Origin of the sequence: Nocardia sp. NPDC058705 (assembly GCF_042749305.1) — a bacterium.
GTDB lineage: Bacteria > Actinomycetota > Actinomycetes > Mycobacteriales > Mycobacteriaceae > Nocardia.
The window spans coordinates 1-54,342 of the sequence record NZ_JBHYRN010000017.1; the positions used below are offsets into that span (position 1 = coordinate 1).

The window sequence follows — 54,342 nt, forward strand, 5'->3', positions numbered from 1 at the left end:
GCCCGGTCCCATTCCGAACCCGGAAGCTAAGGCCACCTGCGCCGATGGTACTGCACTCGACAGGGTGTGGGAGAGTAGGACACTGCCGGAACATCATTGCGAAAGGCCCCCAGCATTGCTGGGGGCCTTTTTGCGTTGTCCGCCCATCGGACAGACCTCCCGGATGCCTGCCCCGAGGTGCGTCAGATCGTTCGCGACTGATTTCAAAGCGAAGCATCTACATTTCAAAAACTGCCATGCTCGGCGCCCCGGTGCGCGACGATGATGCGACGTCGCTTCCGGGAGGTCACCATGTCTTGGCTCTTCACCCACCAGACTCTGCGTCGTGGCATGACAGCATTCGTGCTGCCTGCCGCCCTGATCGGAGTGGTTGTCGCGACCTCGGCTCCAGGGGCCGCGGCGCCGGCTCCCGATCCGCTGATCGGTGCGGCCGGTTCCGTCGCCGCCATGGCCGGGATCGAAGTTCCTGCCACCTATGGTCCTGAGACCGCGATCGTGGTGCTCGGGTACGGTCTGCTGCCGGATGGCACGATGCGGGCCGAACTCGGTAATCGGTTGCACGCGGCGCTGATTCAGGCCTACATGTCACCCGCATCCCCGGTGATCGTGACCGGCGGCAATCCGCGTAACGGCGTCACCGAGGCGCAGGTGATGGCCGACTGGCTCAATATCCGTGGCGTCGCCCGGCACCGGTTGCACGCGGAAACCGAGGCCGGATCCACGGTGCAGAACGCCGAGTTCTCGGCCAGGATGATGGCAGCCCTCGGTGTCACCAAGGCGGTCCTCATCACCTCCGCCGACCACATGCGACGAGCCCTGGACAACTTCCTCGCCGCCGGAATCCCAGTGGTCGCCACCATGACCCCGGACGTCGCCCCACTCTGGGCTCAGCCATTCGGCACAGAGAAGTAGGAATCCCCGCCCCTCCATCGGCAGTACTTGGCTCGGCTAACCGATAGTCGAGCCGATGTCGGTAACGCCGTTTACGATTCGGGTGGTGTCACCGCGGGGTCAGCGGTGCGCAATCGGAGTAATGGCGGATAGGGGAAACGTGATGGAACGGCCGGTATGGGCGCCTGAGGGTGTCGATATTCAGTATCCGAGTCCGGCTCGGATGTATGACGCGCTGCTCGGTGGTTCGCACAATTTCGCGGTCGATCGGGAGGCCGCGGAGCTCGCCATCAAACTGGTTCCCGACCTGCCTCGGCTGGCGCTGAGCAACCGGGCCTTCCTGCGCCGGGCCGTGCGTTTCATGCTCGACGCCGGGATCCGGCAGTTCCTCGACATCGGGTCCGGTATCCCGACCGCGGGCAATGTGCACGAGATCGTCCACGAACTCGACCCGACCGCACGGGTGCTGTACGTCGACATCGACCCGGTGGCGGTCGCTCATTCGCGGACAATTCTGGACGGCAACGAGCGGGCGGGCGCGATCGAGGCCGATCTGCGCAAATCCGGCGACCTGCTTGCATCGGTGCGCGAGACCGGGCTGATCGACTTCGATGAGCCAGTGGGGTTGCTGCTGATCGCCGTGCTGCATCTGGTGCACGACGACGAGGATCCGATCGGCAAGGTCTCGGCGCTGCGCGAGTCGGTCGCTCCTGGCAGTTTCATAGCCATTTCACATCTCACATCCGAGCTGCGTCCTGAGGATGCCAGTAAACTGGGCGTGCAGTCGGTGAATCATGCCAAGGTCGGCATCCATTTCCGGTCCAAGGACGAGATCGTCGCGTTGTTCGAGGGATGGGATGCGATCGAACCGGGCGTTGTCGAGCTGCCGCTGTGGCGGCCCGAGTCCGAGCGCGATCAGCACGAGAAGCCGGGCCGTTCGCTCGGCATGGGTGGGGTCGCGATCAAGAAGTGAGCCGCCTGACCAGGCGGTGTGCAAACGATGACAGGTGGATGAGGCAGTGGGGTCGTGGGAGCTGGCGCAGCGGTGGGCGGATGCCCTCGACGGCGTCGTCGCTCCCACGCTGAATCGCTCCCAGATCGACGAGATGCTGGCCGCCCTGTGCACCGGTCTGATCGACGCGGCGCGCGGCGGTGAGGACCCCGATATCGCGCGCCGCGCCGCCCGGATGCTGGTGGCGGCGAACTATCGCGATCCGTCGGCGGTGAGCCGATCGGTGCCGGTGCTGTGCACGGATCTGGTCGAGGTGGCCGCCGACGGTCCAGCCGACCCTGCGCTGCCCCGGATCCGCGAGCGGGCGATCGGCCTGGCCGCCGAGTTCGCGGCCGGGTTCACCGCCGCGTTGCGGGCCGCCGCGCTGGCCGAGCAGGAGGCTACGCTGTCGGCGGTGCTCGCCGCGGCGCAGGAGGCCGAAACCCGCCGCGCACTGTCGGAGGCTCGGTTCGAGGCGGTCTTCGACGGCGCCCTCGTCGGAATCGGCACCGTCGACATGTCCGGCCAGGTGGTGAACTGCAACGCCACCATGGCGCAGATGCTCGGCCAGACCCCGGAGACGATGCCGGGCCGGACCGTCGCCGATATTCTCGGCCCACAGAACCTGAACTTCGCCTTCGAACAACTTCAGCGCATGGTCGCGGGCGAATCCGAGAGTTTCCGCACCGAGACCGAGCACCTGCACACCGATGGTCGGGTGACCGCGATCGACCTGTCGATGTCGGCGGTGCGAGGCGCCGACGGTGGTATCGAGTTCCTGATCGGTGTCGCGGTCGATGTCACCGAGCGCAAGCAGCTCGCCGACCGGCTGTGGCACGACGCCAATCACGACGCGCTCACCGGGCTGCCGAACCGCCCGCACCTGTTCAACCGGCTCGACGGGGCAGAGTCGCCGATCGGGGTCTGCTATCTCGACCTCGACGGCTTCAAGGAGATCAACGACCTGTGGGGGCACGCGATCGGGGACCGTGTCCTCGAGGTCGTGGCCGACCGGATGCGCGACGTTGTGCGCTCGGTCGACGGGCTGGCTGCCCGGATCGGTGGTGACGAATTCCTGGTGCTGGTCGAAAGCTGTTCGGGTGAAACGCAATTGACGGAGTTGGCGGCGCAGTTGATGGCCGCGCTGACCGAGCCGCTCGAGGTGGACGGGCACGTGCTCGCCGTCGGCGTGAGCATCGGTACCGCGTTCTTCGCGGAATTGCCCAGCGCCGTAGACGAATTGGTACACGTCGCCGACGCCGCGATGTACCGCAACAAGAACGACGCGCGCCGCGACCCGGCCCGGTAACCCCGGGCCGGAGTCGATCAGGCCGGTTGGTGCTCGCGCGCGGCTGCCCGTGCCAGTGAGCGATCCCGCTGCTCCTCGAAGCGCAACACGTCGCCGCGCAGCCGCTCGAGAAAGGCGGCCAAGTCCTCGCGGGCCGCTTCGCCACGCGGACCGAAGTCGTTGCGCTCGAAGATGTTCCACTTGCGCAACACCGGCAGCAGCACCTCCTCCAGGTGCTGGCGCAGGTCGTAGATGCCGTGCTTGGCCATCAGTACACCGTTGCGCCGCCAGCCTGGCATGCCGGCCCCCGGCATCTGGAAGTTCTGCACGATGGTGTTGATCGCCTCGATGGTCTGGTCGGGAGCCAGGTCGAGCGAGGCGGCGCACAGGTTGCGGTAGAAGATCATGTGCAGGTTCTCGTCGGCGGCGATGCGGGCCAGCATCTTGTCGGCGATCGGATCGTCGCAGACGCGACCGGTATTGCGGTGGCTGACCCGGGTTGCCAGTTCCTGGAAGGTCACGTAGGCCACCGAGAACAGGAATCCGGCACCGGTCGAGCTGTGGATGTCGAAGCCCGGCGCCTTGTCGTCGACGACGGCCATCGCCGAATAACCGTTGGTCATGTGGATCATTCGCGCCTGCTCGAGCGCGACCGGGTCGACACCGCGGGTCACCACGAGGTAGTCACGCAGCACGATGCCGTGCCGGTTCTCCTCGGCGGTCCAGCGGCCGACCCAGGTGCCCCACGCGCCGTCCTTGGAGAAGTTCTCGGCGATCTCGCGGTGGTAGGAGGGCAGGTTGTCCTCGGTGAGCAGGTTGGTGATCATCGCCGCCTTGGCGAGTTCACTGAGCGCGGATTGCTCTGGGTCCCAATCGATTCCGCCCAGTGCTGCGAAGTTGCGGCCCTGGTCCCACGGCACGTAATCGTGGGGGTGCCAGTCCTTGGCCATCGCCAGATGCCGGTCGACATTGCTTGCGGCGATGGGTTCCAGCTCGATCAGTAGTTCCAGTTGGGTCAGGTTCCTGGCCACGCTCGTTTGCCCTTTCCGGTTAGTGAAAAGCGAGAGTTGCGTCGGTCCGGTAGTGTTGCCCGTCGTCACAATAGACCTGGCGCATCGCGCCGGGAAACGACACGGTACTTCTGGCTACTGTGACGGAATTTGGGCGCGTCGCGCCGTGTGCATATACGCTCCACCAGTTCAGCTCCATCAGCGGTTCCCGTTCAGTCGTGGCATAGCTAGAGAGAGTGAGCGAAAAATTATGACGGACATCGTGGTCACGAGCCTGGCGGCGACCACGTCGATCGCGGGCGACGTCGACTCGACCTGGAAGGGTCTGCTCAACGGCGAGAGCGGAATCGACGTCCTCGAGGATTCCTTCATCGACGATTTCGAACTGCCGGTACGGATCGGCGGCCACCTGAAGGTGTCGCCCACCCTCTCGCTCACCCGCGAAGAGGCGCGCAAACTGTCCTACGTCGAGCAGATGGCCGTGGTGCTCGGCCGCGAGGTGTGGCGCAACGCGGGCAGCCCCGAGGTGGACCGCGAGCGGCTCGGCGTCTCGATCGGCACGGGCCTCGGCGGCGCGGAATCGCTGATCTACGCCCGCGATCGGCTGCGCAACGGCGGCTACCGCAAGGTCTCGCCGCTGACCGTGCAGGCCATCATGCCCAACGGGCCCGCGGCCTGCGTCGGCATCGAATTGGGCGCGGGCGCGGGGGTTTCCACGCCGGTGTCGGCCTGCTCGTCGGGCTCGGAGGCGATCGCCAACGCGTGGCGGATGATCGTGATGGGCGATGCCGACATGGTGGTCACGGGCGGGGTGGAGGGGTCCATCCAGGCGGTGCCGATCGCGGCGTTCACGCAGATGCGGGCCATGAGCACCCGCAACCACGATCCCAAGGCGGCCTCGCGTCCGTTCGACGTCGACCGCGACGGGTTCGTCTTCGGCGAGGCGGGCGCGATGATGGTGATCGAGACCGAGGAGCACGCCAAGGCACGTGGCGCGACGATTCACGCGCGGCTGCTCGGCGCGGGCGTCACCTCCGACGGGTTCCACCTCGTCGCACCGGATCCCGAGGGCACCGGCGCCGCGCGCGCGATGACGCGGGCGATGCAGACCGGCGGGATCAGCCGCACCGACGTCACCCACATCAATGCCCACGCCACCGCAACCCCGATCGGTGACACCGCCGAGGCCAACGCGATCGCCAAGGCCATCGGCTCGCACGCCTCGGTCTACGCGCCGAAATCGGCACTCGGGCACTCGATCGGCGCGGTCGGTGCGCTCGAATCGGTGCTGACCGTGCTCAGCGTGCGTGACAGCATCGTTCCGCCCACCCTGAATCTGGACAATCAGGACCCCGCTATCGATTTGGATGTGGTGTCGGGTCAGGCGCGACGTGGTCGTATCGATTACGCGGTGAACAACTCATTCGGTTTCGGCGGTCACAACGTGGCGATCTCGTTCGGACGGTATTGACGATCTGCCCAGCAGTGGCGGTTTCTGGTCAATGTGCGTTGAAAAGGATTGGGAATGATCGGCGAAACATTCGACGACTATGTAGACGAACTGGGGACTATCCGGATTCCCGGTGATCAGACCTTGATCGACTTCGTCGACAAGCACAGTGAGGCCAACGGGGATGACCTGGCCTACCGCTTCATCGACTATTCGACCGAACGTGAGGGGGAATACCAGGAACTGACCTGGCGTGAATTCGGCGTGCGGTTGCGCGCGGTAGCCGCACGGTTGCAGCAGGTGACCCAGCCCGGTGATCGGGTGGCGGTGCTGGCACCGCAGGGGCTGGACTATGTGGTGGCGCTGTTCGCGGCGGTGTACGCGGGGAATGTGGCTGTGCCACTGTTCGATCCGGAGGAGCAGGGTCACAGCGACCGGCTGCACGCGGTGCTCGGCGATTGCGAACCCGCCGCGGTGCTCACCGTCGGCAGCGCGGCGGCGGGAGTACGCAACTTCTTCCGTGAACAGCCCGCCGCGCAACGGCCCAGAATCATTGCGGTCGAAGCGATTCCCGACACCGTCGGCACTCGCTGGCGCAGGCCCGACATCAATATCGACAGCGTGGCCTACCTGCAGTACACCTCCGGGTCGACCAGGGTGCCCGCCGGAGTGGAGATCACCCACCGCTCGGTGGGGACCAATCTGCTGCAGATGATCGACGCCATCGGGATCACCGAGAACGCGCGTGGGGTCACCTGGCTGCCGCTGTTCCACGACATGGGGCTGCTCACGGTGATCCTGCCGACCATCGGTGGCAAATTCATCACCATCATGTCGCCGAGCGCGTTCGTGCGCAGGCCCTCGCGCTGGATCAAGGAACTGGCCGCGCAGGCCGACGGTGCCGAAATCTATTCGGCAGCACCGAACTTCGCGTTCGAGCACGCGGCGATGCGGGGGCTGCCCAAGGGCGATGAGAGCCTCGACCTGTCGAATGTGATCGGTCTGATCAACGGCAGTGAGCCGGTGTCGGTGTCGTCGATGCGCAAGTTCAACGAGGCGTTCGCGCCGTACGGGCTGTCCAAGACTGCGATCAAGCCGTGCTACGGGATGGCTGAGGCGACGCTGTTCGTGTCGGCGACCAAACGCGACGACGAGGCGCGGGTGGTCTATGTCGATCGTGGGCAGCTCAACGACGGTCGGATGGTGGAGTGCGACGAACACGCCGCGAACGCGGTGGCCCAGGTGTCGTGCGGGCATGTGGCGCGGTCGCAGTGGGCGGTGATCGTCGATCCGGCCACCGGGATCGAGCGCCGCGACAGCGAGGTCGGCGAGATCTGGTTGCACGGTGACAATATGGGCATCGGGTACTGGGGACGGCCGGAGGAAACCGCGGAAACCTTCCACAATCGGGTGATCGCGTGCCTGCCGATCGGTAGTCGCGCGGAGGGTGCCCCCGATGACGCGAAGTGGATGCGGACCGGCGACTACGGTGCCTATCACGACGGCGAACTGTTCATCACCGGTCGCGTGAAGGACCTGGTGATCGTCGACGGGCGCAATCACTATCCGCAGGATCTCGAATACTCGGCGCAGGAAGCCAGCACCGCGCTGCGGCCGGGATTCATCGCGGCGTTCTCGGTACAGGCGGGGCAGTTGCCCGCGCCGGTCCTGGAAGCGGGAAGTGCGTCGGACCCGGCGGCGGAGCAGTTGGTGATCGTGGCCGAAAGAGCTACGGGTGCAGCGAAACTGGAGCCTGGCCCGATCACGGATGCGGTGCGGGCGGCCATTGCTCGCAGGCACGGTGTGATGGTCAGGGATCTGCTGCTGGTGCCGGCGGGGTCGATTCCGCGGACGTCGAGCGGCAAGATCGCCCGGCGGGCGTGCAAGGCGGCGTATCTGGACGGAACGCTGCGCGGTGGGTATCGCCAGCAGGCGTACCCGGACGCACCGGAGGAGTGAGTAGGGTAGCGGTCGGCCGCTGGGTATTCCGGCGGCCGACCGGTTGTTTGCTCGTCGTGACGGCGCCTCGCGCAAGTGCGGTGTCCGCGCGGGCTGCTCAGTTCACGCAGGGGATGGTGTCACCGATATTGGTGGACAACGGTTTTCCCGCATCGGGGAGTGGCATCGAGCCGGAGGTCGTGGGCTTCGGCGTCGTGGTCGAAGTCGTGGGGCTCAGTTCGGTGGGCATGGTGAAGTCGGCGCCGAGGGCGATGCGCACCCGCCCGTCCTCGACCGAGGGGGACGCGGAAACAGGTAGTCCGCCGAGGAGTTCCGCCAGGGCCTGTGCGTCGTCGGCGGCGCCGAGGCCGTAGGTGATGGTCGAGTACTGACCGTCGGTCGAATCACCGTTGCCGATGATGCCCGCGCCGTAGCCACGGTCCTGCAGCGCTGTCGAGAGCACCGCAGCCTGCCCTTTGACCGTGCCCATATTGTGCACGTCGACCACGCTTGTCGGGACCGGAGCTGCCGCAGTGGTTTTCGGTACCTCCTGGCCGAAAGCCGCACGCACCTCCCGTTTGATCGCGGCCGGGTCGACGATGTTCACGTCCTGGCCATCGATCACGTCGTAGCGCACCACCGGCAGCGTGCGGAACTCCACCGGCACCGAGCCTGCGGAGCCGAGGTCGCGGGCGAAGTCGAACAGATTCCAGCCGTCGGAGAGCACGATATCGCGGTGCGCCACATCCATCAGCTCCGCGAGTTGGCTCAGATCGGTCAGGGTGCCGGAGTCCTTGAGTGACTTGGCCACCGAGGTGAGGAATGCCTGCTGACGGTGGGTGCGGTCGAGGTCGCCGTTGAGCAGGCCGTGCCGTTGGCGGACGAACGCCAGCGCCTGCGCACCGTCGAGATGCTGCCTGCCCGCGGGGAAGACGGCGCCGGAGAACTCGCTGTCGTCGACGGCGTGATTGAGGCACACGTCGACGCCGCCGACCGCGGTCGCCAGGTCGTAGAAGCCCGCGAGGGAGATCTCGGCGAAGCGATCGATCGGCACCCCGACGAGATTGCGAACGGTAGTGACGATCGAGGCGCGCCCTGCCTCGCGGCCGCGTCGCTCGAGCACGACCGGGTCCTTCTCGCCCTGCTCGATCAACTTCGCCTGCACCGCAGCCTTTTTCAGCCCGTACGCCTCTTTGATCTTGACCTGCTGGTAGCCGGGTATGCCTGTCACCGGCACGTAGTTGTCGCGCGGGATGGAGAACGCGACGACCTTGCTGTGGTCGGCCGGAATATGCAGCAGGATCAGCGAATTCGCGTTGTAGCCGCCTTCGCTGCCGTCACCGGCGTGCAGCTGGTCGAGCACCTGTTTCGGTAAGTCGTTGCCGTTGAGGTCTTTACGGGTGTCCAGCCCGATCAGCAGGATATTGACGGCGCCGCCACCGGACCGTGGAGCATCCTCGCCGAGTGCGGTGGAGTGGGTGAAGCCGGAGTCGAAGTCCTGCTTGGCCGACCAGGCAAGGCCGGTGCCCGCGAGGACGGCCAGCGCTGTCGTCGCCACGAAGGTGCGGGCCAGGATCTTTGCTGCGCGGCGAGTGCGTCCGCGTCGCGGGGTGCGGTGTTCGGTGACGTGCCTGCCCACGCGCTGCGGTCCCCGCCTGTGCTCCCGGCGCGGCAGGTCCGCCGGAAAGTCGTTGTCCCCGTTCACCGCAGCGCGCTACCTGCCTGCCACTGTTCCCACGGCACACTCCAGTCGCCGTTCTGCCACACCTCGAGCGGGGCGCCGCCGGTGTTCCTGATCTCGACCACGTCGCCCGGTTGGGAGAAATTGTAGAACCAGCGGGCGTTCTCGCCGCTGAGATTGAGGCAGCCGTGTGAGACGTTGGTGTTTCCCTGCGCCCAGACTGTGTCGTCGAGCTGGTGCAGGTAGATCCCGTCGGTGCTGATCTTGGTCGCCCAGCCGATGGTTTCCTTGTACCCGAGCCGGGAGTTCACCGGCAGGCCGTAGGTGGAGGAATCCATGATCACCGGATTGGCTTTCTCCATCACCGTGTAGATGCCGGGCTGGGTCCAGAAGGTGATGGTCTTGCCGGCGACGGTCTCGCTGCCGCCCCGGCCGAGCGAGGTGGGCATCGTCTTGACCAGCGTGCCGTTCTCGTACACCTGCACCTGCTTGTCGTTGTCGTCGACGATCGAGACGTGCGAGTCACCGATGGTGAAGCTGGTCTTGGTGTCTTCCTGGCCGTAGAGGCCGCCGCCGAGGTCCTTGCCGTAGATGTCGGCGGCGAGCGTGACTTTGGTTCCCTGCGCGTAGTAGTTCTGGGGGCGCCAGTGGGCGTTGCGGTTGTCGACCCAGTACCAGGAGCCGAGCACGGGCGGATCGGTGGTGACCGCGAGGTGTTTTTCGGCGGTCGCGCGGTCGGGGACGTCTTCGTCGAAATGCGCCACGACGACTGTGCCGACGCCGAAGGTGCCTGATGAGGACAGCGGGGTGCCGCCGGTGGTGCGGAAGGAGACCTCGGTCTGATTGTTGGGCGCCAGGGTGGAGAACGACGAGGTGATCGGGCCGACCTTGCCGGTGACGGTGACCGCCTCGGCGGTGACGGTGTAGGTGCGGCCGTACCCGAGCGGCACCGACGGCTTCCACGCCGACTGGTCGGGGGTGAGGATGCCGTCGACGGTGCCGCCGTCCTCGTTGGTCATGGTCACCGCGGTGAGCTGGCCGTCGCTGGTGCTGACGCGGACCGGGCCGAGCGGGTCGATCTCGGTCGCACCGTCTTCCGGGGCGACCGAGATCGTCGGAGCGGGTGGGGCGGCGGATTCCGGGTCCGAGTCGGAGGGCGAGCCGCCGCAGCCCGCGACCAGCACCAGGAGCACGGCGGCGAGGCCGACTCGGAAAGGTCGTCGGAACATGCGCCCGCCTCCCCGCTCAGCTCTGTAAGCCGACCTCGACGTCGAGCGTGAGGTTGATCTTGTCGCCGATCACGGCGCCGCCGTCGGCCATCGGCATCTCGGTGGTGAGGCCGAAATCGCGGCGGTTGATGGTGGCGGTCGCGGAGAAACCGGCGACCGGGGCGTCGGCCATGCCGGGGCCGGTGCCGAGGAACTCGACATCGAGGGTGACCGGATGGGTGTTGCCGCGGATGGTGAAGTCGCCGGTGACGGAGAACTCGGTGCTCAGCGCCTTGAAACCGGAGGCTTTGAAGGTGGCGATCGGATATTCGGCGGCGTCGAAGAAGTCGGCGGTGGCCAGGTGCCCGTCGCGTTGGGCGTTGTCGGTGGTGACCGAGGCGACCTTCATCTCCACGTCGGCGTCGGCGGTGCCATCGGGGTGGACCACCAGCGTGCCGGAGAAATCGGTGAACCGGCCACGGACTTTGCTCACCATCAGGTGGCGTACGGAGAACTGCAGAGTGGAGTGGGCGGGGTCGATGACCCAGGTTCCAGCGGGTAATCCGGTAGGGGCCGACATGGTCTCTCCTCACTTGGCGTTCCGGCGTTGTGCGGGTCTGCGAGCGTGAAGCGATAGCGCCAACCAGCCTAATGGACGCAGGCGCGTAGCGGCCTCAGTTGTTTACGCATGGCCGGAGCGAAGGCGGCGGTACGCCTAGCCCCGGTTGGCGCGGGCGGTCAGTCCTCGCTGGTGGCGCGTTCGCCGAGAAAGCGAAGGAGGGCGGGATCGGCGGAGGTGAAGCGGTCTACTTCCTGTCCGCCGGTGCATTCGTACAGGGCGATAGTCACCGCGTCCGGCCGACGCGCGACGACCCGCCAGATCGCGCCGGAATCCTGCCAGCGGAGAAGGGTTTCGACCGGGTCGCTCACACGATCCACCGTAATGCGCCGCGATCGCGGATCGTTCGGTTGACCGAGGTACGTGAATCGCGACGGCTTCGGCCGGGAGACCGGGATGGGGCGCGGCTCAGGCCCGTTCGCGGTAATTCGCGGCGACGAGTGCGAGGCAACACGCGGCGATCGCGGCAGTGACCAGGTACATCGCCGGGTAGCCGAAGCCGAGGCTGCCGTGCAGGGCCGACAGGACCGCGGGGACGCCGAAGCCGAGGTAACTCACCGAGTAGAAGACCGCGTTCAGACCGGCCAGATCGCCGGGACCCGCGATGTGCTCGATCTGCTGCAGACCTGCGACCAGGCCGATGCCGTAGCCGCTGCCGAGCACGACGGCGGTGAGCAGCGTGACCCAGATGCTCAGGGTGGCCGCCGTCCACGCGGCAAGGACCATGCCGAGCGTGAGCAGTACCAGCGCGACCACCGCGGCGCGTGCGGTGCCGGGGCGATCGATGCGCTTGGCGACGGACTGGATGGTGAAACCGCAGCCGAGCGTCACCATGGTGACCAGGGCCGAAAAGGCGATCGGGGCCTGTTGCACGCGCGGCAACATCAGCGTCGGGAGGACGGCGTAGGCGGTCGCGTTGGCGGTGAACAGCCACAGCGCGATCGGCACCGCGACGCGCAGGAAGCGTCGATGTCCGGCGGCGGGGATCTTCAGGTCGTCACGCAAGCGGCCCGGATTCGCTTGGCGGGTCACGGTTTCCGGTGTTCTGAAAATCCAGTAGGCGGTCGCGATACAGAGTGCCGCGTTGACGAGATAGGCGGTGGAATCGGGCAGCGGACCCCACTGCGCGAGCGTTCCCGCCACTCCCGCACCGAGGGCGAACCCGGCGGTCAGGCTCATCGCGGATCGACGCGCCCCCTTGCCCGCGGCGGCCGCGGCGAACGGTGGTTGCGACAGCTCCTTGAGCCAGCTGCCACCCACCGCCATCGCCAATCCGAGCGCGACACCGCACAGCATGCGCCCGGCCGCCAGCATGGGCACCGAGGCCGCGCCCGCCGCGAGCAGCAGCGAACCGGCCGCCGCGATCAGCGGGGCGGGCAACATCAGCGGGCGACGACCGAACCGGTCCGAGAGCGGGCCGCCGATGAGCAGGGCGGGCACGATGCCGAGGACGTAGTAGAACAGCAGCAGATCGACGGCGGTGAGCGGGAGGCCGTGGGCTTTGTACATCACCAGCAGCGGCGTGAACTCGTTGCCACCCCACGCGATCGCCACCATGGCGGCGGACACACCGAGCCAAGCCCGGGTTACGGCGACAGCATTCGGCCGCTCGGTGGTGAGTATCGCCATCACAGGCCCTTTCCGTCGTGCGCGCACCGGAATTCGGAGGATGTGGCGGTCGAACGGGTGCCGACCTGCTCGGCCGGACCGGTGTACTCCCGCCACCCGCGCACGGGCGAAATGGTGGCAACCGGTCTCATTTTAAGGGCGGCCGGTCGCTGTATTACCGTCGGCCTGTGCGTGAGCTGCGGATGGGGTGTGCGATGTGGACGCACCCGCAGTGGCAGGAGCGGATGCCCGCGCCGGGGGAGCGGTTGCGCGCCTACGCCGGGCACTGCGGCGCGGTCGAGGGCAACACCACGTTCTACGCGACACCGTCGGCGTCCACCGTCGAGTCGTGGGCCCGGCAGACCGCACCCGATTTCCGGTTCGTACTCAAGCCGCCGCGAGCGGTGACGCACGAGCGCAGGCTGGTCGACGCCGGGGCCGAACTCGGCGCGTTTCTCGACGTGATGGCGCCGCTGGGGTCGCGGGTGCACGCGCTGTGGGTCCAGCTGCCCGCGTCGTTCGGGCCGACCGATCTCGGCGCGCTCGCCCGCTTCCAGCGTGAGTTGCCCGGTGGGCTGCGCTGCGCGGTGGAGGTGCGTCATCCGGCGTTCTTCGAAGACGAGCGGGCCGCGATCCAGCTGGAACGGGTGCTCGGGCGGATCGGGGCCGAATGGGTGCCGTTCGACACGACCGTCCTGTTCGACGGGCCGCCGGGCGACCCCTCGGAATACGAGGCGCGAGCGAAGAAGCCTCGGGTGCCGCGCCGGATGCGGGCGCTCACCGAATACCCGATCGTGCGCTACCACGGCCGCGCCGACGCCGATCGCACCGTCGCGGGCTGGGTGCCGTGGGTGGAGACCGTCGCCGACTGGCTGCGCGAAGGTCGCTCGCCCACGTTCTTCGTGCACACTCCCGACAATGCCGCCGCCCGTGGTTTGGCCCGCCGCTTCCATGACGAGGTTCGCGCGATAGTGCCGGAGTTGCCCGCGCAGCCGACTCCCACGTCGGATGAACCGATGACATTGTTCTGAGTCGGCGCCGAAACCGTCCGCTTCGGGTCTTGTGCCGGGGGCTGGAACTGCGGTGCGGACAACATGAGGTGACCTGCGCTGATTTCGCGAAACTTGTCGTACCCCCGTGTAATGCTGTGCGCCATCACTGGGGAGTGTGTGGACGGACTCGAAGGGGACGAGCATGTCTACGGATGGAATGTTGTTGTCGCCCGCGCCGCATTGTGAGCCGCAGCTGGAGGGCGGGGCTTCGGTGCAGCGGACCGCGGCCACGAATACTGTTGCCTCGCATCGGGTTCACGGTTCGGTTCGACGAAGGTCGGCCAGCGGAACACCGGCAAGTATCCGCAGGGTGGTGCGGGCGTCCTGCTCGCAGGCCGCACCGCCGATCGTCGACTCCTCGCTCCAGGCAAAGAGATTCACCGAGCAGGTCTTTCGGCTGATCCTCGAGGTGGTCGACCGGCGTCGGTCGTCGAGTCATCTGCGCGCTTTCGCCGATGCGCGCGTACTCGCCGCCGTCAACACGATGCTCACCCAAGACCTGGTTCCGGGCCGAAACCTGGGAACCGCCACCCTGACCAGCGTGAAGGTCACTCCCGCGGAAGACGGCGCCGCCGAAGTCTTCGCCTCGTACCAGCGCGGGCCACGAACGCTCGCCATCGCGGGCCGGATCGAGAAGGTAAAGGACAGTTGGCGATTGGTCGCGGTGCGAATGTTCTGATCTCAGTGCAGCGTGGTGATGCCGGAGAAGTCATGGGGTGCACGGTGATTGCGGTCGGCGAGGCTGCCGAGCGCGTGGTCGGGGTGTAGGCCGAAGTATTGCCTGCGGGTCTTGCTCGTCCAGGCCAGCGCGGCCGCGGCGGCGATGCGGTGGAAGTGGACGGTGTAGCCGTGTTCGTAGATGCGCAGTAGGGCGTAGCCGCCGGGGTACTCCTTCACCGCCGCTACCTCGAGGTACTCGACATGGCCGGAATCGGGGCGGGTGCGGCGATTTCGGTGAGTGTGGCCGCTGTGATGCAGGAAGACGCCGGGGCTTGTCCGGTAACAGGCTTGTAGTGCGGTCGCACCGGCGCGATCGAGGACGAAACCGGGACCACCGGGATTGCTCAGTGCCGCATAGCGAGTCGCAGGGTGGTGCCCGAAGATCAGTGTGGGGCGCTCGGGGTCGGCGGCGAGCGTCGTGCGGAGGCGGGCGAGCTGGTCGGCGTTGATCGTGCCGCCCGAACCTCGCCTGCGGGTGGTGTCGAGGCCGATCAGGCGCAGGCCGCCGAGTTCGTGGCAGGTGAGTTGCCCGAACGGGTGGAATGCACTGCCCCAGTGATCATTCGGACCGCGCGGAACATCGTGATTGCCCCGGCAGACGAAGTGCTCGCGGCCCGGCGCGCCCCAGGCGTCCAGGCGTGCGCTGATGCCCGCGGACTGTTCGGCGGTGCCGCAGTCGGTCAGGTCGCCGGCGACGATCAGGTGGTCGGCGGCGCGCTCGGGACGGCGGATGTCGTGCAGCAGCGCCTCGGTCATCACCTGCGGGTAGTGGCCGTCGTCGTGGCGCAGGCCAGGCGGCAATCCTGCGACGATCAGACCGCTGCGGTCCTCACCCCAGTGCAGGTCGTTGGCGAGGGCGATCGTGCGCAGCAGCCGTCCCTGTGGCGGCGGCGCGGTCAGGAAAACGCCGGTGACCTCCGGTGTTCCGGGGCGTCGTGTCACCCAGGTGCGGCCCGGCACCGCGGTTTCGCCGTCGGAGCAGGCGAGAAAGCGATACCGGCGGCCCGGCTCGAGCCCACGCACCTCGGCGTAGTGGTGTGCGGTGCGGCGACCGTCGAGATAACGCGTCACCGGAGTGGCCGGGCTGTCGGCGGCTGCGAGTCGCACTTCGGTGTCGGCGGCGGCTGGACGAAGCTGTCCCGCGCGGTCGCGACGATGGGTGGACCAGGTGAGGATCGCCGTGTCGTGTGTGACCGTCACGACCTCGAGGTCGGTGACGACGAGCCGATCACGCACGCCCGTCAAGGAACTCGGCCGCGCCATCGGCGCCCGAACTGTCGCGGCGGCGGCTCCTGAGGCCGCGTTGACCAACCACGCGGTGTGCAGTCGCGGATCGAGCATGCCGGGCTCCGTTCGCCATCTACCGCTGACGGTACGGCCCCCGGCTGAACAGCCGTGGACGACGATGTGGCCGCTGATCGCCGGGGTAGCGACCGCGAAACGATGCGCCACCGCCGTGTCCGGAGCGATCCTGCGGCCGGACAGCGGGGCGCGTGCCCCGACGGACCGGTGGGTGGTCAGCACTCGAGCCAGTCGTGCGGCCGCGGTTGCACGACTGGACTATTCGGAACGTGGCTGCTCCCGGATTTGTTGTGTCCCATCGCTTTCCGGTGTCTCGCCGTCCAGTCCGTCCGGCAGGCGACGGGCGCCGCTGGCCACCTCGGTGATGAGATCGGCGTAGCCGCAGGCCAATTCGTGCAGGCGAAGCTGCGCGGCGTGCAGGGCGGCCTCGGCACCGTAGGCCAGGGCCCGATAGGTGAGCGCGGCGAAATGTGCCATGCGGTCGACGACGGCGCCGATGCTCTCGGTGTGCATCGGCGCGGAGCTCGCCGGGGTGGGGGCGCGCAGGGCGACCCAGCGGTCGATCTCGCAGACCAGACGCGCACGCGTCCAATCGATGTCGCTGGTGTCGCCGGGTATCTGTTGTTCACGGCGTTCGTGCAGGCCGGCGAGTTCGTGGGCGGCGGCTAGGACCGGGTCGTCGTCACCGGCGACACCGCAGACCGCCTGCATCATCTGCGCTCGGTCCGGCAGTACCGGTTCCGGTCCGGGTCGCCGGGTCGAACCGCTGCCGTCCGTGTCCACTGTTGCCGCACCGTCCTCGCTATCGGAAATGGATGTCGAAGGACATTCGTCTCGGCGGGGACGGCGGATAGGTCACGAAATGACCCCTCAACAGCGAAAACCGGCCGCGAACTGGTGTTCGCGGCCGGTCGGATCCACCGGTGGAGCTGGAGTATCACAGGCTCCGGGCGATGATTTCCTTCATGATCTCGTTGGTGCCCGCGTAGATGAGCTGAACGCGGTTGTCGACCCACATGCGCGCGATCGGGTACTCGGTCATGTAGCCGTAGCCACCGAACAGCTGCAGACAGGTGTCGGCGATCTGCATGGCCTTGTCTGTGGTCCACCACTTCGCCATGGCGACGGTCGGGATGTCGAGTTCGCCGCGGATGTGCTTCTCGACGCAGTCGTCGATGAACACGCGCGCGATGCGGGCCTCGGTGGCGACCTCGGCCAGCTTGAACTTGGTGTTCTGGAAACCGAACACCGGGCGACCGAACGCCTCGCGCTCCTTGGTGTAGCGCAGCGTGTGGTCGAGGGCGACCTCCATGCCCGCGACCGCGCCCATCGACACGATCAGGCGCTCCTGTGGCAGCTGCTGCATCAGCTGGATGAAGCCCTGTCCCTCCTGGGTGCCGAGCAGGTTGCTCACCGGGACGCGCACATCCTCGAAGAACAGCTCGGAGGTGTCCTGGCCCTTCTGTCCGATCTTGTCCAGCACGCGACCGCGACGGAAACCCTCGCGGTCGGCCTCGACCAGCACCAGCGAGACGCCGGACGCGCCCTGGGTGGGGTCGGTCTTGGCGACCAGGATGATCAGGTCGGCCTGCGCGCCGTTGGTGATGAAGGTCTTGGAGCCGTTGATGACGTACTCGTCGCCGTCACGGATCGCCTTGGCCTTGACGGCCTGCAGGTCGGAGCCGGTGCCGGGCTCGGTCATCGCGATGGCGCCGACGACCTCGCCGCTGGCCATCTTCGGCAGCCAGTACTTCTTCTGCTCCTCGGTGCCGTAGGCGAGCACGTAGTGCGCCACGATGCCGTTGTGCAGGCTGATGCCCCACGAGGTGTCGACCGCGCGGGCCTGCTCCTCCATGAGCACGGCCTCGTGCGCGAAGGTGCCGCCACCGCCGCCGTACTCCTCGGGGATCGAGATGCACAGCAGGCCGACTTCGCCCGCCTTGTTCCACAGGTCGCGGTCGACGTGGTGCTGCTCGCGGTACTTCTCGACGTTGGGGACGATCTCCTTGGCCATGAAGGCGCGGGCGAGGTCGCGCAGGGCGTCCAGGTCCTCATTCATCCAGCTGGACCGATTGGCGGCCATCGAGTCTCCTAGTTCGGCTCGGCACAGCACCGGTCCAGACGTGACCGGTGGTTACGGATACCAGTGTGCATCAGTATTGGCGCGGTGACAATAGTGCTGGCGAAATAGCGTCTCACCAGCGCATCATGGGCAGCGGCGAGAGCGGATGGATGAGCGCGCGACGCACCGTGAGCTCCACCAGCTTGAAGTGGAAGCCGCTGTCGGGGTACCTCCGGGTCAGGGCGGAGTAGGCCGAATAGGGCAGGCCGTAGCGACGCGCGCCGAAGGTGACATCGATCAGATCGGCTCGCCGGAACAGTTCGGTGGGGTCGGTCGCGCTGCCTGCCGGTCGCACTCGATGGTGATCGCGGATCATCGCGCCGACGACATCGGTGAGGTCCTCGCGGCGCTGGGCGATCAGCCAGTCGTCTGCCAGAGCGCACGACGGTTCGAGATAGTCGAAAGTGCCCGCGGCCCAGATGCCCAGATCGTGGAAGACGGCAGCGGTGCGGAATTCCTCACGCGCACTGGGTGGTTCGCCCGGTCCGCCGCTGCGCGCGAACAGCAGATCTGCCAGGCGCAACACCCGCAGCACGTGATGGAAATAGGCCTTGCGGTCGGCGCCGAGGCGGTCGGTCCACGGTTCGAGTCGTTGGGCGATCGCTTGGTCGAGTTCGCTTGTGTGCTGGGTCAATTCATCACTCCGAAGTCGATCTCACGGGCATGCGCGAACCCCCCCGGCACCCCCGGGGCCAACCCTAGGTGTCGACCGTTGGCGCTGCCCGGCGAACCGGCGCAATCACGCACTTTGCCGCTCAGGAATCAGAAAACTGATTCTGCGACGTCGAAGTGTGTGATTTCGCCGGTCTCCCACCTGCGCGACCCGCCCCGGTGCTCGGCAACAGTCGGGCACCGAACCGCCGGAAACTCTGGCCCGGGCGGCAGCGGGGGATTATCTTCGCTGATCCACGGTCGCACCGAAAATGTTGGGCGTGTCGCGCACGGCGCGCCGTGTTCGGGGTGCCGTGTGCGAGCATCGGTTTCGCGCTCGAGGGTATATCGACTAAGAATGGCGTGTGCCGTTCACACGTGTGGTCACCTGCCTGCCTTTGCGCGCCCCGGGCGGTGGTCTGGCATGACGATCGAGTCCGGTCCCACCGACGACGTCAGCCAGCTCGCCGAGCGAGTCGAACGTGCCCGTGGGCGCCTTGCCTATCAATTCGATCCAGCCCTCACCGACGCGCTGTCGGAGGACGAGCTGCGCGCCGAACGCGAACTCGCCGAACGCATCCGCGAGCAGGATCGCGAGCAGCGCTGGAAGCACACCCAGGCGATGGCATCCGCCTCGGACCGCAGCCGTCAGACCACCGAAGCGATCGAGAAGGCCGACATGCGAGATCTGCTGCTCGCCCGGAAGGCGATGGCCGCCCAGCGGCGCGAATCGAGCCCGCACGCGCGGCTGGCTTCGCTGTATCGGCACCGGTCCTGGTCGCTCAAGGCGCTGGCAGGCGTGGTCGGCGCCGGCATGCTGTGGTCGGCGGTGAACGTGCAGCAGAACATCGCGCCCGGTGGGCCGAGCGATCCGCTGTTCTGGTTCAGCTATCTGCTCGAGGCGATGATCAGCGTGTGTCTGATCATCATCATGGTCGGCACGAACAAGGTTGCCGAGTGGGGTGTGATCGACAATCGCCGCCAGGTCGCCCTCGCCGAGCTCGCGCTGCTCGGCCTCACGGTCACCCTCAACACCTATCCCTATGTGCGCGACGGGCGTTGGTACGACGTGGCGGTGCACGCGGTGGCGCCGGTGATGATCGGTGTCGCGCTGTTGATCCACGACGCGGTCAGCGCGCGCTACGGTCTCGCGATCACCCGCGCGACCAGTCAGGTCAGGGACCTGCCCGACCCGGCCGACACCATCCTCGCCCGCCAGACCACCGAGGGCATCCGGCTCACCTACACCCCGCCGATGTCGGGTGCCGCCCGCGCCGAAGCGGTCGCCGCCGTCGAAACGGCCGCCACGACCCCGATCACCCGCGAGCCGGCCTGGACTCCCACCGAGCCGGTCAGCAACGGCCGCACCCCCGAGAAGCGCAAGCGCTTCGGTATCGGCAAACCGTCGTCGGCGGACAAGATCACCGCCAAGCGCGTCCCGCCCGCCCCGGCGCCCGTCGCCGCCCCGGAACCCCCCAAGGAACCGGCCAAGCCAGAGCCCGTCGCCGACGCGGTCCCGGCCGCGCGCAAGAGCGCCATCTCCGACATCGAGGCCCGCGTCGAAAAGGCGTTCGCCGAAGCCAATTTCGGCTACGAGGCGATCGAGCCGACCAGCATCTACGACACCGGCCAGTTCCGCATCGCGGAAAGCCTGGAGCAGGAACTCAACGACATGCGTGAAGCCCGCCGCCAGGCCCGCAAGGAACGCGCGAACTAGTACGCACAGAAAAGGCCGATACCCGCTCAGGTATCGGCCTTTTCTACGTTCGGATCAGCCGAAGAGGCTGCCGCCGGTGCCTGCTTGCTGACCGCCGCCGGTGCCGCCGAGGAGGCCGCCCGGGGGGAGTTCGGAGGGTTGGACGATGACGAAGCCGCGGCCGGAGAAGGCCAGGGTGCTGGCTTCGCCGGTGCTGCGGCCCATCAGGCGGCCCAGGCCGAAGGAGTCGTTGCGTTTGATGCCGGTTTGCAGGCTCGAGGACCAGGCTACGGCGGCGTTGGGGTCGGCGTAGGTGGCCTGGTCGACGGTGAGGACTACCGGGGTGCCGTGGGTGGTGATGGCGATGCGGCCGCGGCCGGTGAAGACGCAATTGAACAGGCCCGCGTTGGAGGCGTAGCCCGCGGCGCCCTGGACGCGGCCGATGTCGTAGCGCAGGGTGGAGTCGAAGGCGAGGACATTGGCGCCGTTGATGGTGAGGCCGTCGGTGCCGTCGAGGTCGATGATGTGCACGTCGGCGGCGCTGTTGGCCAGGAACAGGTCGCCGCGGCCGATCACCTTCATCAGCGGCACGCCTTCGCCGGTGAGGTGCTGGCGGATGGCACGACCGATGCCGCCGGAGCCCTGCGCTTCGAACTTCAGGTCACCCTGATAGGCCACCATGGACCCGGCCCGCGCCATCACCTCCCCGTTCATGCCGACCTTCACCATCTTGCCGCCCTGCTTCTGGATACCGAGGCCGTTGACCTCGGCATGCGAGGGGTCGAACAGGTCGCTGTGCACGGGCTGGGCTCCTTGCTGAGAGGCATACATCGGTTGTGGTGCGGGGGCGCCGGGGCCATGGCCGGGCGGTGGGTAGCCCGGGGTGCCGGTTGGGGGAGCTCCGGGTGGTGGGGCGAATTGGCCGGGAGGCGGCGCGCTGGACCCGGGCTGGTGCGGATGGACAGGCGTGCCCTGCGGCGGATAGCCGGACCCCTGCGCCGGGCTACCGGAACTGCTCTGCGGCGCAACAGGTTCGGGCTCGTCGTCGAGGTTCACTCCGAAGGCTGATGCGATTCCCGCGAGGCCGTCGTCGTACCCCTGCCCGATCGCGCGGACCTTCCATGCCCCGTTGCGGCGGTAGACCTCCACACACACCACACCGCTCTCGGTGGTGAGCCCGGATATCGGGAAAGTCAGTGCGGTGGAACCGGATTCGATGGTGGTGGTCAGTGCGCCGACCGAGGCGAAAGTCGCGGGCCCACGACCGTCGAGACTGGCGGTGACGACCACCTTGTCCACATCCGCGGGCAACGCCGAGGTCTGCACCGACACCACATCGGGCCCACCGTTGCCGTGCCGGTACACCACACCGGGCCCGGAGGGCTGATTGAAGAAGACGAAGTCGGCGTCGGAACGGACCTTGCCCGCGGTGTTCACCAGCAGTGCCGACACGTCGACCGACGCCGAACTCGCGACCGTGACGGTCAACTGATCACCGGGTGCGGGCCGGTTCTCACCGGGTGCCAGCGCGGTCACGACCCAGCACCCGAACGTCGTGCGATTCGCAAGTGTTCCACGCGTTCGATAGTGCCGTGTATGCCGTGACCGCGCCAGTGATCCCGGTCAGTGCGCGGATTCGCCCGGGCGATCCAGGGTGATTTCCAGGTGCGCGGTCACCGCAGCGCCGTCAGTTCACGGTCGAGCACTTCCAGGCCCTCGACCGCCACCGGTCCGGGGCCGGTGTAGCCGAAGGGCACCACGATGATCCGGTTGTCGCGGATGGCGCGCAGACCGGCGAGTTCGGGCCGCTGACGCAAGGTGGTGCGCACTTCGTCGGGCGTCTGGTCGCCCTGGGTGAGCAGGATGATCACCTCGGGGTCCGCCGCGATGAGCGTTTCGGTGTTGGCTTCGAAATTGCGCTTGTCGATGTCGCCGTAGATGTTGTCGAGGCCGAGGATTCGCATCTGTTCGTGCACGGTGCTCTTGGCGCCGTAGGCCTTGAGCTGGGCGCCGTCGCGGGACAGGATCAGCGTGGCCGCGGGACGGGAAGCCGTTGTGCCGCTGTGTCGTTCGGTCACGGCTTGGACGCGCTGTTTCAGCGTGGCGACCTCGGCGTCGGCGGCGCTCGCGGTGCCGAAGAGCTTTCCGTAGAGCGCGATGTCGGCGAAGGTGTCGGCGAAGGTTCCGGCCGCGTCCTTGCAGTAGCCGCGGGTGACGATCAGCGGGATGTTCACCTGGGCGAGGTCCTCGTGGGTCACCGAGAGCCCTTCGACGCTGACGACCAGGTCGGGAGCACGGTTGATGATCTCCTCGCGGGCGAGTTCAGCTGTGGGCGCGGTGATTTCGACATCCTGCAACGCGGCGCCGTACTGGCCGGGGAACGAGGCGGCTTCGAAGGTGCGGGTGACGATGCGGTCGGGAGCGCCCGCGGCGGCGATCAGCGGTGCGGCGATGGAGCCGACGGTGACCACCCGCTGTGGCGGCGAGGTGAACGTGACGTCGCGACCGCAGCTCGAAACCGTCAGGGGGAAACCATCTGTCGCCGAGGCGGTGGTCGAAGCCGGTGTGCCGCAACCGGTCACGATGGCCGTGGTGATCAGTGCGAGAACAGGTACGGCGGAGCGGCGGGCCGAGGTGGTGAGCATGGTGATCGGTGTTCCTCATCGATTGGTGGAGAAGGGTGTACAGGAATTCAGGACGGGCCCGCCGCGCGGAATCGGCGGATCAGCACGAGCAGCAGGGGTGCGCCGACAGCCGCGGTGACGATCCCGATGGGCAGCTCCCGCGGGGCGAACGCGGTGCGTGCCGCCACATCGGCGACGACCAGGAACAGTGCCCCGATCAGTGCGCTGGTCACGACCAGCCGGCGGTGGGTTCCCCCGGTGCACAACCGCGCCACATGCGGCACGATCAGCCCGACGAAGCCGATCGCGCCCGCGACCGCGACCACCGAGCCGACAGCCAGCGCCACCACGATCAGCGCGTAGAGCCGGATCCGGTTCGGGGCGATGCCGAGGGTGCGCGCGGTGTCGTCGCCCGCTGCCAGCGCGTCCAAGCGCGGCGCCATCAGCAGCACCGCGATCAGCGTCAGCGCGACGACCGTCACGGTGGTCGCCACGGACGTCCAGGCGGCGGGCGCGAGTGACCCGAGCAGCCAGAACAGCACGGTTCGTGCGCCTTCGGGCTGGTCGGAGGCGAAGATGAGGAAGCTGGTCGCCGCCGAGAAGATGTAGCCGATGGTGACCCCGCCGAGGAGTAGTCGCAAGGACGTGAGCTGTCCGTTGATTCGCGAGATCGCGAACAGCAGTGCCGTCGCGGCCAGTGCCCCGAGGAAGGCGCTCGCGGTGAGCGCCGTCGTCGTGGTCGCCGCGGTGACGCCGAACAGCAGGTACACCGCGGCACCGGTCGAGGCGCCGGAGGTGACGCCGAGGATGTGCGGGTCGGCGAGCACATTGCGCACGATGGTCTGCAGCACCGCGCCGGTGATCGCCAGTGCGGCGCCGACGAGCGCGCCGAGTAGCACGCGCGGCACCCGCACCAGCCAGACGATGGAGTCCTGCGCGGTGGTCCAGTCGACAGTCACCGGGTGGCCGAAGACGTGATGGCCGATGATCCGCGCGACCGTGCCCGGCGGGACGGAGACTGGTCCGAGCCCGGCCGCGACCACCAGCGTGAGGGCGAGCGCGAGGGTCAGGCCGGTGATCAGTAGCAGCGTTCGGCCCCGGTGACGGGCGTGGTCGAGGTCATCGATGGGGGCATCCGGCACCAGCGTCGCGGTCATCGTGTGGCCGCCTCTCTCGTATCGGCCGTGGTCGATCCGGCGCTGGGGGAGGAAATGTCGGGTCCGGTGGTGTCTCGGACGATCGCGCCCGCTGCCGCCGTTTCGGGGAGGTCGGTCGGCGCGAGGTCGTCTCGGGAGCTGGCCGCTTCGGGGTCGGCCGTTGACGTGCTGTCCGCACTTTCGCGACCTGTTGCCGGGTTACCGGGCTCGGTGGCCGGGCCGAAGAGGAGTTGGACGGCGCCGAAGGCGCAGGTGCGGCGGACGGGGATCTGGTAGACGGGTTCGAGGATCTGTGGGGTGAGTACTTCCTCGACAGTTCCGGCGGCGGCGACCGTGCCCTGGTCGAGCAGGACGAGGCGGTCGCAGTAGCGGGCGGCCAGGTTCAGTTCGTGGAGCACCACGACGGTGGTGGTCTCGGTGAGACCGCGGACCAGGGTGAGCAATTCGTGCTGGTAGCGGATGTCGAGGTGGTTGGTCGGTTCGTCGAGGAGTAGGTGGTCGGCCTGCTGGGCCAGTGCTCTGGCGATCAGGACGCGCTGGCGTTCGCCGCCGGAGAGGGTGGCGAAACGGCGCTCGGCCAGTTCGCGTGCCCCGACGTGCTCGAGTGCGGCCGCGGCGGCGATCCGGTCGGCACGCGAATACCCTTGGAACGCACCGACCCACGGGGATCTGCCGAGTAGGACGGTCTCGGCGACGGTGACCGGGGTGTCGGGCGGTGCCTCCTGTGCGACGACGGCGAGGCGGCTCGCGAGCCCGCGCCCGCGCAACTTCTCCACCGGCGTCGCATCGATCACGACGGACCCGCCCGCAGGGCGCAGGGCCCGATACATCAGCCGCAGCAACGTGGATTTGCCCGACCCGTTGGGGCCGATCAGCCCGAGCGTGCTGCCGGAATCGACGTGAAAACTGATGTTGTCGAGGGTGATTCGACCGTCGTAGGTGAAGCGGATCTGGTCGACGGTGATCATCGCGGCGTGCTCTCTGTTCGGGGATTGGTGAGCAGGTGTGGGTGGTCGACGGTGGAGACGCGCTGCTCGGCGTGCCCGCCGGGTCGCCAGGAGTGGTGCACCGTGATCGAACAGGCGAAATCGGCGCAGATCTGTTGTGCGGCAAGGACTTGCTCGCGCAAGTGCGGGTCATTGTCGGCGAGCAGGATGCCGGTGGTCGTGCCGCTGTGGGCGACGACGACACCGGCAGCGCCGATCGCGCGGGCAGCCCGGATGGTCTCGTCCAGGTGTGGACGGTCACGCGTCGCCGCGCTCAACACCGCGCTGCAGGTGGACACCGCGCCGATCGTGGCGACGTCGCCGTGGGTGATCGCCGAGCCGAGTTCGCCGAGCAGCCTGCCGAATTCGCGCTTCTCGGCAGGGCCGAAACAGGGTTCGGCCCGGTTGAATTCGACGGTGTCGACCGAGCCGCCCTCGTCGCCGGTGACGATCGTCAACGCGGGGAGGGTGCCCAGCCGGGCGAGTAGCCGAACCTCACGATGAAAGTAGGCGACGGTGCCCGGGTACATCACGCCGTCAGAGGGTTCGATGGCGCGCAGGTCGGCTTCGAGTTCGACGAGGGGCACGGTGCGGCCCTCGGCGTCGGCGATGGCGCGGGCGGTGGCGACGAGATCGGCCGTGGAGCTCGCCAGTCCCTTGCCCTCGGGGAGTTCGCTGTGCAGGGTGAGTCGTCCACCGCGCAGCACACTGGACCTGGCGATCATCGCGCTCGCGAGCCGATGGGCTTTCGACTTCCCCGGTGGCGCAACGGTTATGCCGTCGTCGCTCGGCTCGAAGACAGCGACCGTGCCGCGTCGGATGGGCAGGGTGACCAGGAAGTGTCGGTCCTGTTCGGTGACGCCCTGTAGGAGCTCCCCGCAGCTGCCGAAAGCGCGCCCGACGCCGATCCCCGGCGAGGCGAGATCAATCATCATCGGAGGCAGCGCCTTTCATCGGATGCGTCGCCGAAGTCCTCGACCGCAGCCCGCCGCGTGTCTCCGGCCGTAAGCTGTAGGGGCTGTTTGTGGCGACCTGCTCGATGTCCGACCGCGCGACTGGCGTGTCGTCGACCGTGACAATCGCCTTGTGATCGACATCTGGCTCGAGCGGGGCAGTTTCGGCTTCAGGCAGCAGTTTTCGGTGATGCAGTCGCAGCAGCGCGGCAGCCGACAGCAGTCCGGCCGCGGCACACAACAGTGAGGGCGGCCAGCTCAGTGGGCCGCCGGTGCGATCGAGCACCGCGCCGGTCGACGAGGTGGCGACGACGGTGAACAGTCCGGCCGCGAGATAGAACGCGCCGAAGTAGGTGCCGGTCAGTCGAGGTCCGGCGAAGCGGCCGATCGCCTCGTTGACGAACGGTTGCACCGCGGTCACACCGATCGCGAGCAGCACTGCGGCCGCGACCACCGGGGACACCCGGATTACCGTTCCCACCACGCCATTTCCCTTGAACGCGACGAGCCCCGCAGCGGCAGGCGGCACCAGGAACGCCGCACCCATGACCGCCATCCCCAGCGCCATCGCGGACCCACGCTGTGGTCGGCGCGCCAGCACCGTGGTGACTCGCACCTGCAGCGCCACCACGGCGATCGTCTCGACCACGAACAGCGCGGCCACCGCCCCCGGACCGTGTCCCGGCCCGGCGCTGTCCTGCGCTTGGAGGGTGAACAGGAAGTAGATCTGGCTCTGCAAGGCGAACATCGGCGTCAGCGCGAGGGTGAACGCCCAGAACCGGCGATCGGTGAACACCGTCGCGAAATCGGCGCCGACCCCACCGTCGTGCGTCGGCACCGGTCGCGCGGGCAGCAGCAGCCACTGCACCACGGCCAGTACCGCGAAGATCGCGGCCGCGACCAGCGCCGAGATCCGGAACCCGGCGGCGATCAGCACTGTGCCGAGCACCGGCCCGATCGCCGAGCCCGCATTGCCGAAGACATTGAACAGCGCGAATGCCTGCGCCGATTGCGCACCGCTGTCGCGGGAGATGAACGCGCGGACCGCCGGATTGAACAGCGCCCCGGCGAAACCGGTGAGCACCGAGGCCGCGAGCACCACCGGCAACGAACCGCCGACGGCGAACAGTGCGAAGCCGAGCGCCCTGATCGCGAGGCCGACCATGATCACCCCGCGTGCGCCGAGTCGGTCGGCCGCCGACCCGCCGACGAGGAACAGGCCCTGCTGGCTGAGGTTGCGCACCCCGAGCACGATCCCGACGACCGCCGCTGACAGCGCGAGGTCGTCTAGAAGATAGTCGGCCAGAAACGGTACGAGCAGGTAGAAGCCGATATGGCCCACAAGGTGATTCACGAGCAGTAGTCGCACGGCGCCCGGCAGTGCGCGGAAGGTATCGACGCCGTTCATCGGGCGGGTCCGTGCTGGGGAGAGGACACGTCGGCTCCGGCCTGGGCTCGCTCGATAACGGTGGCACGCACGATCAGGCGCGAGTCTGGTTCATCGGCATCGGCATCGGCATCGGTCAAGGCACCGGCATCGGTCAAGGACGCTGCCGCGGCATCGGTCGGGGTCACGCGCTCACCTCGGCCGCGGGGTCACGCACGATCGAACAGCGGCCCCAGCCGACCACTTCGACGCTGTCGGGGGTGGTGATCCCGGTGGGTTCGGTGGCGGGCGAGCCGAACAGGTCGTTCGCGCGGCACCAGTCGTCGTTGTAGATAGTGCCCAGGTAGCGGTGTGGTCCATCGGGGAACACGGTGAGCACTTGGGCGTCGGGTTCGCGCTCGGCGACCCAGCCCGCGACCAGGGCGGCCGCGCCGGTGCTCCAGCCGCCCGCGATTCCGGTGGCCGCCGCGACCCGGCGACACGAGGCGACCGCCTCGGCCGCACCCACCCAGTGCACCTCGTCGAAGTCGGCGTAGGCGACATTGCGGGGCAGGATGCTGCTGCCGAGGCCGCGCATGAGTCTGCGCCGGTCGGGCTGGCCGAAGATCCGGGAGCCGACCGCGTCGACCCCGATCACCCGCAGCCGGGGCCAGCGCGTGCGCAGCACCCGGGCGAGCCCGGCACAGTGCCCGCCGGAACCGATCGAGGCGACCAACACGTCGACGGTGTCGACCTGGGCGAGGATCTCCTCTCCCATCGCCTGGTAGCCGCCCGCGTTGTCGGGGTTGTCGTACTGGTCGGGCCAGTACGCGCCCGGTGTGACGGCGAGCAGTTCGGCCAGCCGGTCCAGCCTGGCCTGCTGCCAGCCGCCGGTCGGGTGTGGCTCGGTGACCACGTCGAGGGGGATCCGAAAGGCCGAGAACAGCGCGCGCAGATCGGGTTCCAGCTCGTCGTCGACTACCAGCAGCACCGGGTGACCCAGCGCCTTACATGCCAGCGAGAGTCCCAGTCCCAGCGTGCCGCTGGTGGATTCGATGATCGTCGCTCCCGGCGCGAGGTCACCTCGCGCCGATGCGGCACGCAACATCGACAGCGCCGCACGGGATTTCATGCCCGCGATGCTCGCCGCTTCGAGTTTCGCTGTGTACCAGCTGTTTCCGGACGGGATCGGCACGGCAGGCGTACCGCCGATCAACTGCAGAAGTGCGGGCTGTGGTGGTGTCATGACAGCTCTCGGTAGGTGACGATGGTGCTCGGCCCGCCGTCGAGGGAGAAGAACGGGTAGGGCTCGGCCGACACCGCGTGCACGCCCGCGCCGACGAACCAGGGCAGCACCGCGCTACCGGTCTGCGCGAACAGCACCAGCGGCAGGTCGCGCCGTATCGCGACACCACGGAATTCCTCGAATGTCTCGTTACCCAAAGACATTCCGGTAACCAGCAGCGCGTCGAAATCTGACGGAGCCTGCTCGACCGACTCGAAAATCGGTTCACCCCATTCGGTGACCCCACCCGCGAGATCGCACGGCAGATACGCGATGGCGCGCGCCCGCAATTCGGCCAGCAGCGAACCGACCACGCCGACAACAAGCACCCGCGACACCCCGGTGGGCAGCAGATCCACGACGGCACTCGCCCGTCGGCGCGACTTCGTCAGCGAGGTCGGCCCGTCGATCAGGACAGGCTCGCCGCGCGCCCCGCCGGCGTGCGGATGCGGGCGCACATGCATCAGATAGGCGTCGAGCGCGGCGACGCGGACCGCGGGCACCGGATGGTCGAGCAGTTCGGCCAGCGTCTCCGCGACACAGTCGTCGACGAGATCGTCACTGGCCGTGCCGGGTTCGAGTCCGCAGGAACCGACGGCCGCGCCGACCCGGATGCTGAGCACCTCGTTGCGATAACTGCGCTGACGTCCGGGATGCCGGGTGCCGTAGGTGGTGCGAAATGCCGTCGAAGCGCGCAGTGTCGTCGGCTCGGGGCCGAGGCGGCCCGTCCGCGCCCAGTCGGTGAGCTCGGCGATCGAGGTGGGGCGCAAGGCGGATTCGATCATCGCGCGTCACCGAGGTCGAAGCGCAGCTCGGCGATCAGCTGCTGCGCCAGATCGCCAGTGGTGCAGTGTGTTTCATCCACCACCATGACGTGGCCGAGGTAGGTGTTGTTGTCGGTCGCGGGACGGACCTCGGTGCCGACGGTCGGCAGTTTCTGCTCCACGATCCGAGGGTTCGTCGCCCAGTCCTGCGCACCGTCCACCCCGGTCAGCAGGCCTGTGTCGGTGGGCACGGCGAAGGCTACGGCCGCGCTGGCGATGCCGGTATCGCGTGGTGTGACATCGGGCTTTCCGCCCGCCACCGCTTCGGCGTGCACTGCGGTGAGATCGATTCCGGTGACGCGCCGCACCAGTTCGGTGATGCGATTGCCGGCGGGGCGGGGGTTCACCTCGATCAGGCGTGGGCCCTGCGCGCCGAGTTTGACCTCGGTGTGCGCGACGGTCGCATCGAGACCGAGCGCGGTGATCGCGGCGACTGCCAGGTCGGACACGGCCGTGGTGTCGGCGGTCCCGAGGTCGGCGGGGAACATGTGGCCCGATTCGATGAAGGCCGGGGCGCCGGTGATCCGCTTGTCGGTCACCCCGATCACGGTTGTCTGTCCGGCGACGGTGACCGTCTCCACGCTGAATTCCGTTCCGTCCAAACACTCTTCGAGCAGGATGCGCGGTGAGCGGCGTTGGCCTCTGGCATTGATCGGGAATCCGGCGATGGCAGCCACCGCCGCGCGCAGTTCGACTTCGTCGCACACCCGTCGGACGAACATCCCGCCGCACAGATCGACCGGCTTCACCACCAGCGGATAGCCGAGTTCGATTGCAGCGCCGACAATCTCGTCCCACTCCTGCGCAATGGCGAAAGCGGGGCCCGCGACACCGGCGGCCCGGCAGATCACCCGGGTCCGGTATTTGTCGCAGGCGTCGGCCACCGCCGACCTACCGGGGCCGGGCAGGCCGAGGTCGGCGGCGATCGCGGCGACGGTCGGCAGGTAGTAGTCGCACGAGGTGAGCACACCGTCGAAACCGAAGGCCGCCTGCAGCTTTCGCACGAAGGGCAGCAGGGTCGACTCGTCGTTGGTTTCGGCGGTGAACACGTTGGCCGCACCGAGTAGTGGGTGCGGAACCGGGGTTCCCGGCCGCAGGTAGTGCCCGAGATCTCGGGTCAGAAAGCTGAATTCGTGGCCGCTGTCGTTGATCCCCGCCGGCAGCAGGGTGCTCATCGAGCCGACCCAGCTCTCCACCATCAACAGGTGTCCCACATGTCCTCCAAGCTCGAGCAAGGTGCTAATGATAACCATTATCGTTAGGATTGCGATAGTCGAGCACTTCGAGGACGAGGCGCCGTGGAAGTCCGAATACGACCGGGAGCGAGGTGGGCTGCGCGGAATCTTGTTACCGCTGCAAAAGGCCTGCTGCTCGCATTACGCTGCGGGCATGAGCTCTGCCGTGCACGGATTCACCGACGATGCCCTCGGGACACACGACGCTGTCGGTCTCGCCGCGGCGTTGCGTGCGGGGGAGGTGAGTCGGGCGGAGGTGATCGAGGCCGCGATCGCCAGGACCCGTCAGGTCGAGCCGAGTCTGGATGCCGTGCAGATGACGTGTTTCGAGCGCGCGGCGTCGACGCCGGAAACCGCAGGCGTATTCGCCGGGGTGCCCGCGTTCGTCAAGGACAACACCGATGTCGCCGGGCTGCCCAGCTGCCACGGTTCGGCGGCGTTCACCCCGCACCCGGCTACGGTGACCAGCGGTCCCGCCGCGCAGTTCCTGCATTCGGGCGTGATCGTGCTCGGCAAGTCGACGCTGCCGGAGTTCGGGCTCACCGCGAGCACCGAGTTCACTCATCGCGCGCCGACCCGCAATCCGTGGAATCCGGAGTACTCGGCGGGCGCGTCCTCGGGCGGGTCGGGCGCGCTCGTCGCGGCCGGGGTGGTGCCGATCGCGCACGCCAACGACGGCGGCGGCTCGATCCGCATTCCGGCCGCGGCCAACGGTCTGGTCGGCTTGAAAACCACCCGCAATCGACTACTCGACCAGCCGGGCGCCCGCAATCTGCCGGTCCACCTGGTCGCCGAGGGCGTGCTCACCCGCTCGGTCCGCGACACCGCGCACTACCTGGCCGCGGTCGAAAGATTCGAGGCGAATCCGAAGCTCGCGCCGGTCGGGCTGGTGGAGGGGCCGAGTGCGCGCCGATTGCGGATCGGCCTGATCACCGCCGATATTCTCGATCGGCCGGTGCATGCCGACAACGGCGCCATCCTGGCGTCCGCGGCGAAGGTGCTCGAGGGTCTTGGCCACGAGATCGTCGAGATGCGCCTGGAGGTGGATCCGCGCTTCGTCGAGGACTTCAAGCGATACTGGGCGATGATGGCCGCGGCGATGACGCTGTCGTTCCGGCTCGGGCATCGCGGGCATTTCGATCCGCGCAAACTCGACCCGTTCACCACCGGTTTGATCGGGATGGCCAAGCGCAATCCGCTCGCGGTGGCGGCGTCGACGTGGCGGTTGCGCGGGGGAGTCGCGGCCTACGACAAGCATTTCGCCGAGGTCGACGTGCTGCTGACGCCGGTGCTCTCACACCCGGCGCCGCGCATCGGCGAACTCGCGCCGGGACAGCCGTTCGACGCGCTGTTCACCAAACTCGCCGACTATGTCGGCTTCACCCCGCTCAACAATGTCGGTGGGGGACCTGGCATTTCGCTGCCGCACGGACTGCTGTCGAGCGGTCTGCCCGGTTCGATCCAGCTCGCCGCTCGTCGTGGTGACGAGCGGACGCTGCTGGATCTGGCCTATCAGTTGGAGGCGACGAGTCCGTTCCCGCGGATCGTCGACCGGGCTGCTGCCGCGGGAGCCGCCTGATCAGCTGTCACGGTGGCTGATCAGGGCAGCGCCACGCCGGTCAGTTGTCGCGCTGATCAGTTGTTGCGCACCGCGACATTGATCGGGCGCAGTCGTCCCGGGCTGTCGGTGCCCGCGTCGAAGGCCCAGTGCTCGCCGTCCCAGCCGGGGTAATCGGCGCGCCAGCGATCGACAAGGCGGGCGTCCTCGAGCGAGGCGACGACGCCGGCCGAACCGGTGTACTGGAGCCGCTCGTACTTGTGCCGGGTGACGGTGTCGGTGGTGTGGACAGTGGCTAGGGCTGACATTGACTCTCCGAGATCGAGGACGAACGGTGGCGTGACGAGTGCGCGACCCGAACCGTCGGCCCGGGTGCTGCGGTGGCGCGTCACCGCTGAAATCCGAGAGTATGCCGCTCGCCGTGACGCCGCGCAGGTTTTGAAAATCCAATTCTTCAAATTTGCGGATACCCGGTATGAAATCGTCGGCGCGCGCCGATTGGTTACGCCGTCGGTGAGAGTTCACCAACTCGGGCGAACCCGTCCCGGCGCGACAACACGGCCCAGTGCCTTGCTGACCTGGGAGAGAGTCGTCGGCCCGAGGGCCTCCGACCAGTTCTGGGTGAACTCGGCCAGTGCGGCATCGGCGGCTCGTGTGCACGCCCAGCCGCGGTCGGTGAGGGTGATCAGGCGGGCGCGGGCGTCGCGCGGGTGTGGATTGCGGTCGGCGTAGCCCTTGATGACCAGCTCGTCGACGAGCTGGCTGGCCGCCTGCTTGGTGACGCCGAGGTGCTCGGCGATCTCCCCGACCGTCGCGCCGTCGGGCGCCATGCGCGCGAAGGCGAACCCGTGCGTCGGCCGGATATCGGTGAATCCTGCCGCCGTGACTCCTGCGTGCACCGCCTGGGTCACCTCGGACGCCGCCGCGAGCAGTAGGAGGGGCAGGTCTGCGTTCGCGGGCACGACAGTCATTCTGGCACTTGACACAATGGTCAATCTACTTGACCATATAGACAAGTAGATTGACCTTATGGAGGTTCGAATGCCGGTAATCCGTTCCGCAGACGCCCTGGTGCACGAGGTGCACAACGCTCGCTTCACCTCGCTCGTCCGTCCCGGCACCGGCAGTGCCGAACTGTGCGTCTGGCAGACCGAGGTGCAGGCGGGGTCGGTCGGCGTGCCGCATCGCATCCTGGGCGAGGAGGCCTTCGTGCTGCTGTCGGGCGAGGTGACTTTGACGATCGATGGCGAATCGGCGCCGATGAAACCAGGTGATGCGGCGGTCGCGCCCGCGGGCTCGCTGATCGCCCTCGCGAACGCGACCGATGAGCCCGCTGTCTTGCTGGTGACCGTGCGCGTCGGTTTCGCGGCGGAACTGCCCGATGGGTCCACCTTCACCCCGCCCTGGGCATCCTGAGCCGTCTTCCTGGCTGTTTCGAGCCCAGAACTTGAAAGTTTGGGTCGCCGAACAATATAATTCTGAGATGAAGGTTGGGTTCTACCGTTCGCCGGTGCGACGCCGGGTGCTTGCGGCAGGTGTTCTGAGTGTCATGGCGTTCGCGCTCACCGCCTGCGGGGGGATCACCTCCGATGACGACGGGAAGAAAGTTGTCCTGACCACCTTCACCGTCCTCGCCGATATGGCGCGGAATGTGGCGGGCGATCACCTACGGGTCGAATCGATCACGAAGGTGGGGGCGGAGATCCATGGGTACGAGCCGACGCCGGGGGACATCAAGAAGGCAGCCAAGGCCGATCTGATCCTGGACAACGGACTCAACCTCGAGGCCTGGTTCAACCAGTTCGTCGCCGATCTCGATGTGCCGCACGCGGTGGTCAGCGAGGGTGTGGCGCCGATGGACATCAGCGAGGACGCCTACCGGGGCAAGCCGAATCCGCACGCGTGGATGTCGCCGGTGAACGCGCAGATCTATGTCGACAACATGGTCCGCGCGTTCACCGACCTCGACCCCGACCATGCCGACGCTTACCGTGCCAACGGTGACGCCTACAAAACCCAGCTCGGCGCCGTGCGCGACGACCTGGTCGCCGCGGTGAGCACCCTGCCCGCCGACCAACGCGCCCTGGTCACTTGCGAGGGCGCGTTCTCCTACCTCGCGCGCGACGCGGGGCTGACGGAGAAATACATCTGGCCGGTCAACGCCGAACAGCAGGCCACCCCGCAGCAGATCGGCTCGACCATCGACTTCGTCCGCCAGCGCGGTGTACCCGCCGTGTTCTGCGAATCGACGGTGTCGGACGCGCCGATGCAGCGGGTGGTCGAGGCATCGGGTTCGCGGTTCGGTGGGGTGCTCTACGTCGACTCGCTGTCCGAGGCCGACGGGCCCGTCCCGACGTACCTGGACCTGATCCGCCATGATGCGAAGACCATCGCGGCCGGACTCGCCGGAGCGCCTCGATGACCGCGCCGGTTGTCGAAATCCAGGACGTGACAGTCCATTACGGTGATGTGCTCGCGCTCGACGATGTCGAACTGACCTTGAAATCGGGTCGGGTATGCGGGCTTATCGGGATGAACGGCTCGGGCAAATCGACACTGTTCAAAGCCGTGATGGGCCTGGTCACGCCCGATCGCGGCCGGGTGCTGATCAACGGTCGCGCCCCGGCTGCCGCGCGTAAGGCGGGCAGCCTCGGGTACGTGCCGCAGTCCGAGGACGTGGACTGGAGTTTCCCGCTGTCGGTGCGCGATGTGGTGATGACCGGGCGCTACGGGAAAATGGGGTTCACCCGCCGGGCCAGCAAGGCCGACCGCGCCGCCGTCGACGAGGCGCTGGCCCGCGTCGATCTCACCGAGCTCGCCGACCGGCAGATCGGGCAGCTCTCGGGTGGTCAGAAGAAGCGCACGTTCGTCGCCCGCGGCATCGCCCAGGAGGCCACGATCCTGCTGCTCGACGAGCCGTTCGCCGGGGTCGACAAGCGGTCCGAGGCGACCATCACCGCCTTGCTGCGCGAGCTCGCCGCCGACGGTGCCACCATCCTCGTGTCTACGCACGACCTCCATGCTCTGCCCCAATTGGCTGACGAGGCAGTGCTTTTGAATCGTCGAGTGCTCGAACACGGCGACCCCTCGGTGGTGTTGCGGCCGGAAAACCTGGCCAAGGCCTTCGGCTTGGATGTAGAGGAAGACCGATGAGCCTCGAGGAATTCTTCGTCGACCCGCTGCGCTACGAATTCATGGTGCGCGCGCTGGCCACCACCGTCACCGCGGCCGTGGTGTGCGCGGTGCTGTCGTGCTGGTTGGTGCTGATCGGCTGGTCGCTGATGGGTGACGCGGTCTCGCACGCGGTGCTGCCCGGGGTGGTGCTGGCCTACATCGTCGGCTGGCCGTTCGCCGTCGGCGCGGTGATCTTCGGGTTCCTCGCGGTCGCGCTGATCGGGGTGGTGCGCGATACGAGTCGCGTGAAAGAGGACGCGGCGATCGGCATCGTGTTCACCACGTTGTTCGCGTTCGGTCTAGTGCTCGTATCGGTGACGCCGAGCCAAACCGATTTGAACCACATCGTTTTCGGCAATCTGCTCGGGGTGAGCCGCGGCGAGATGATCCAGATCATGATCCTGGCCGCGATCGTTTTGGTTGCGCTGATCCTGAAGCGACGCGACTTCACCCTCTACGCCTTCGACGCCACCCACGCCCACGCCATCGGCCTCAACCCCCGCATCCTCGGCACCGCCCTACTGGCATTGCTCGCCCTGACCTCGGTCGTCGCCCTCCAAGCCGTCGGCGTAGTCCTGGTCGTAGCCATGCTGATCATCCCCGGCGCCACCGCCTACCTACTCACCGACCGCTTCTCCCGCATGCTCGTCATCGCCCCCACCATCTCGGTCCTGTGCGCGGTCACCGGCCTCTACATCAGCTACCACCTCGACACCGCCGCCGGCGGCATGGTCGTCGTCACCCAGGGCATCGCCTTCACCTTCGTCTACCTCTTCGCCCCCCGCCACGGAGTGATCGGCCGCCGAATCACCGCCTCCCGCGCCCGAAAGACAGTCGCCACCCTCGGCGCCGTCGACTAGCGGCATTCCTGTCGGTGGCCGCTGCGAAGATGTAGAACATGAATGTCACCGGGGATGACGTCCGCGCCTACGTGCTCGCCCTACCGCAGACCGCAGAGCAATTCGCCTGGGGCATGCCGATTTTCAAGGTAGCGGGCAAGCTGTTCCTCACGTTGCCGGAGGAGGAGACCTCGATGGCGGTGCGCTGCCCGATCATCGAACGCGACGAACTGGTCCTGGCCGAGCCCACCAAATTCTGGATCGCCCCCCACGAAGCAGGCAACCCCTGGGTCCGCGTCCGGTTGGCAGCCCTCGATGACCGCGAGGAACTGGAAGCCATCATCACCGACTCCTGGAGCCAAGCCGCACCACGAGAGTTGCTCGACAATCCGTGAAGCTAGGCGGCGAGCAACTCGCTCTTGCGATACAAGCCGTTGACGGGTTCGTCGGAACCTTCGACTGAGAATGTGACGTGGACGTTGTCGCCCGAGACGCTGGTCACCACGGCATCCATCACGTAAAGGCTCCATCGGACTCGGACCGGATCTCCCGGCTTCACCTCGGTGTTCTTCGTCTTTGCCATCGAGCCCACCTCCTATCCGTGCCAGCCGGTGCTTGCTACTTCTGTCAAGTATGCCCCGGTCACTTTGTCGAATCCAGTGGCAGCGCCGTCCAGCGACCGGCGCCATCGTTTGAAGGTGGCCAGATCTAGCGGTTGCGCTGCTTTTACTGCGGCCAGCTGGGCGTCATTGCGATGCGCAATGGCGTTGCGTGCACTGTTCAGGCTGGTCAGAGTTGCGTTCCAGCCCTTACCCCGCGACGGGTAGGCGGCATGCACCGCTGACCACAGTGAGAGGCCGAGGAGCTGAAAGTCCGCGCCGAGCGCGCTCGGCTGTGCATTGCCCTGATCGAGCTTCCGCCCACGAACGAGGGTCGCCCGTAGAGCAGTGATTCGAGGGTCAGTCGCCGGACCGAGACTGAGTGCGAAGACATTTGCCGCGTCGTCGTGGAGGTCACGGCAGTAGCCCTGGAATTCTGCCGCGAGACTGACGAACAGGGCCAGGTTCAAATGTTCGGTCGCGTATTGGCGTCCACGTCGCCGACCCGTGACAGCACCATGGACCGCTTCCAAGCTGTCGAGCGCGGCGCAGCGTCGATTGGACCATCTAGCGAGCGCTGCGGAGTGGATGCGTGGCACGCGAGGACAGTAGAGCGGTCCAAGCGTGGCCGTCAAATCATTTGGCTATCAATCTCTTACGGTGAGAATGCGCTGGTGGCGGTGGGCAGGGTCGGAGGGACCGGTAGGCTCACAACTCCTATGGCACTCAGCGCAACACTGCACAACTTCGCTATTCAGCTCGCCGATGTGGATCGGGGGGTGTACGAGGATCTGGAATTGCGGGTGGCTCGCCATCCTTCGGAGACGGCGGAGTACATGATCACGCGGATCCTCGCTTACTGCTTGCAGTACGAGGAGGGGATTGTGTTCAGTGATGGGGGAATTTCGGCTACCGACGAGCCCGCGGTACAGGTGCGGGATATGACGGGGCGGACCACCGCGTGGATCGAGGTGGGGGCGCCGGACGCGGATCGGATTCATCGGGGGAGCAAACTCGCTGGTCGGGCGGTGGTTTATACCCACCGGGATCCGGCGAAGGTGCTCGCGCAGTATGCGGGCAAGAAAATTCACAATGCGGCGCAGATTCCGCTTTTCAGTTTCGATCGGGCGTTCATCGATGATGCGGCAGCACTGGTGGACCGGCGTAATACCGCCACCCTGTCGGTCACCGAAGGGGTGCTCTATCTGGACCTCAACGGCACCAGCTTGCGCACCGATGTCACCGAGCAACCCCTCGGCTGACGCAGGCGCGGAGTAACTTGGCGTCCACCGGCGTCGGCTGCGTCGGAGTCGTCGAGTGGAGGTCGCCGGTGCCCGGTGTGATGAGTCGGTTCGTGATTCCGGGATTCCTGCGGGCCACCCGGCGTAACCGGACCTATCGCGATGCCGAACGCGCGACGGCTCATGTGCGTGAGCGTGCGTTGCGGCCCGTCGCCTATGGTCCGCCGCGCAAACTGCGTGGTGTCGAGGTCTCGGTGTTGCACGACCGCGGCTGGCCGGTTTACACCCTGACCCCGTCGGACGGGATCTCCCGGGGCGCGCTCGTCTACGCGCACGGTGGCGGCTGGGTCGGCGAAATCGCTTCGCAACATTGGCAACTCGCGGCCAGGATCGCCGCGCAGACACATCTCGTGGTGACGGTCCCGATCTATCCGCTGATCCCGTTCGGCACCGCCGCCCAGGTGATTCCGCGGATCGCCGAATTGGTCCAGGCGGCCGAGCGTCACGGCCCGACCTTCCTCGCCGGCGACTCCGCGGGCGGTCAGATCGCCCTGTCCACCGCCCTGTACCTACGCGACGCGGGCCATATCGTCCCCCGCACGATCCTGATCTCGCCAGCCCTCGACCTCACCCTCGAAAACCCGGAGATCGACGCCGTCCTCGAGCGTGACCCGTGGCTGGGTCGCGACGGCGGCCTGGTGTTCGGCAGACTGTGGAGCGGCGAACTCTCGATGAAAGACCCGCTGGTCAGCCCGCTGTTCGGCGGCCTCGAAGGCCTTGGCCCGATCACCCTGTTCACCGGCACCGATGACATCCTCAACCCCGACGCCCGCCTGTTCGAGGCGAAGGCACGCAAGGCCGGCGTCGACCTCGAATACTACGAAGAACCCGGACTGGTGCACGTGTACCCGCTCACCCCCAGTGCCGAAGGTGCCGCGGCACGCCGCCGGATCATCACCACCCTGCGCGCCGAACTCGATGCGGCGCACAGTATTTCGTGATCAGCGCTGCGACAGGTGCACGTTGAAAAGGATCGTCAGCTGAGTGACAGCCTGGTCGAACGGGTGGGCGGACTTGAGTGCGCGGCTGTGCACGATCGTGCCCTCGATGGTGGTGAGCAGGAACCCGGCCAGTGACACCGCGGTCGACCGTTCGATCCCGGCGGCGACGATCCCGTCGGCCAGCCGCGCGGTCCACTCGGCGAAGGCCTGGCCCGCGATGGACTGGACGGCGGGGTCGAGTTCGTCGAGTGCGGCGGCCATCATGAACGAGCCCGCGGCGTAATCGGACTTTTCCAGCGGGACTCGCCAGAAAGCGAGCAGGTCGGTGAGCCACTGCTGGGCCGAGGGCGCGGTCTGGAAGGCGTCGGCCATCGAGCTCACGTGTGAGTACACCAGGCGGGCCACGATCCGTGCCGCGGTCTGCACCAATTCGCCCTTGCCGGAAGGGAAGTGCTGATAGAGCGAGTTGCGCGAGGTCCTGCTGCGCTCGAGCAGTTCACTGAGGGAGGACGCGTGGACACCGTGTTCCTGGACGGTGCTGATCGTGTGCTCGATGAGTCGGGCGCGTGGTCCGGCAGCCATCCGATCTTCTCCTAACCCCTTGATGAACCGATCGGTTCATGTTAAACCTATACCTAGGTGAACCGATCGGTTCATATGGAGAGGATGTCATGCCCACCCCCATCGCCACCGCGGTTCCGGTCACCCACGCGCAACTCTGTGGTCTCGGTGTATATCGGCCGCGTCGCGTTGTGCCCAACTCCGAGATCGTCGAGGCGATCGAGTCCTCGGACGAGTGGATCAAGACCCGTTCCGGGATCGCCGCCCGGCACTGGGCCGAGCCCGACGAGACGATCGTCTCGATGAGTGTGGCGGCGGCAAAGGATGCGCTGAAGGCGGCCGGGCTCGAAGCCGACCAGATGGATGCCGTGGTGCTGGCGACCTCGTCGCAGATGGTGCTCGGTCCGTCGGCGGGTGCGGTGGTGGCCACCGAACTCGGCATGCACGACACCGCCGCATACGACGTGTCCGCGGGTTGCGCGGGCTTCTGCTACGCGCTGGCCGACGCGGCGAACCTGGTGCGCTCGGGTCAGGTGCGCTACGTGCTGGTGATCGGGGTGGAGCGGCTGTCGGATCTGCTCGACACCACCGACCGTGGGTGCGCGTTCATCTTCGCCGACGGTGCGGGCGCGGTGGTCGTGGGCCCGGCCGAGCAGGAGGGGATCGGGCCGGTCGCGTGGGGCTCCGACGGCAGTCGCACCTCGGCGATCAAGCAGGACAAGGATTTCGCGGAGTATTTCGCCGAAGTCGCCGCGGCGGAGGCGAGCGGCGGCACCTCGCAGCGCCCTTATATCCGGATGAACGGCACCGAGGTATTCCGTTGGGCTGTTACCTTTTTGGAGAAGGCGTGCCGGGACGCACTCGATCTCGCGGGCATCACCGCCGCGGACCTCGACGCCTTCGTCCCCCATCAGGCCAATATCCGCATCACCGATGCACTGGTCCGCACCCTCGGCCTCCCGGAGCAGGTGGCCGTCGCCCGCGACATCATCGAAACCGGCAACACCAGCGCCGCGTCCATCCCGATGGCCATGGAACAACTCGTCCGCTCCGGTGCCGCCGACCCCGGCGACACGGCGCTACTGCTCGGCTTCGGCGCGGGCCTGGCGTACGCGGGCCAGGTCGTCCACCTGCCGCCGATCGCCTAGTCTCCGAGCCGGAGTTCGTCGGTCGGGCTGGTGACGCCGGTGAGTCCCTCGTGCATGAGGGTGACGACAGGTGCTCGTCAGGTTGTCATGCGTTCGCCTTCTCGCGCTGCGAGCGCTCGGTGACCGGGACCGCGTAGGCCGCGCCGTCGCGGATGCCGAATTCGAAGCGGCAGGGGAACAGGGAGGGTAGGCCGGTGGCGCGGAGGTCGAAGTTCGCGGCGAGGGTTTGCATGGCCCAGTTCTGCAGGGAATCCGGGAGTTGCAGGGTGGTGCCGTCGACGCAGCAGACGTAGGCGTGGGTCTGTTCGCCGTCGATGGGCAGGGGGTTGCGCAGACCGACTGCGCCGATTTCCAGAATGCGTCCGGCGTTGTGAGAAGTAGCGACGCTCGGCAAATCCAACTCGATGTCGTCCATGCGGAAAACCGTATCGCAGCAACTATTCAGGGAACACCGAAATCGCGTGGACTTGACGAACTTCGCTGATGTCGCAAATGTGCGAAAGGTGAGGTAGGCGCGGCCGAGCCCGGCGCAGCACGCGCCGAGCCCTACCGAGGTGGTGTCAGCCGATCGCGAAGCGCAGCAACGCCTGACGGTCGCCCTGCTTGATCTTGCCTTTGCGGTCGAGGACTTCCAGCTGCCAGACCGGGCCGTTGCGGAAGGTCCGCGCGATCGCGTTGGCGTTTTCCGCACCGAGCAGCGACGGCCAGATATCGGCCACGGGCTGGGTGTCACCGCCGGTGGCGTCGTAGATCTTGAACGAAACGTTGTTCGCCTTCTCGAAGGAGGATCCCTTCTTGAACGCGACGGCGACGAAGACGATGGAGTCGATAGCGGGGGGCACATTGGCGAAGGTGACGTGCACGGTCTCGTCGTCGCCCGCGGCCGCACCGGTCTGCTCGTCGCCGGTGTGCAGCACCGAGCCGTTGCCGAGCGGGTCGAGCGAATCCAGACCGGCGAACCGCACCGGCTCACCGCCCTGGAACAGCACGGCGATCAGGTCGAGGTCGACACCGCGCTTGCGCCGGGCCATGCCGAGAATTCCACCGCTGGAACCCGCCGACGGGTCCCAGCTCACCCCCACGCTCATTTTGGTGATACCGGCGAGATCGGCCGCGCCGTCTTCCTTCTTGAGAGTAATCACGAACTCAGGCTACGGACTTCGTCGCGCACGTGCAGACCAACAGTTCGCCGCCCGCCGAGCACGTTGCCCGACAACAACTTCGGCAGGTCAGCCCGAATGTGTCGCGAGGTAGACCAGTGCCGTCACCGCGAGTGCCACCGCGCCGAGGATCCCGCCCGCGATCGTGTCGGCGCGGTTGGTGGCCACGCCGTTCTCGATGCGATCCCAGCCGACGAACGCGGCCGCCACGGCCCCGATACCGGCTGGGGCGGCGACGAACTCGCTGACGACGGGAATGAAGGAGACCGCGCAGGCGATGATGCCGAGCACCAAGGCCGTGAGGCCGGCGCCGTTGCGTGGCGGCGGCAGGGTCTCGGGACCGGGCATTCCCCGAGCGTAGTCGCGCGGTGAGGTGGGTGCTGGTCGGGCCGGTCACAGCTTCGTCATGGTTGCCCGCGCGGGGGCCGGGTACTCCAGGCGAATAGCGGCCCTGCAGGGATTCCTCCGAGTCACGGTGCCCGGGCTGCGGCGTTCGAGAAGGGATAGGGTTTGTCGATCTCAGCTGACGAATCGAAAAGTCGAAACCCGAACAAAGGTTACGTAGCGCTACTCGGCTGGAGTTTGAACGCGGTCGAGGCGGTGGATCGGTTCGATCGCCGCTATATCGTGGTCGCGCCCGCATGGGCGCAGGATTATTGCTCAGAGCACAACATTCCTTATATTCCCTGGGATTTCGAGCGGCTCAACGACCGTTCGATGGAGATCGCGGAGACCTTGAAGGCGAAAGGGGTCGACGTCGCCATTCCGATCTTCGAGGAGACGGTGGAGTGGGCGGGCGCGATCAATTCCGTCCTGCTCGACAATCCCCGCCTGCTCGGCCAGTCCATGCTGCTGCGCGACAAATCGTTGATGAAGCGGCGCGCGCAACTCGGTGGCATCCGGGTCGGCATTTTCGAAGAGGCGCACGAACGCGATGACGTGATCCGCTTCCTTAAGCGCGTCAATCAAACGTTGCTGAAACTCGACGGTGATCCCAACGATCCGATTCACCTCAAGGCGTTCGACAAGGCGGGCTGCCTCGGCCATCGGATCATCCGGACCCCCGACGAGGTCGACACGATCCCCGACGACGAGTTCCCGATGTTGATGGAATCGCACCTGGACGGCTGGGAGTTCGCGGTCGAGGCCTGGGTCCACAACGGCCGCATCGCCTTCCTGAACATCTCGGAGTACGTGACGCTCGGCTACTCGGTGTTCGTGCCCGCCACCCCGGAACTGGAGAAGTACCGGCCCGAGATCACCCGGCAGGTCGAGAAGCTGATCAAGACCTTCGATATCGAGTTCGGATTCATTCACCCGGAGTACTTCGTCACCAGCGACGGGGAAATGTATTTCGGCGAAGTCGCCTACCGCCCGCCGGGTTTCAAGGTGTTCGAACTGCTGGAACGGACCTATGGTTTCAACGCCTACCACGCATTGGTGCTGGCGTTCGATCCGAAAACCACCGAGGCCGAGATCGACGATTTCTTCCCGAAGGAAGTGGTGGATGCCACCGGTCACGCGGGTTGCTTCGGTGTTTATCCGCGTCGGCGGGTGGTGAGTCGACTGTCGGTGCCGCCGGAGACCGAAGATCACGATTACTTCGACTCGCACGAGCTCACCGCACCACAGGCCGAAAAGGTCACCAAACGTACTGCATTCGGTAATCATTGGGGTCTGCTCTATTTCTTCGGCGAGGACCCGTACACTATGCGGGATCTGTTGAAGCGACAAGAAGAGCTCGACTTCTATATCTGATCTGTTGCCAGGGCAACGGATGTGCGAAGGGATCGGCGATTGAGTCCAGACGGCCACGACGCGGCGAGCTCGGCCCGGCGTCTCGCCACGGTGGACCACGCCACGCAGTCCCTCGCGGACGCTGGCGATTTCGGCAAGTTGGTGAAACTGCCCAGGGTGATGGATGCCCTGCGGCGGGTGCTCATGCTGCCCGGCGGATGCGCGGCGGTGCGCGAACGGGCCGAAAAGCTGGAGTCCGCGGGTCTGTTCCTCGGAACGGATTGGGCGCAGCCGCAGATCCTCATCCCGGCGCTGAGCACCGGTTCGTTGCGCAGCGCCAACGCCGACACGGTGGTGTTGGAGGCGGTGAGCAATCTGCGGCTGCTCGCGGTCGCCAAGGGTGACTACGAGCATCCGCTGATCTCGGCCGAGCAGGCCAATGATCATCTGTCCCAGGTACTCGCGGTGAATCTGACCCTGCTGTTCGCCCCGCCCACGGAGGCCGAACGCGAACAGCAAGGACGGATGGCGCAGGTCTCGCGCGAGCTGCTGCACTACCTCGTCGCCGAGGTCGGTTACGAGAAGGTCCTGGAAAACCTGGTCGACGAGATCTGGCGGATCCTGCGGCAGCGGCCCATCCAGGTCGACGGGGTCAAGCGGATGATCACCCAAATCGCTGTTGCCCGAGCCAATCCCGATGTGGATCTCGGCGCCAGCGGTCTCGGTGCCGACCGGTTGATCAGCAGCCTCTACGGCACCACCGAGGGGTGCCGCGAAGATCCGGGCGTCGAGATCTACCGTGCGCGACTGGAATCGATGGATGACAGCGCATTGCAGTACGAGGCAACGGGATTCGCGCGCTCCATGCACGACACCGGGCTGGTCTCGCCGTATCACGCTGTGCTGCTGCGCTTTCTGCTCACCAAGGGGGAGTACCTGCTCGGTGAGGCGATGGGACTGTCCAGCACCGGTCGCGACAGCCTGCTCTGCTATCACGAACTGGTGCGCAGCCTGATCGACCAGGCGGTGCACGTCGAAACAGCGCAGTGCGTCTACGGGCTCACGCTCCTGCTCGAACGCGGCATCCTCTATCAGCCACCGGTCGCGCCCGCGCTGTGGCGTCAACTGGCACTGCGGCTTTCGGCGCATTCGTGTGAGCGACTGACCCGGGTGTTCGGGCCGTCGCCGGAGCCGAGGGCGTGGTTGTTGTCGGGGGTGCTGTCGGTGCTCGGCTTGCCGCTGGGGATCGGGCAGGGCGACAACCCCACCTGCCAGTCGGCGCGGGCGCTGTCGATGTGGGCCTACAACGACCCCGACTACCTGCTGCAGACGGTGGTCTGGGCCGCGCGCGACGACGAGATCGTGATGCACTTCGAGGGGCAGCCGATTTCCTCCAGCGAAACCGTCGACACGGAATCGACTGCGCTGCAACTGGACCTGGACCCGGTGTCGCTGCTGGTGGTCCCGCACCTGGACCGGATCTACGCGGAGATGGGACGGCGTTGCCTCGGCCGCGACGGCGACCCGCACCGCTGGATCAACCCGGAATTCCACGGCTGGTGGTCTGGCCGCGGCTTCCGGATCAATGTCGACGTGGCCACCGGTCACCTGACCGACCTCGACGAATTCCTGCGCCACTTCTACGCCGGCTACCACCCCTTCTACAACGGCAACCAACCGGTGATCCACCCCCAGCCCGCCGGAATCGCCGTCACCGACAGCGCGGCCCGCTTCGTGGGCTGGCACGCGATCACGGTGCTGCGGGTCAGTCTCGACCCGCAGGAGGTGATGCGGGTGTACTTCTACAACCCGAACAACGACAGCGGCCAGGACTGGGGCGACGGGGTCGTGGTCGGAACCGCCGGGCACGGTGAGCGTTTCGGGGAGGCGTCGCTGCCCTTCGAGCAGTTCGCTTCGCGCCTCTACATCTTCCATTTCGATCCCCTGGAACCGGGGGAGATGGCCGCTGTCGAGCGCGCGGAACTCGACCGGGTGATCGGCTACATCCACCGCAGCTGGGGTGCCGATCGGATGCCGGTGGAATCGGGTGCGGCCGAACAGGATTGATCACAGCAAATGTTCAGAGTCGACGGCTAGGGTGTTGGCGTCGGTGCGCTGTGTGCCGCGATGACGTAGGGGAGTTCTCGATATGGGTGTCAGCTTGTCCAAGGGTGGCAATGTCTCACTGACCAAGGCAGCGCCGAACCTCACCGCCGTCGCGGTCGGCCTCGGCTGGGATCTGCGCACCACCACCGGCACGGACTTCGACCTCGATGCCAGTGCCATCGGCCTCGGTGCCGACAAGAAGGTCGTGTCGAGCGGGCACTTCGTCTTCTTCAACAACCTGAAGTCGCCCGAAGGCGCGATCGAGCACGCGGGCGACAACAAGACCGGCGAGGGCGAGGGCGACGACGAGGTGATCAACGTCGACCTGGCCAACACCCCGGCCACCATCGACTCCATCGTCTTCCCGGTCTCGATCTACGACGCGGCCGCCCGCAGCCAGTCCTTCGGCCAGGTCCGCAACGCCTACATCCGCGTCCTCGACCGCAGCAACGGCGAGGAGCTGGCCCGCTACGACCTCTCCGAGGACGCCTCCACCGAGACCGCCATGGTCTTCGGCGAGCTGTACCGCAACGGCGCCGAGTGGAAGTTCCGCGCCACCGGCCAGGGCTACGCCTCCGGCCTGGAAGGCATCGCCCGCGATTTCGGCGTCGCTCTGTAGATCTTGTAGTTCCGACCAGCGCGCCGGGCGGCCATTCCATTCGTCCAAGACGGGGTGGGATGGCCGTCCTAACGTTGGACCATGACAACTACGTCCCTCGACAACCAACTTCTGGCCGTGCTCGACGAGTGGCAGGTCGCGATCGTCGCCAATGACGCTGATCGGATCGGCTCGTTCATGGCCGAGGAGTGGGTCATGGTCTCCGAGAACGGGATCACCACGGCCGAGCAGTTCCTGGCCTTCGTGCGATCGGGCGATCTGACCCACTCGGCGTTTCAGCGGATCGGTGATGCCCGCATCCGCTATCACGGCGAGCTCGCGCTGCTGTCCACCCGGATCACCAATACCGCGCACTTCCAGGGTATTCAGTTCGACGCCGACGAATGGACCACCGACGTCTTCCGCCACGTCGACGGCCGGTGGCGGTGTCTGCTGACTCAGATCACCGCCACCAAGAAGTAGCGTTCAGATTCGGTCGGGGTTCCAGGTGGACAGCGCCCAGATGATGACGAGGTCGATGACGATGACGATCACCGACCACCACGGGTAGTACGGCAGCGACAGGAAATTGGCGACGATCGACACCGCGAGCAGGCAGTAGGCGAAGATGCGCGCCCAGGCCGCGGTCACCATCATGCCGATCGCCACGGCGACGAACAGGATGCCGAGCGCGAGGTGGATCCAGCCCCAGGTGCTCACGTCGAACTGGTAGCTGTATTCGCTCGGGATCAGGAACAGCTCGTCCTTGGTGACCCCGGCGATGCCACGAAGGATGCCCAGTGTGCCTGCCACCAGGAGCAGAATCGCCGCGAGCATGGTGATGCCCGCGGCGAGGCCTTGACGGACTGGATGTGCGGTGGTGGTCATCAGTCGACGGTAGGACGGCGATGTCGATTCGTATTCACCCAATTCGGATGATGTGTGTGACCGGGGTTCTTCGCGACGATGGCGGCATGGATTGAACCGTGCCCACCGCCTGGTGTGCACGCATCACAGAAGTGAGGGTCGAATCATGTCGTCGGTGTGGGATTTTCTCTGGGTCATCATTGTGAGTTTCTGCTTTGTCGCCTACTTGATGTTGCTGTTCTACATACTCACCGATCTGTTCCGCGATCGGTCCACCTCGGGCTGGGTGAAGGCGATCTGGGTGGTGTGTTTGATCCTGTTCCCACTGATCACCGGCCTGGTGTATGTGATCTTCCGCGGTGAGGGAATGACGAAGCGCAGTGCCGAAGCGCAAAAGCAGGAGCGCACGGCGACCGACGACTACATCCGGCAGGCCGCGGGCACCAATTCCGCCGCCCAGATCGCCGACGGGAAGAAACTGCTCGATTCCGGCGCCATCACCGAGGCCGAATTCCAGCAGCTCAAGGCCAAAGCCCTCGCCTGAAAGCCGCCTGTTCCCGCACCCGGACACCCTGTGGCAGTACCTCAGGTACTCGACGCTCCCGACCCTGATTTCGCGATTGTGACGCCCTGATCCACCCGTCCGCCGTCCGAGGAGATGCGATGGGCCCACATCGACGAGGCGGCAGTGCGATGCTCGAGGTCGTGCGGCGCTGGTTCGCGACCGAGCGCATGACGAAAGCCGATGTCGTGGCCGGGATTCCGGGTGCCATCGGTGGCGTGCCGGACGGGATGGCGGCGGGCGTGCTCGCGGGCGTGAGTCCGGTACACGGGCTGTACGCGAGCATGGCCGGGCGGTTCTTCGGCGGGTTCGGCACGAGCACGCAACTGATGGTGGTCACCACCACGAGCGCGTCGGCGCTGGCGGTCGGTTCGACGATGAGCGAGGTCGAACCGGAGCAGCGGGCGGGCGCGATCGTCATGCTGACGCTGGTCGCGGGCGCGATGATGATCGTCGCCGCGATCCTGCGCCTTGGCAAGTACACCCGGTTCGTCTCGCATTCGGTGATGACCGGGTTCCTGCTCGGCATCTCCGCCAATATTCTGTTCGGCCAGCTACCGAGCCTGCTCGGCGCACCGGTGCAGGGGGCCCTGGCGGTGCAGAAGGCGCTGCACGTGATGCTGCATCCGTTCGATTTCGACTGGCGGGCCGCGGTCGTCGGAATCATCGCGGTGCTGCTGCTGATCGGGCTCGCGTACACGCGGCTGCGCACGGTCGCGTCGCTGTTCGCCCTGATCGTGCCGATGCTCGTGGTGCTCGCCTTCGGCTGGAACGAGGTCGGCACGGTCGCCGACACCGGCGAGATCCCGACCGGGATCCCGCTGCCGCACCTGCCGGACCTGAGCGCGATGTCGCCGTCGCTGGTGTTCGGGGCATTGGCGGTGACCGTGATCGTGCTGGTGCAGGGCACCGGGGTGGCCGAGTCGGCGCCCAACCCGGGCGGCTCGCGAACCTCGGTCGATCGCGACTTCACCGCCCAGGGCATCGGCAATATCTTCGCCGGGCTGTTTCGGGGGATGCCGGTCGGCGGGTCGGTGGGCCAGACGGCGATCAATGTCTCCTCCGGTGCGCGTGGGCGCTGGGGCGGAATGTGGTCGGGGCTGTGGATTCTGGTGATCCTGGTCGCGCTGGCCGGGGTGGTCGGCAAGGTGGCACTGCCGACACTGGCCGCGATCCTGATGGTCGCCGCCGCCCGCTCGGTCAACCCGGACCAGCTGTCCGCCATCTGGAGCAGCGGCGCGATCTCGCGGACCGCGCTGCTGGTGACCTTCATAGCGACCCTGCTGCTGCCGGTGACGGCGGCGGTCGGGGTCGGCGTCGGGTTGTCGCTGCTCCTGCAGCTGAACCAGGAGGCCATGGATCTGAGGGTGGTCCGGCTGCGCGTCGAGGGTGACCACCTCGTCGAAGCGAAAGCGCCGAAGGTGTTGTCCGACAACGAGATCGTGATCCTGGATGTGTACGGCAGCCTGTTCTACGCCGGCGCCCGCACCTTGCAGGCCGAACTGCCCGACCCCGCGGGCGCGCACGACCCGATCGTCATCCTGCGATTGCGCGGCCGGACGAGCGCGAGTTCGACCTTCCTGCACGTGATCGGCGACTACGCCCGACGACTCGACGCGCTCGGCGGGCGCCTGTACCTCAGCGGTGTCGCCCCGCACATCCGCGACGTCTGGACCGACGACCTGCTGGATGCGCAGGGTCTGAACATCGAATTCTTCCCGGCGACAAGCACTCTCGGCGAATCGACACTGGCCGCCTACGCCGATGCCGAGGTCAGGATCCACCGAGAGCAGGGGCACTGACGGCCCGAACATCGGAAAGGACTTCTCATGCTGAGCTTTCTGGTCCCGCAGGGACAACGTCGATCGCTCGACGAGCTGACCGACAAGCTGGACCTGTCGGTGGGCGCGGTCGCGTCGAAACGGTCGGCGTTCTGGATCATGCTCGTGCTGTCGGCGGTGATCGCGATCTCCGGCGTCATCGGCGATTCCACCGCCACGGTGATCGGCGCGATGATCGTCGCGCCGCTGTCGATTCCGATCCTCGGCGTCGCGTTGGGTGTGGTGACCGGGCGCGCGCCGCTGCTCGGCCGGAGTCTGCTGCTGGTGCTGGCGGGGATCGTCGTAGTGGTCACGCTCGGATTCCTGTTCGCGCAATTGCTGCCCAATCCGGTCAATGTGCTGTCCAACGCGCAGGTGGTCGGGCGGACCTCTCCGAAACTGATGGACCTCACCGCGGCGATGGCGACCGGGCTGGTCGCCGCGATCGCGATCACCCGCCGTGATGTCGGCGATGTGCTACCCGGTGTGGCGATCGCGATCTCGCTGGTGCCGCCGCTCGGGGTGGTCGGGGTGTGTCTGGGCTCGCACGCGCCCGCACTCGCGGGTGGCGCGTTCGTGCTCTTCGCGTCGAATGTGGTGGCGATGATCATCACCTCGACGATCGTGCTGCTCATCGCGGGGTACGCGCGCGATGCGGACCCGTCGACGGTGGGGCGCGGCAAGGCGTACCTGGTGCTCGGCGCGGCGCTGGTGCTGGTGGCCATCCCGATGATGCTCAATTCACTGTCGACGTTGTGGGCCGGTCAGATCTCCGACGCGGCGCGGGACTGGCTGGGTGACTCGCCGGACGCGCAGGTCATCGGCGTCACCCTGCAGAGCGACGTCGCGACGGTGTCGGTGCTCGCGCCGCAGGAGTTGCCGCCGCGAGAAGCCTTGCAGCAGAAGGTGAACGAGCTTGTCCCGTGGAACCCGAAGGTGGTCATCATCCACACCGTCGGTGGTCGCGTGCAGTAGCGCCCGGCCTCGGCCATCCAGGTCGGCCACAGACAGCGGCGGCCTCCGGCAACCTCGCGCCGGGGGCCGTCGCGTGTCTGGATCAGCCGAGCAGCTTCGCTTTCGCGGCCGCGAATTCGGCGTCTGAGAGCGCGCCCGAGGAGTGCAGTTCGGCCAAGGTGCTGAGCTGGGCGACAGTGTCGTCGGCGGCCGTGGGAGCTGGCGGCGGTGCGTAGGCCTGCTGTGGCGGGGGTGCCTGTTGCTCGGTGTAGGCCTGTTGTTCGGCGCCACGCCGCGCAGCCCGGCGATTCACCGCGTTCGAGGTCGCGGTGGCCGTACCTGCGACAACGGCCGATCTGGCCATAGCGCCGAGCAGTCCTGGTCGCCCGATGCGACCTCTCCGAAGCGGCATCTCGATCCTTTCCTAAGCGAGGGCGAGCGCCGCGTCGACGGCGTCACGCGGTACCTGCACGTGCAGCGCGACCTCGCCATCGGCCGCGCGGACCGCGTTCGCCAGGCGAACGGCCCACGTTTGCTCGAAAACGACGACGACAGCGGTAGTCCCGGGTTCCATCGACGCGCGCACGACATCGAGATCATCGTCGCTGACGAGGTCGATGTCAGCAGCCGTCAAACCCGTCAGACCCACATCGGCGATGTCGTCGTCGATCTCGCGTTCGGTGATCACGCCCGCGCTGTCGGAGGAGAGCACGATCAGATCGAGCAACGTGACCGTGCCCTCGGCGACCACATCGGCCAGCGCCGACGAGACGGCGGGGTCGACGGCGGTGCCGGGAAAGGTGAGCACAACGAATTCGACCGGTCCGAGCGTTGCTGGTGATCCCATGCGCCGAATCATGCCGTCGAGCCGGCATGGGCTGCATCACCCGATTCGGATGAAACCCGAGCCGCCCAATTCATCCGAAAAGTGTGAGGTGGGTGGAGTGCGACCCGCCCTAGCGTCGTCATATGGGCTCTGTACTCGGCGGTCTCCTGCCACTGGCGGTGGGTGTGGCGCTCTCGCCCATCCCGATCATCGCGGCCATTCTGATGATCCTGTCCAAGAACGCGGGTGGTGCCGCGAAGGGTTTCGCCGCCGGGTGGGTGCTCGGCATCCTCGTCGTGACCAGCGTGTTGACCCTGCTCGCCGGGAGCCTGGGCGGCACCGACAGCGAACCGTCGACGGCCGCCTCGATCGTGAAGCTCATTCTCGGCGTCGCGCTCGTGGTGCTGGCGGTGATCCAGTGGCAGGAGCGGTCACAGACCGAGGTGCCGGGCTGGATGACGGCGATCGACACGCTCACGCCGGTGAAGGCGATGGGGCTCGGTGTGCTGCTCTCGGCGGTGAATCCGAAGAATCTGCTGCTGTGCGTCGCGGCGGGTGTCGCGATCGGATCCGGTGGGTTGAGCGCGGGCGACGAACTGATCGCGATCGGTGTGTTCACCCTGCTCGCCTCGGCCACGGTCCTGGCAGTGGTCATCGGATACACGGTCGCCGCAGGCGAACTCGGTCCGGCGCTCGGCGAACTGCGGTCGTGGTTGCAGCTCAACAATCACGCGGTGATGGCGATCGTGCTGCTGATCATGGGCGCCGTCGTCATCGGCAAGGGCATCGGGGGGCTGTAGTGGTATCCCGAAGGGAAGACAGATGAACGGCATCCTGGTCGCCCTCGTCGGAGCGCTGTTGTGCTTCTACGGGATTCGTTCGGTCCATCTGGGCTTGCTCGCGATCGGATTCGGGCTCGGCTGGCTGATCGCCGACCTGTTCGACGCGAGCTTCTGGTGGCTGCTGTTGGTCGCGCTGATCGGCGCGGTCTCGGTGTGGGTCGTCACCTCGCTCGTCTTCCGCTTCGCCTCCTATTTCATCGGCGGTCTCACCGGCGTGATGATCGGCACCAAGCTCGCGACGGTGCTGCAACCCGGCGACAAGAACGTGGCGTTGAGCATGATCGTCGCCGGGTCGGTGGGTGTGTCCGGCGCGTTCCTGGCGCAGAAGTTCCGGGCTCGGGCACTGCTGTGGCTGACCTCGATCGGCGGCGCGAGCATGGTGTGCAGCGGTGTCGCCCGGTTCAGTGACTCGCTGGAATTCCTGCGCATCCCCGAACCCGGCTGGCAGCAGGTCACCGCCACCCTGGCCTGGGCGGGCCTTTCGGTACTCGGCTGGATCACCCAGCGCCACCTGTTCGCCGAACAGCTCGGCATCGAGCACCTGGTGGTCGGTGACGAAGGCGAGCCGGACATGAGCGAACGCAACGGTGGCTGGCCCACGCGGTGACCAGCCCGAACAGTGGGCGGTGCCGCCCCGTGGCCGGGGTGCGGAGGCGCCGTCCTCCGACGTGGGTCAGGCGAAGACGAAGGTGCGCAGGGCCAGGAAACGTAGGCCGCCGACTGTTGCCATGATCGCGAGGACGGCGCCCGCTTGCGCTGCCTGGCCGAGGTTCGGCGCCAGTACATCGAGTCCGGCCAGGGCCGCTGTGCTGATCGCGAGTCCGATCAGCGCCAGCCCGCTGCCTTCCCACTGCGCGGTGAACCCACCGACCCGGCTTCCCGCGCGGAAGGTGAGCTGGCGGTGCAGTTCGTTGGCGATCACCGTGCTCACCATCGATCCGGCGACGTTCGCGACCAGCGGTCCGCTGCCGTGCATGGTCAGGAACAGCAGCACGTAGGCGATGTTGCTGGCGCCGCCGACCAGGGCGAAGCGGATCAGCTGGGCGAAGGCGTGGTCGCTGCGCAGGTAGTGCCGCACGCGGGCGAGATCGGGGTGCGGCGAGGTGAAGGCGCTGGTGGGGAGCATTCCCGGGTGGGTGATCTGCGGCGCGGTCATGTTCGTTCCGATCGAGCGTGCGGGTTTCGGCGGTGCTGCCTGACAACGCTTGTGACTATACGTAGAAGTATACGTATAAACAAGGGCATGGCGCCTGCGGCACAGTCGGCGGACACTGGAGGGATGGTTGACAGAGAGCAACGCACGCCCTTTTACGGGGTGGTGCTGATACTCGTAGCGCTCGGCGCGTCGATGGCGGTCAGCTACTACGGACCGACCTGGATCCGCGTCACCGTCTACATCCTCACGGCGATGGTCGTCGTGGTCGGCGGTGTCATGACGTTCCGGGACTACTCGCACTGACGCTGCGAACACAATGCGCCCCCGCGTTGTCGGCGGTGACGCTATCGGGGCATGTCCAGGACTAGGATCGTGGCAGCTCGAGAGCATCTTCCGACTTGATCGTTGAGGAGTTCGTTGTGGCTGATGTCGTGGATTTCCAGACTGTGTCGACCGAGGGGCTGGAGTCGTCGCCGGTGGCGGAGGCGCTGGCGGGGTTGCGGGCGAACGAGGCTCGGTACTTCAAGAACAAGTACGACTATGTGTTCACGGTGGAGCCTGCTGATGAGGCGAAATCTGTGGTCGATTGGGTGAGCGGGATACTCGCGAAAGAACGTGACATCGTTATCTCCTCTCGTCCGCTCGAGGCGACGACTTTCGTGGTCGAGGACATTCGGATCGCCTACGTCTTCTACGAGAGTGGTTTGTCGATCAACGTGATGTACACGATCGAGGATGCGAGCAAGCGCGCGGTCGGGTTCAAGCTCAGCGAGGGGATGGACGTGCCGGCGGAGCTGGATTCCTTCAAGTTCGCCCGGCAGAAGTCGAAGCTCGCAGGCACCATTCGCGGCTCCTACTTCGTGATCAAGGGCGAGTACGACCCGAGTGGCGTCTGACGCGAGATGCGGTGCGGTCCCGCGTAGGCAAGTATTTCGG

General features: G+C 66.9%; 60 protein-coding genes and 1 rRNA gene. 29 read left to right on the forward strand and 32 right to left on the reverse strand.

Going from position 1 to position 54,342, the window contains the following annotated elements; genetic code table 11:
• From rrf to ACFW6D_RS19780, 4 genes are all read left to right on the forward strand, one after another.
• Positions 1-91, forward strand: a 5S ribosomal RNA gene (gene rrf, locus ACFW6D_RS19765); the annotation flags it as partial.
• 200 nt (positions 92-291) lie between these two features.
• Entirely contained in the window at positions 292-912 is a 621-nt protein-coding gene (locus ACFW6D_RS19770) for a YdcF family protein (RefSeq protein ID WP_379330081.1), read from the forward strand.
• 142 nt (positions 913-1,054) lie between these two features.
• Positions 1,055-1,864: an SAM-dependent methyltransferase gene (locus ACFW6D_RS19775; RefSeq protein WP_379330083.1), complete on the forward strand. Its 810-nt coding sequence runs from the start codon at positions 1,055-1,057 to the stop codon at positions 1,862-1,864.
• 34 nt (positions 1,865-1,898) lie between these two features.
• Positions 1,899-3,191: a diguanylate cyclase domain-containing protein gene (locus tag ACFW6D_RS19780; RefSeq protein WP_379330085.1), complete on the forward strand. Its 1,293-nt coding sequence runs from the start codon at positions 1,899-1,901 to the stop codon at positions 3,189-3,191.
• Positions 3,192-3,208: 17 nt separating this feature from the next.
• On the opposite strand, the gene ACFW6D_RS19785 is transcribed toward ACFW6D_RS19780, so the two are convergent.
• The gene (locus tag ACFW6D_RS19785) at positions 3,209-4,201 is read right to left on the reverse strand and encodes an acyl-ACP desaturase (RefSeq protein ID WP_379330087.1); all 993 of its coding nucleotides are present in this window, start codon (positions 4,199-4,201) and stop codon (positions 3,209-3,211) included.
• A gap of 202 nt (positions 4,202-4,403) precedes the next feature.
• On the opposite strand from ACFW6D_RS19785, the gene ACFW6D_RS19790 reads away from it, so the two are divergent.
• Positions 4,404-5,651 (forward strand): KasA/KasB family beta-ketoacyl-ACP synthase, encoded by a 1,248-nt coding sequence (locus ACFW6D_RS19790; RefSeq protein ID WP_379238650.1) that lies wholly within the window; start codon positions 4,404-4,406, stop codon positions 5,649-5,651.
• A 57-nt stretch (positions 5,652-5,708) separates the two neighbouring features.
• A complete protein-coding gene (gene fadD32, locus ACFW6D_RS19795; RefSeq protein WP_379330324.1) occupies positions 5,709-7,589 on the forward strand; it encodes a long-chain-fatty-acid--AMP ligase FadD32 in 1,881 nt (626 codons plus the stop codon).
• A gap of 97 nt (positions 7,590-7,686) precedes the next feature.
• Here the strand turns inward: fadD32 and ACFW6D_RS19800 are convergent, their stop codons facing one another.
• The 5 genes from ACFW6D_RS19800 to ACFW6D_RS19820 all read right to left on the reverse strand — a co-directional run bounded on the left by ACFW6D_RS19800 (position 7,687) and on the right by ACFW6D_RS19820 (position 12,705).
• Entirely contained in the window at positions 7,687-9,207 is a 1,521-nt protein-coding gene (locus tag ACFW6D_RS19800) for an LCP family protein (protein WP_379330089.1), read from the reverse strand.
• Positions 9,208-9,269: 62 nt separating this feature from the next.
• Complete coding sequence (locus ACFW6D_RS19805) at positions 9,270-10,478, reverse strand: Ig-like domain-containing protein (protein WP_379330091.1); 1,209 nt, start codon at positions 10,476-10,478, stop codon at positions 9,270-9,272.
• A gap of 16 nt (positions 10,479-10,494) precedes the next feature.
• Positions 10,495-11,037 carry a YceI family protein gene (locus ACFW6D_RS19810; protein ID WP_379330093.1) on the reverse strand — a complete coding sequence of 181 codons (543 nt, stop codon included), beginning with the start codon at positions 11,035-11,037 and terminating at the stop codon, positions 10,495-10,497.
• Between the two features lie 158 nt (positions 11,038-11,195).
• Positions 11,196-11,402: a hypothetical protein gene (locus ACFW6D_RS19815; RefSeq protein WP_379330326.1), complete on the reverse strand. Its 207-nt coding sequence runs from the start codon at positions 11,400-11,402 to the stop codon at positions 11,196-11,198.
• 82 nt (positions 11,403-11,484) lie between these two features.
• Positions 11,485-12,705, reverse strand: a complete 1,221-nt coding sequence (locus ACFW6D_RS19820; protein WP_379330095.1) for an MFS transporter — start codon at positions 12,703-12,705, stop codon at positions 11,485-11,487.
• 167 nt (positions 12,706-12,872) lie between these two features.
• Here ACFW6D_RS19820 and ACFW6D_RS19825 point away from each other — a divergent pair, with 167 nt between their 5' ends.
• A complete protein-coding gene (locus ACFW6D_RS19825) occupies positions 12,873-13,715 on the forward strand; it encodes a DUF72 domain-containing protein (protein ID WP_379330097.1) in 843 nt (280 codons plus the stop codon).
• A 331-nt stretch (positions 13,716-14,046) separates the two neighbouring features.
• Positions 14,047-14,415, forward strand: a complete 369-nt coding sequence (locus tag ACFW6D_RS19830; protein ID WP_379330099.1) for an Rv3235 family protein — start codon at positions 14,047-14,049, stop codon at positions 14,413-14,415.
• 2 nt (positions 14,416-14,417) lie between these two features.
• Here the strand turns inward: ACFW6D_RS19830 and ACFW6D_RS19835 are convergent, their stop codons facing one another.
• From ACFW6D_RS19835 to ACFW6D_RS19850, 4 genes are all read right to left on the reverse strand, one after another.
• Positions 14,418-15,797 (reverse strand): metallophosphoesterase family protein, encoded by a 1,380-nt coding sequence (locus ACFW6D_RS19835; RefSeq protein WP_379330101.1) that lies wholly within the window; start codon positions 15,795-15,797, stop codon positions 14,418-14,420.
• 219 nt (positions 15,798-16,016) lie between these two features.
• Positions 16,017-16,472 carry a DUF4254 domain-containing protein gene (locus tag ACFW6D_RS19840; protein WP_379330103.1) on the reverse strand — a complete coding sequence of 152 codons (456 nt, stop codon included), beginning with the start codon at positions 16,470-16,472 and terminating at the stop codon, positions 16,017-16,019.
• A gap of 223 nt (positions 16,473-16,695) precedes the next feature.
• Complete coding sequence (locus ACFW6D_RS19845; RefSeq protein WP_379330105.1) at positions 16,696-17,841, reverse strand: acyl-CoA dehydrogenase family protein; 1,146 nt, start codon at positions 17,839-17,841, stop codon at positions 16,696-16,698.
• Between the two features lie 112 nt (positions 17,842-17,953).
• Entirely contained in the window at positions 17,954-18,514 is a 561-nt protein-coding gene (locus tag ACFW6D_RS19850) for an HD domain-containing protein (RefSeq protein ID WP_379330107.1), read from the reverse strand.
• Between the two features lie 441 nt (positions 18,515-18,955).
• Between ACFW6D_RS19850 and ACFW6D_RS19855 the strand changes: the two genes are divergently transcribed.
• The gene (locus ACFW6D_RS19855) at positions 18,956-20,248 is read left to right on the forward strand and encodes a hypothetical protein (protein WP_379330109.1); all 1,293 of its coding nucleotides are present in this window, start codon (positions 18,956-18,958) and stop codon (positions 20,246-20,248) included.
• A gap of 54 nt (positions 20,249-20,302) precedes the next feature.
• Here ACFW6D_RS19855 and ACFW6D_RS19860 read toward each other — a convergent pair whose 3' ends face one another.
• From ACFW6D_RS19860 to ACFW6D_RS19905, 10 genes are all read right to left on the reverse strand, one after another.
• On the reverse strand, positions 20,303-21,763 hold the full coding sequence (locus ACFW6D_RS19860; RefSeq protein WP_379330111.1) for an AIM24 family protein: 1,461 nt from the start codon (positions 21,761-21,763) through the stop codon (positions 20,303-20,305).
• A 137-nt stretch (positions 21,764-21,900) separates the two neighbouring features.
• Positions 21,901-22,872, reverse strand: coding sequence for an ABC transporter substrate-binding protein (locus ACFW6D_RS19865; protein WP_379330113.1), 972 nt, complete (start codon positions 22,870-22,872; stop codon positions 21,901-21,903).
• Between the two features lie 47 nt (positions 22,873-22,919).
• On the reverse strand, positions 22,920-24,008 hold the full coding sequence (locus ACFW6D_RS19870; RefSeq protein ID WP_379330115.1) for a FecCD family ABC transporter permease: 1,089 nt from the start codon (positions 24,006-24,008) through the stop codon (positions 22,920-22,922).
• Positions 24,005-24,976: an ABC transporter ATP-binding protein gene (locus ACFW6D_RS19875; RefSeq protein ID WP_379330117.1), complete on the reverse strand. Its 972-nt coding sequence runs from the start codon at positions 24,974-24,976 to the stop codon at positions 24,005-24,007. Before ACFW6D_RS19875 ends, ACFW6D_RS19870 begins: the two co-directional genes overlap by 4 nt.
• Positions 24,973-25,929 carry a hypothetical protein gene (locus tag ACFW6D_RS19880; protein ID WP_379330119.1) on the reverse strand — a complete coding sequence of 319 codons (957 nt, stop codon included), beginning with the start codon at positions 25,927-25,929 and terminating at the stop codon, positions 24,973-24,975. Before ACFW6D_RS19880 ends, ACFW6D_RS19875 begins: the two co-directional genes overlap by 4 nt.
• A complete protein-coding gene (locus ACFW6D_RS19885) occupies positions 25,919-27,355 on the reverse strand; it encodes an MFS transporter (protein ID WP_379330121.1) in 1,437 nt (478 codons plus the stop codon). The genes ACFW6D_RS19880 and ACFW6D_RS19885 overlap by 11 nt, the downstream gene beginning before the upstream one ends.
• On the reverse strand, positions 27,352-27,522 hold the full coding sequence (locus tag ACFW6D_RS19890; protein ID WP_379330123.1) for a hypothetical protein: 171 nt from the start codon (positions 27,520-27,522) through the stop codon (positions 27,352-27,354). Before ACFW6D_RS19890 ends, ACFW6D_RS19885 begins: the two co-directional genes overlap by 4 nt.
• Positions 27,519-28,559 (reverse strand): PLP-dependent cysteine synthase family protein, encoded by a 1,041-nt coding sequence (locus ACFW6D_RS19895; RefSeq protein ID WP_379330125.1) that lies wholly within the window; start codon positions 28,557-28,559, stop codon positions 27,519-27,521. Before ACFW6D_RS19895 ends, ACFW6D_RS19890 begins: the two co-directional genes overlap by 4 nt.
• On the reverse strand, positions 28,556-29,383 hold the full coding sequence (locus tag ACFW6D_RS19900) for a hypothetical protein (protein ID WP_379330127.1): 828 nt from the start codon (positions 29,381-29,383) through the stop codon (positions 28,556-28,558). Before ACFW6D_RS19900 ends, ACFW6D_RS19895 begins: the two co-directional genes overlap by 4 nt.
• The gene (locus tag ACFW6D_RS19905; RefSeq protein WP_379330129.1) at positions 29,380-30,657 is read right to left on the reverse strand and encodes an ATP-grasp domain-containing protein; all 1,278 of its coding nucleotides are present in this window, start codon (positions 30,655-30,657) and stop codon (positions 29,380-29,382) included. The genes ACFW6D_RS19900 and ACFW6D_RS19905 overlap by 4 nt, the downstream gene beginning before the upstream one ends.
• Positions 30,658-30,811: 154 nt before the next feature.
• Between ACFW6D_RS19905 and ACFW6D_RS19910 the strand changes: the two genes are divergently transcribed.
• Positions 30,812-32,236, forward strand: coding sequence for an amidase (locus ACFW6D_RS19910; RefSeq protein WP_379330131.1), 1,425 nt, complete (start codon positions 30,812-30,814; stop codon positions 32,234-32,236).
• Between the two features lie 56 nt (positions 32,237-32,292).
• Here the strand turns inward: ACFW6D_RS19910 and ACFW6D_RS19915 are convergent, their stop codons facing one another.
• Both ACFW6D_RS19915 and ACFW6D_RS19920 read right to left on the reverse strand, forming a co-directional pair.
• Complete coding sequence (locus ACFW6D_RS19915) at positions 32,293-32,523, reverse strand: hypothetical protein (protein WP_379330133.1); 231 nt, start codon at positions 32,521-32,523, stop codon at positions 32,293-32,295.
• Positions 32,524-32,736: 213 nt separating this feature from the next.
• Positions 32,737-33,177, reverse strand: coding sequence for a MarR family winged helix-turn-helix transcriptional regulator (locus ACFW6D_RS19920; RefSeq protein ID WP_379330135.1), 441 nt, complete (start codon positions 33,175-33,177; stop codon positions 32,737-32,739).
• 79 nt (positions 33,178-33,256) lie between these two features.
• Between ACFW6D_RS19920 and ACFW6D_RS19925 the strand changes: the two genes are divergently transcribed.
• The 5 genes from ACFW6D_RS19925 (at position 33,257) to ACFW6D_RS19945 (ending at position 36,623) form a co-directional block, all read left to right on the forward strand.
• Entirely contained in the window at positions 33,257-33,631 is a 375-nt protein-coding gene (locus ACFW6D_RS19925; protein WP_379330137.1) for a cupin domain-containing protein, read from the forward strand.
• 67 nt (positions 33,632-33,698) lie between these two features.
• On the forward strand, positions 33,699-34,637 hold the full coding sequence (locus ACFW6D_RS19930; RefSeq protein ID WP_379330139.1) for a metal ABC transporter substrate-binding protein: 939 nt from the start codon (positions 33,699-33,701) through the stop codon (positions 34,635-34,637).
• On the forward strand, positions 34,634-35,368 hold the full coding sequence (locus ACFW6D_RS19935; RefSeq protein ID WP_379330141.1) for a metal ABC transporter ATP-binding protein: 735 nt from the start codon (positions 34,634-34,636) through the stop codon (positions 35,366-35,368). Before ACFW6D_RS19930 ends, ACFW6D_RS19935 begins: the two co-directional genes overlap by 4 nt.
• Complete coding sequence (locus ACFW6D_RS19940; protein ID WP_379330143.1) at positions 35,365-36,249, forward strand: metal ABC transporter permease; 885 nt, start codon at positions 35,365-35,367, stop codon at positions 36,247-36,249. The genes ACFW6D_RS19935 and ACFW6D_RS19940 overlap by 4 nt, the downstream gene beginning before the upstream one ends.
• A gap of 38 nt (positions 36,250-36,287) precedes the next feature.
• The gene (locus ACFW6D_RS19945; RefSeq protein WP_379330145.1) at positions 36,288-36,623 is read left to right on the forward strand and encodes an MmcQ/YjbR family DNA-binding protein; all 336 of its coding nucleotides are present in this window, start codon (positions 36,288-36,290) and stop codon (positions 36,621-36,623) included.
• A 2-nt stretch (positions 36,624-36,625) separates the two neighbouring features.
• Here the strand turns inward: ACFW6D_RS19945 and ACFW6D_RS19950 are convergent, their stop codons facing one another.
• Together ACFW6D_RS19950 and ACFW6D_RS19955 are read right to left on the reverse strand one after the other, a co-directional pair.
• Positions 36,626-36,811 carry a hypothetical protein gene (locus tag ACFW6D_RS19950; protein WP_379330147.1) on the reverse strand — a complete coding sequence of 62 codons (186 nt, stop codon included), beginning with the start codon at positions 36,809-36,811 and terminating at the stop codon, positions 36,626-36,628.
• A 12-nt stretch (positions 36,812-36,823) separates the two neighbouring features.
• On the reverse strand, positions 36,824-37,426 hold the full coding sequence (locus ACFW6D_RS19955) for a hypothetical protein (RefSeq protein WP_379330148.1): 603 nt from the start codon (positions 37,424-37,426) through the stop codon (positions 36,824-36,826).
• A gap of 120 nt (positions 37,427-37,546) precedes the next feature.
• Between ACFW6D_RS19955 and ACFW6D_RS19960 the strand changes: the two genes are divergently transcribed.
• Positions 37,547-38,089, forward strand: coding sequence for a YaeQ family protein (locus tag ACFW6D_RS19960; protein WP_379330150.1), 543 nt, complete (start codon positions 37,547-37,549; stop codon positions 38,087-38,089).
• 80 nt (positions 38,090-38,169) lie between these two features.
• Entirely contained in the window at positions 38,170-39,069 is a 900-nt protein-coding gene (locus ACFW6D_RS19965) for an alpha/beta hydrolase fold domain-containing protein (protein WP_379330152.1), read from the forward strand.
• Here the strand turns inward: ACFW6D_RS19965 and ACFW6D_RS19970 are convergent, their stop codons facing one another.
• Positions 39,070-39,651, reverse strand: a complete 582-nt coding sequence (locus ACFW6D_RS19970; RefSeq protein ID WP_379330154.1) for a TetR/AcrR family transcriptional regulator — start codon at positions 39,649-39,651, stop codon at positions 39,070-39,072.
• Between the two features lie 89 nt (positions 39,652-39,740).
• Between ACFW6D_RS19970 and ACFW6D_RS19975 the strand changes: the two genes are divergently transcribed.
• Positions 39,741-40,778: a beta-ketoacyl-ACP synthase III gene (locus ACFW6D_RS19975; protein ID WP_379330156.1), complete on the forward strand. Its 1,038-nt coding sequence runs from the start codon at positions 39,741-39,743 to the stop codon at positions 40,776-40,778.
• Positions 40,779-40,863: 85 nt separating this feature from the next.
• Here the strand turns inward: ACFW6D_RS19975 and ACFW6D_RS19980 are convergent, their stop codons facing one another.
• The 3 genes from ACFW6D_RS19980 to ACFW6D_RS19990 all read right to left on the reverse strand — a co-directional run bounded on the left by ACFW6D_RS19980 (position 40,864) and on the right by ACFW6D_RS19990 (position 42,286).
• Complete coding sequence (locus tag ACFW6D_RS19980; RefSeq protein ID WP_379330158.1) at positions 40,864-41,193, reverse strand: hypothetical protein; 330 nt, start codon at positions 41,191-41,193, stop codon at positions 40,864-40,866.
• Positions 41,194-41,338: 145 nt separating this feature from the next.
• Entirely contained in the window at positions 41,339-41,920 is a 582-nt protein-coding gene (locus tag ACFW6D_RS19985) for a TerD family protein (RefSeq protein WP_379238605.1), read from the reverse strand.
• Positions 41,921-42,007: 87 nt separating this feature from the next.
• A complete protein-coding gene (locus ACFW6D_RS19990; RefSeq protein ID WP_379330160.1) occupies positions 42,008-42,286 on the reverse strand; it encodes a hypothetical protein in 279 nt (92 codons plus the stop codon).
• Between the two features lie 369 nt (positions 42,287-42,655).
• Between ACFW6D_RS19990 and ACFW6D_RS19995 the strand changes: the two genes are divergently transcribed.
• The 4 genes from ACFW6D_RS19995 to ACFW6D_RS20010 all read left to right on the forward strand — a co-directional run bounded on the left by ACFW6D_RS19995 (position 42,656) and on the right by ACFW6D_RS20010 (position 46,862).
• Positions 42,656-43,696, forward strand: coding sequence for an acetyl-CoA carboxylase biotin carboxylase subunit family protein (locus tag ACFW6D_RS19995; protein WP_379330327.1), 1,041 nt, complete (start codon positions 42,656-42,658; stop codon positions 43,694-43,696).
• Between the two features lie 39 nt (positions 43,697-43,735).
• On the forward strand, positions 43,736-45,742 hold the full coding sequence (locus tag ACFW6D_RS20000; protein ID WP_379330162.1) for a hypothetical protein: 2,007 nt from the start codon (positions 43,736-43,738) through the stop codon (positions 45,740-45,742).
• Positions 45,743-45,824: 82 nt separating this feature from the next.
• A complete protein-coding gene (locus ACFW6D_RS20005; protein ID WP_379238602.1) occupies positions 45,825-46,400 on the forward strand; it encodes a TerD family protein in 576 nt (191 codons plus the stop codon).
• Positions 46,401-46,481: 81 nt separating this feature from the next.
• Positions 46,482-46,862: a nuclear transport factor 2 family protein gene (locus tag ACFW6D_RS20010; protein WP_379330164.1), complete on the forward strand. Its 381-nt coding sequence runs from the start codon at positions 46,482-46,484 to the stop codon at positions 46,860-46,862.
• Positions 46,863-46,865: 3 nt separating this feature from the next.
• On the opposite strand, the gene ACFW6D_RS20015 is transcribed toward ACFW6D_RS20010, so the two are convergent.
• On the reverse strand, positions 46,866-47,267 hold the full coding sequence (locus ACFW6D_RS20015) for a hypothetical protein (RefSeq protein WP_379330166.1): 402 nt from the start codon (positions 47,265-47,267) through the stop codon (positions 46,866-46,868).
• Positions 47,268-47,412: 145 nt separating this feature from the next.
• Between ACFW6D_RS20015 and ACFW6D_RS20020 the strand changes: the two genes are divergently transcribed.
• The 3 genes from ACFW6D_RS20020 (at position 47,413) to ACFW6D_RS20030 (ending at position 50,603) form a co-directional block, all read left to right on the forward strand.
• Entirely contained in the window at positions 47,413-47,790 is a 378-nt protein-coding gene (locus ACFW6D_RS20020) for an SHOCT domain-containing protein (protein ID WP_379330168.1), read from the forward strand.
• A 119-nt stretch (positions 47,791-47,909) separates the two neighbouring features.
• Positions 47,910-49,610 carry a SulP family inorganic anion transporter gene (locus tag ACFW6D_RS20025; protein WP_379330170.1) on the forward strand — a complete coding sequence of 567 codons (1,701 nt, stop codon included), beginning with the start codon at positions 47,910-47,912 and terminating at the stop codon, positions 49,608-49,610.
• A 27-nt stretch (positions 49,611-49,637) separates the two neighbouring features.
• Positions 49,638-50,603 carry a DUF389 domain-containing protein gene (locus ACFW6D_RS20030; protein ID WP_379330172.1) on the forward strand — a complete coding sequence of 322 codons (966 nt, stop codon included), beginning with the start codon at positions 49,638-49,640 and terminating at the stop codon, positions 50,601-50,603.
• A gap of 82 nt (positions 50,604-50,685) precedes the next feature.
• Here the strand turns inward: ACFW6D_RS20030 and ACFW6D_RS20035 are convergent, their stop codons facing one another.
• The gene (locus ACFW6D_RS20035) at positions 50,686-50,994 is read right to left on the reverse strand and encodes an SHOCT domain-containing protein (RefSeq protein ID WP_379330174.1); all 309 of its coding nucleotides are present in this window, start codon (positions 50,992-50,994) and stop codon (positions 50,686-50,688) included.
• Between the two features lie 12 nt (positions 50,995-51,006).
• Positions 51,007-51,429: a DUF6325 family protein gene (locus tag ACFW6D_RS20040; RefSeq protein ID WP_379330176.1), complete on the reverse strand. Its 423-nt coding sequence runs from the start codon at positions 51,427-51,429 to the stop codon at positions 51,007-51,009.
• A 122-nt stretch (positions 51,430-51,551) separates the two neighbouring features.
• On the opposite strand from ACFW6D_RS20040, the gene ACFW6D_RS20045 reads away from it, so the two are divergent.
• Positions 51,552-52,208 carry a GAP family protein gene (locus tag ACFW6D_RS20045; protein ID WP_379330178.1) on the forward strand — a complete coding sequence of 219 codons (657 nt, stop codon included), beginning with the start codon at positions 51,552-51,554 and terminating at the stop codon, positions 52,206-52,208.
• Positions 52,209-52,230: 22 nt separating this feature from the next.
• Positions 52,231-52,857 (forward strand): DUF4203 domain-containing protein, encoded by a 627-nt coding sequence (locus ACFW6D_RS20050; RefSeq protein WP_379330180.1) that lies wholly within the window; start codon positions 52,231-52,233, stop codon positions 52,855-52,857.
• Between the two features lie 66 nt (positions 52,858-52,923).
• On the opposite strand, the gene ACFW6D_RS20055 is transcribed toward ACFW6D_RS20050, so the two are convergent.
• Positions 52,924-53,376 carry a GtrA family protein gene (locus tag ACFW6D_RS20055; RefSeq protein ID WP_379330329.1) on the reverse strand — a complete coding sequence of 151 codons (453 nt, stop codon included), beginning with the start codon at positions 53,374-53,376 and terminating at the stop codon, positions 52,924-52,926.
• A 153-nt stretch (positions 53,377-53,529) separates the two neighbouring features.
• On the opposite strand from ACFW6D_RS20055, the gene ACFW6D_RS20060 reads away from it, so the two are divergent.
• Together ACFW6D_RS20060 and ACFW6D_RS20065 are read left to right on the forward strand one after the other, a co-directional pair.
• Entirely contained in the window at positions 53,530-53,709 is a 180-nt protein-coding gene (locus ACFW6D_RS20060; RefSeq protein ID WP_379330182.1) for a hypothetical protein, read from the forward strand.
• Positions 53,710-53,825: 116 nt separating this feature from the next.
• Complete coding sequence (locus ACFW6D_RS20065) at positions 53,826-54,302, forward strand: phage tail protein (RefSeq protein WP_379330184.1); 477 nt, start codon at positions 53,826-53,828, stop codon at positions 54,300-54,302.
• Positions 54,303-54,342: the final 40 nt, after the last annotated feature.

Excerpts from the sequence above, each read along its gene's own strand:
- ACFW6D_RS19895 (WP_379330125.1), bottom strand. The coding sequence starts at position 28,559 with ATGACACCACCACAGCCCGCACTTCTGCAGTTGATCGGCGGTACGCCT.
- ACFW6D_RS19875 (WP_379330117.1), bottom strand. The coding sequence starts at position 24,976 with ATGATCACCGTCGACCAGATCCGCTTCACCTACGACGGTCGAATCACC.
- ACFW6D_RS20055 (WP_379330329.1), bottom strand. The coding sequence starts at position 53,376 with ATGCTCCCCACCAGCGCCTTCACCTCGCCGCACCCCGATCTCGCCCGC.
- ACFW6D_RS19820 (WP_379330095.1), bottom strand. The coding sequence starts at position 12,705 with ATGGCGATACTCACCACCGAGCGGCCGAATGCTGTCGCCGTAACCCGG.
- ACFW6D_RS20060 (WP_379330182.1), top strand. The coding sequence starts at position 53,530 with ATGGTTGACAGAGAGCAACGCACGCCCTTTTACGGGGTGGTGCTGATA.
- ACFW6D_RS19960 (WP_379330150.1), top strand. The coding sequence starts at position 37,547 with ATGGCACTCAGCGCAACACTGCACAACTTCGCTATTCAGCTCGCCGAT.
- ACFW6D_RS20010 (WP_379330164.1), top strand. The coding sequence starts at position 46,482 with ATGACAACTACGTCCCTCGACAACCAACTTCTGGCCGTGCTCGACGAG.
- ACFW6D_RS19965 (WP_379330152.1), top strand. The coding sequence starts at position 38,170 with ATGAGTCGGTTCGTGATTCCGGGATTCCTGCGGGCCACCCGGCGTAAC.
- ACFW6D_RS20050 (WP_379330180.1), top strand. The coding sequence starts at position 52,231 with ATGAACGGCATCCTGGTCGCCCTCGTCGGAGCGCTGTTGTGCTTCTAC.
- ACFW6D_RS20020 (WP_379330168.1), top strand. The coding sequence starts at position 47,413 with ATGTCGTCGGTGTGGGATTTTCTCTGGGTCATCATTGTGAGTTTCTGC.
- ACFW6D_RS20040 (WP_379330176.1), bottom strand. The coding sequence starts at position 51,429 with ATGGGATCACCAGCAACGCTCGGACCGGTCGAATTCGTTGTGCTCACC.
- ACFW6D_RS20045 (WP_379330178.1), top strand. The coding sequence starts at position 51,552 with ATGGGCTCTGTACTCGGCGGTCTCCTGCCACTGGCGGTGGGTGTGGCG.
- ACFW6D_RS19775 (WP_379330083.1), top strand. The coding sequence starts at position 1,055 with ATGGAACGGCCGGTATGGGCGCCTGAGGGTGTCGATATTCAGTATCCG.
- ACFW6D_RS19910 (WP_379330131.1), top strand. The coding sequence starts at position 30,812 with ATGAGCTCTGCCGTGCACGGATTCACCGACGATGCCCTCGGGACACAC.
- ACFW6D_RS19995 (WP_379330327.1), top strand. The coding sequence starts at position 42,656 with ATGGAGATCGCGGAGACCTTGAAGGCGAAAGGGGTCGACGTCGCCATT.
- ACFW6D_RS19855 (WP_379330109.1), top strand. The coding sequence starts at position 18,956 with ATGACGATCGAGTCCGGTCCCACCGACGACGTCAGCCAGCTCGCCGAG.
- ACFW6D_RS20025 (WP_379330170.1), top strand. The coding sequence starts at position 47,910 with ATGGGCCCACATCGACGAGGCGGCAGTGCGATGCTCGAGGTCGTGCGG.
- ACFW6D_RS19880 (WP_379330119.1), bottom strand. The coding sequence starts at position 25,929 with ATGATGATTGATCTCGCCTCGCCGGGGATCGGCGTCGGGCGCGCTTTC.
- ACFW6D_RS19915 (WP_379330133.1), bottom strand. The coding sequence starts at position 32,523 with ATGTCAGCCCTAGCCACTGTCCACACCACCGACACCGTCACCCGGCAC.
- ACFW6D_RS19845 (WP_379330105.1), bottom strand. The coding sequence starts at position 17,841 with ATGGCCGCCAATCGGTCCAGCTGGATGAATGAGGACCTGGACGCCCTG.
- ACFW6D_RS19770 (WP_379330081.1), top strand. The coding sequence starts at position 292 with ATGTCTTGGCTCTTCACCCACCAGACTCTGCGTCGTGGCATGACAGCA.
- ACFW6D_RS20005 (WP_379238602.1), top strand. The coding sequence starts at position 45,825 with ATGGGTGTCAGCTTGTCCAAGGGTGGCAATGTCTCACTGACCAAGGCA.
- ACFW6D_RS19835 (WP_379330101.1), bottom strand. The coding sequence starts at position 15,797 with ATGCTCGATCCGCGACTGCACACCGCGTGGTTGGTCAACGCGGCCTCA.
- ACFW6D_RS19950 (WP_379330147.1), bottom strand. The coding sequence starts at position 36,811 with ATGGCAAAGACGAAGAACACCGAGGTGAAGCCGGGAGATCCGGTCCGA.
- ACFW6D_RS19990 (WP_379330160.1), bottom strand. The coding sequence starts at position 42,286 with ATGCCCGGTCCCGAGACCCTGCCGCCGCCACGCAACGGCGCCGGCCTC.
- ACFW6D_RS19885 (WP_379330121.1), bottom strand. The coding sequence starts at position 27,355 with ATGAACGGCGTCGATACCTTCCGCGCACTGCCGGGCGCCGTGCGACTA.
- ACFW6D_RS20030 (WP_379330172.1), top strand. The coding sequence starts at position 49,638 with ATGCTGAGCTTTCTGGTCCCGCAGGGACAACGTCGATCGCTCGACGAG.
- ACFW6D_RS19930 (WP_379330139.1), top strand. The coding sequence starts at position 33,699 with ATGAAGGTTGGGTTCTACCGTTCGCCGGTGCGACGCCGGGTGCTTGCG.
- ACFW6D_RS19970 (WP_379330154.1), bottom strand. The coding sequence starts at position 39,651 with ATGGCTGCCGGACCACGCGCCCGACTCATCGAGCACACGATCAGCACC.
- ACFW6D_RS19900 (WP_379330127.1), bottom strand. The coding sequence starts at position 29,383 with ATGATCGAATCCGCCTTGCGCCCCACCTCGATCGCCGAGCTCACCGAC.
- ACFW6D_RS19975 (WP_379330156.1), top strand. The coding sequence starts at position 39,741 with ATGCCCACCCCCATCGCCACCGCGGTTCCGGTCACCCACGCGCAACTC.
- ACFW6D_RS19870 (WP_379330115.1), bottom strand. The coding sequence starts at position 24,008 with ATGACCGCGACGCTGGTGCCGGATGCCCCCATCGATGACCTCGACCAC.
- ACFW6D_RS19980 (WP_379330158.1), bottom strand. The coding sequence starts at position 41,193 with ATGGACGACATCGAGTTGGATTTGCCGAGCGTCGCTACTTCTCACAAC.
- ACFW6D_RS20015 (WP_379330166.1), bottom strand. The coding sequence starts at position 47,267 with ATGACCACCACCGCACATCCAGTCCGTCAAGGCCTCGCCGCGGGCATC.
- ACFW6D_RS19935 (WP_379330141.1), top strand. The coding sequence starts at position 34,634 with ATGACCGCGCCGGTTGTCGAAATCCAGGACGTGACAGTCCATTACGGT.
- ACFW6D_RS19940 (WP_379330143.1), top strand. The coding sequence starts at position 35,365 with ATGAGCCTCGAGGAATTCTTCGTCGACCCGCTGCGCTACGAATTCATG.
- ACFW6D_RS19925 (WP_379330137.1), top strand. The coding sequence starts at position 33,257 with ATGCCGGTAATCCGTTCCGCAGACGCCCTGGTGCACGAGGTGCACAAC.
- ACFW6D_RS19805 (WP_379330091.1), bottom strand. The coding sequence starts at position 10,478 with ATGTTCCGACGACCTTTCCGAGTCGGCCTCGCCGCCGTGCTCCTGGTG.
- ACFW6D_RS19840 (WP_379330103.1), bottom strand. The coding sequence starts at position 16,472 with ATGATGCAGGCGGTCTGCGGTGTCGCCGGTGACGACGACCCGGTCCTA.
- ACFW6D_RS20035 (WP_379330174.1), bottom strand. The coding sequence starts at position 50,994 with ATGCCGCTTCGGAGAGGTCGCATCGGGCGACCAGGACTGCTCGGCGCT.
- ACFW6D_RS19865 (WP_379330113.1), bottom strand. The coding sequence starts at position 22,872 with ATGCTCACCACCTCGGCCCGCCGCTCCGCCGTACCTGTTCTCGCACTG.
- ACFW6D_RS19810 (WP_379330093.1), bottom strand. The coding sequence starts at position 11,037 with ATGTCGGCCCCTACCGGATTACCCGCTGGAACCTGGGTCATCGACCCC.
- ACFW6D_RS19945 (WP_379330145.1), top strand. The coding sequence starts at position 36,288 with ATGAATGTCACCGGGGATGACGTCCGCGCCTACGTGCTCGCCCTACCG.